Raw genomic sequence first — 56,079 nt, forward strand, 5'->3', positions numbered from 1 at the left:
TTCCGGACCTGTTGTTCCGGGAGCTTCTTCCGTTTCCTGGGGGCTGCTTTTGGGGCTTGCCGGGATCCTTTCCGGATCTGTCGGGGCCCGTCCCGGACCCTGTTCCCGGCTCTGTTCCCGGCCCTGTGGGGGGATGGTGCGCGGGCCTGTCCGGGCCTTCCCAACGGCATTTCGGGGGCGTTCGTCAGGTTCCCGGCTGTCCCATGATCTCGATCATGGCCAGAGTGTTCTGGTATTCCCGCCAATTGACGATCTTCCCGTCCCGCACCCTGAGGACCCCGATGAAGGGAGAGGAGGCCTGCCGGCCGGTGGCGAGGACCCTGCCGGCGAGTTCGTATTCGACAACGATGACCTCGGGGTCGGCGGTTTCGTGGACGACCACCTCACGGACCTCGTCCAAGGCGAACCGCCGGGCGAAGGCCGCCTGTTCAGGGTCGGCGAAGAGCAGGAACGCCTCTTTTCCCTCGTGCCTCCTGGGTCTGCCGGGCGGAGCGAAGGGAATCTCGATGACGGCGTTGTCGGCCAGCTCGCTCCCGAAGCCGCCGAGGTTCTCGAGCCAGTGCCGCCGTACGCGCTCGAACATCTCGCGAGGGCCGGAGGCGACGGTGGATTCGGTCATGGTGGATCCCCTTCGTGACGGTCACTAAGATGAGTGAAAACTCATCTTTATGATCGTGAGTGGAGACTCACTTTGTCAACGCCATATCCCACGTGCGGAGATGTCGTACTTCATCTCATGTGCGAGGACGTCACCCTTCGCGGGCGCCGACAGGCACGCGGGCACGGACAGGCATGCGGGCACGGACAGGCGCGGCGGGAAACACAACGGGAACAGGGAAGGCCGGCTGGATGACCCCCACGAATTCTTCACCGGGCGGGACGGGCGATCCGACGGGTGATCCCGGGGACGCCAAGCCGTTGCGTGCGGACGCCCAGCGCAACCGGGAGCGCATCCTCGCCGCGGCGGAGGCCGTCTTCGCCGAGAAGGGCCCCTCCGCGTCGACCGAGGAGGTCGCCGCCCGTGCGGGGGTGGCCATCGGCACGGTCTTCAAGCACTTCCCGACCAAGCAGGCCCTGCTGCAGGCCATCATGAAGGGCCTCCTGGGCAGGCTGGACGGGGAGATGGCCGAGCTCGCCGCCGATGACGCTCCCGGGGAGGCGCTGTTCACCTTCGTCACCCGCATGGTCGAGCAGGCGGCGCGGAAGAGGACCGTCGTCGGTCTCCTGGCCGAGACAGGTGTCGATCTCCAGGTCGCGAGCTCGGTGCGGATGTTGCGCGAGGGCATCGAGACGCTCCTCGCTCGCTCCCAGGAGGCCGGTGCCGTCCGCGAGGACGTCCGTCTCGACGAGGTGATCGCCCTGCTCACCGGCATCTGCCAGGGGGCACTCCACGCGGGCTGGGATGGCGACCTGCAACGTCGCACGCTGGCGATCGTCTTCGCCGGTCTCCGGACGCCTGAGGGCCGCCGATGACCCACGGTGTCCCTCGACTGCGGGAGGCCCGCTGCGGGAGGCTTGGGGAAGGCGACTGAGGAAAGGCCCGCTCAAGGGATCCGCGTAGCCCGTTACGAGGGAACCGCTACGGAGACCGGGGCCGTGGCCCGGGGTCAGGCGCCGGAGGCGGCGCGGAGCAGGGGCTCGATCCGGTAGGGAACCTGGATGGAGAGGGCGATCGTGGTGTCCGTCCGCTGGACCGCGGGGGAGGCCAGGATGCGGGCGATGATCTCCTGGAGGTCGGGGGTGCTGCGGGCCACCACGCGGCAGAGCAGGTCCGCCTGGCCGCTGGTGCCGTACACCTCCAGGATCTCGGGAAGGGGCTCCAGGGCCCGTACGGCCTCGTCCAGGCGGCCCTGGGCGATCTGCAGCGAGACGAACGCGAGGATCGGGTATCCGGCGCCCTCGGGGCTCACGGTGGGACCGAAGTCGGCCACGACGCCGCGGGCGATCAGTTTCTCGACGCGGGCCTGCACGGTGCCCCGGGCCACGCCGAGCAGGCGGGCCAGCTCGGTCAGGCCGATACGCGGGTTGGCACGCATGGTGACCAGGAGGCGGCCGTCCAGCTCGTCGATCGACATCTCCTCAGGATCCCGTCAGATTGGGCGATTCGACCAGCATAGACGAGGTGTCACCGTACGTTTCTGTGCGGATCGCCCAGTAGAACTGGCTGCTCTTGCCAACGTTTCCGGATATTGCTGTCATTTCATCTATGTTCGAGGAAGCACAGTACTTCGCACCGGTGGCGACCCGTGACGACGGCTCGATCGAGGTCGAGCTCGGCGCCGGCCACCCCGGTTTCGCCGACCCGGTCTACCGCGCACGCCGCAACGCGATCGCCGCGCTCGCGGTGGGGTACGTGCCCGGTACGCCGATCCCGACGGCCGAGTACACCGATCAGGAGCACGAGGTGTGGGCCCTGGTCAGCCGGGAGCTCGGCCTGAAACACCACAAGTACGCGACCGCCGAGTATCTGCGCGCGACCGAGCGGCTCGGGTTGCCGGCCGAGCGCATCCCGCAGCTCCAGGAGGTCAGCGATCTGCTGGAGCCGCTGACCGGGTTCCGCTACGTCCCGGCCGCCGGGCTGGTGCCGCTCAGGGACTTCTACGGTGTTCTGGCGGACGGGCTCTTCCACTCCACGCAGTACATCCGGCACCACTCCACGCCGTTGTACACGCCGGAGCCCGACGTGATCCACGAGGTGATCGGCCACGCCAACGCGCTGGCCTCCGACCGCTATTCGCGCCTGTACCGCTTGGCGGGGGCGGCGGCCCGGCGGGTCGAGGGCAAGGACGCGCTGGAGTTCATCTCGAAGATCTTCTGGTTCACGATGGAGTTCGGCGTGATGACGGACCAGGGTGAGTTGCGGGCGTACGGCGCGGGAATCCTGTCCTCGTACGGGGAGATCGAGGAGTTCCGGGGGATGGACATTCGCCCGCTGGACATCGCCGCCATGGGTACCACGCACTACGACATCACGAAATATCAGGACGTGCTCTTCCGGGCGGAGTCGCTGGGGCACCTCGAGGACATCGTCGGGGATTTCTGGGCGACCTGCGATGACGAGAGTATCGCCCGGCTAATCGCAGACGTTCGCTAAGAGCGGGCATCGATTCGGCGGGATGTTCTATAGCGCACGCCCTGTTTCAGGCTAGATTCCGGTTGATCGTCTTATTGTTACGTGTTGCGGGATATATCCCGATCGTCACGTAATGGGGGAGACGGTTGGGGTGGATGATGAGAGCAAGGAATCGGGTGGCCGCGGCCGCCGTCCTGCTGGTCACCGCGCAGGCCACCGCCTGCAGCACGTGTCAGAGCCTGACGCCGGTGAGCATGCCGACACCGTCTCCCTCGCAGCAGGCGGCACCGGTCGTTCCGACGTCCGGTACGCCTCCCCCCGCACCGTTCCTGGCCGTGGTCCCGGCGGTCCCGGCGCCTGTCTTCCCCGGCGCCGGGGCACCCCGGGCGCCCGGACGGGTACGGGCCGCCCGCTCCCCGAAGATCCTCCCCAAGGAGCTCGGGCACACCCTGGACGTGTTCCTCGCGAAATACGGCGGCCGGACCGCCGCCTCGGTGTACGACCTGGGCACCGGCCGGCGCTACAGCTACCACCACACCCTGCAGCTGCCGTCGGCCAACACCTCCAAGGTGAGCATCCTGACGGCACTGCTGCTCGGGACGCGGTGGCGCGAGCTCGGTGAGCGGGCCAGGGCCGACGCGAAGAACATGATCCGCTTCAGCGACAACGAGGCGGCCGACCGGCTGTACGAGCGGATCGGGCTGGAGCCCGGCCTGGCCAGGGCGAACCGCAGGTTGGGCCTCAAGCGCACCTACACCCCCGGCAGGCGGTGCGTGGACCTGTACTGCTGGAGCGTCGCGCAGACCACCACCGAGGACCAGATCCGGCTGGTCAAGGCGCTGGCCACCGGTGAGAGCCCGCTGGCCCCCTCGGAACGCCGCAAGGTGCTCGGGCTGATGGAGAGGGTGGCCCCCGAGCAGAAGTGGGGGATCAGCGCCGGGGCGTGCGGGAAGGACGAGGTGTCGCTGAAGAACGGCTGGCTGCGGCACGCGGCGAACGGGCGCTGGGCGGTCGCCAGCGCCGGGTTGATCCGCGGGCACGGGCACGAGTACGCGGTGGCCGTCCTCACCGAGGACAGTCCGAGCATGGAGACCGGCATCGCCAGGATCGAGGGCGTGACCGAGCGCCTCATGGACGCCTTCAGGGGCGGGCGCGGCTGCGGGACGGCCGCGAACTGAGCGGTCCGTGAGGCCGCGGGCTCGCGGAACCGCGGGAGCGCGTACGCGTCACGCCGTCCTGTCGACCAGCCGGTAGCCCACTCCTCGTACGGTCTGGATCAGCTGGTCGTCGTTGTCGCCCAGGCGGGCGCGGAGACGCTTGACGTGCACCGCGATGGTGTTGGTCGAGGTCGTTTCGGTGGAGTTCCAGACATGCCGCATGATCTGCTCCCGCGTCACCGTGCGGTGCGCGTTGCGCATCAGGTAGTGCAACAGCTCGAACTCGCGCAGCGGCAGGTGGACGACCCTGCCGCCGACCCTCACCTGGTAGGCGTTGACGTCGAGTTCCACCGGGCCGACCACGAGTGCCCTGCGGGTTCCGGCCTCGCCGGTGAACGCGGCGTGGATCAGGGGCAGCAACTCGGGAACCCGGTAGGGCCGGGCCACGCACGCGGTGGCTCCGGCCGTCAGTGCCTGGACGGCCTGCTGGGCATGCCCCTCGCCCACGCCCAGCAGGACGGGGATCGCCCGCGTCAGGCGTACCGCGCGGACGAACTCCACCGCCCCTATGACCGGCAGCGAGGCGCTGACGAGAACGACGTCGGGGCGGAACGCCCCGGCCTGCAACAGGGCCTGGGCGCCGTCGGTGACGCCCATGACCCGCACCCCTTCGCGTTCCAGGACGGCGGCCAGGTCGTGGACCATGGCCACCTCCGGATCGGCCACCAGCAGCATGGGCGCCGTCCGTGTGTCCCCGTCCACCTCTGGTGCCGTCTGCGGCTGGATCACCCGGATCCTCCAATATGGGTTAGCCGAAGCGGCCGGTGATGTAGTCCTCGGTCCGCTTGTCGGTGGGGTTGGTGAAGATGCGGCTGGTCTCGTCGAACTCCACCAGCCGGCCGTGCCGCACGCCGGCCTCGTCCACCTCGGCGGTGAAGAAGGCCGTGCGGTCCGAGACGCGGGCGGCCTGCTGCATGTTGTGGGTGACGATGACGATCGTGTAGTCGCGCGTCAGCTCCTGCATCAGGTCTTCGATCTTGGTGGTCGCGATCGGGTCCAGGGCCGAGCAGGGCTCGTCCATCAGGATGACGTCGGGCTTCACCGCGATCGCCCGCGCGATGCACAGGCGCTGCTGCTGCCCGCCGGACAGGGAGAGCGCGTTCTGCTTGATCTTGTCCTTGACCTCGTCCCAGAGTGCCGCCTTGGTCAGCGCCTCCTCGACGATCTCGTCCATGTTGCCCTTGATCCCGTTGACCCGGGGACCGTAGGCGATGTTGTCGTAGATCGACTTGGGGAAGGGGTTCGGCTTCTGGAAGACCATGCCGATCCGGCGGCGGACCTCGATCGGGTCCACGTGGTCGCCGTAGAGGTTCTCGTCGTGGTACAGGATCTCGCCGGCCGCGCGGGCGCCGGGGATGAGGTCGTTCATCCGGTTGAAGCAGCGGAGCACGGTGCTCTTGCCGCAGCCGGACGGGCCGATCATGGCCGTGATCTCACGGTTGCCGATGGTCAGGTTGACCCCGCGTACCGCCTCGTAGTCGCCGTAGAAGACGCTGAGGTTGGAGACGGTGAAGACCGGGTCGAGGGCTTCGATGGTGCGGGGGACTTCGGGGCCGCGCACGTTCACGTTCGGCACGGAAATTCCAATCTCGGACATCTCTTACCTCACCAGCGCTTCTGATAGCGGTTACGGAGCCAGATGGCGACGGAGTTCATCAGGAGCAGGATCGCCAGCAGGATCACGATCGCCGCCGCGGCGAGGATGGCGAACTCCTCCTGGGGGCGGCTGATGAAGCTGTAGATCTGCAGCGGCAGGACGCTGAAACTGCTCCAGACGCCCTCGGGGTTGAACCGGACCAGCGTCGCGGCACCCAGCATCAGGAACGGGGCGGCCTCGCCGATCGCGCGGGAGAGGGCCAGGATCGAGCCCGTCGCGATGCCCGGGATCGACGCCGGGAGCACCTGGCGGTAGATGGTCTGCCACTGGGTGGCGCCCAGTGCCAGCGAGCCCTCGCGGATCGACGGCGGCACCGCGCGGATGGCCTCGCGGGCGGAGATGATCACGATGGGGAGGACCAGCAGCGAGATGGTGAGCGCGCCGGTCATGATGGTGAAGCCGAACTGCATCCAGCGGGCGATGATGCCCAGGCCGAGGATGCCGTAGACGATCGAGGGAACGGCCGCCAGGTTGGAGATGTTCAGCTCGATCAGCTTGTTGTACCACTTGGTCCTGTCGGCGTACTCCTCAAGGTAGATCGCCGCGAGGATGCCGGTGGGCAGGGCCATGAGCGCGGTCAGCCCGATGATCCACAGGGTGCCGAAGATGCCCGACTGGATGCCGGACGTCTCCGGCCGCCGGACCGAGGGCTGGTTCTCCCACAGCATCGAGTTGAGCCGGGGCCAGCCCTCCTCGACGACGTAGACCAGCAGCATGGCCAGGAAAAGGAGGGCGATCGCGAGGCTGGCCAGCAGCGCGATGCGGAAGAGGTGTTCCTTGAGAGGGCGTCCCTTGCTCGCCAGCTGTACGGCCGAGCGGGGGGTGGAGAGGATGGCCATCAGTCGTAGACCTCGCGATACTTCTGGACCATGCGGGCGCTGAGGTAGTTCATCGCGAAGGTGATCACGAAGAGCAGGGAACCCACCGCGAAGATGGTCTTGTAGGCGATCGAGCCGACCGAGGCGTCGCCGGAGCCGGCCTGGGCGATGAAGGCCGCCATCGTGGCCATCTCGTTGCCCGGGTAGAGCGTGAAGACGGACTTGAATCCGCCGGCGATCGCGACGATCATCGTCTCGCCCGCGGCCCGGGAGACCGCCAGGATGATGGCGGCGACGATGCCGGAGAACGCGGCGGGGACGACGACGCGCACCGAGGTGAGCATCTTGGAGGCGCCGAGGGCGTACGAGCCCTCGCGCAGGCCGTTGGGCACCGCGGCCATCGAGTCCTCCGACAGCGACGCGACGATCGGGATGATCATCACGCCGACCAGGAGGCCCGCGGCGAGCGCGTTCTTGCCGTCCAGGTCCAGGAAGGGGAAGACGTCCCTCAGCAGCGGGGTGACGAAGGTGAGGGCGAAGAAGCCGAAGACGACGGTGGGGACGCCCGCGAGGACCTCCAGCACCGGCTTGAAGATCTTGCGGGTCCTGGCGGAGGCGTACTCCGACAGGTAGATCGCGGCGGCCAGGCCGAGCGGCACGGCGACCACGATGGCGATGAGGGTGATCTCCAGGGTGGCCACGATGAGCGGCCACACGCCGAACGACGGCGGGTTGAACAGCGGCCCCCAGCTGGTGGAGCCGAAGAACTCACCGATGCTCACCGAGGCGAAGAACTCGACGGTCGGTTCGAGGAGCGCGATGACGATGCCGATGGTGGTCGCCACCGACACCATCGCCGCGGCCAGGAGAACGGCCTTGATGACGAACTCGCCGTAACGCGGGCGCGACCGCGCCAGGGACCCCGGGGCCCCTGGAACGGTCGTGCGGTGCTGGGCCGACATCAGCCGGCGCTCTTCAGCGCGGTGATGTCAGCCTTGAGCTTGGCCTCCTGCTCGGGGTTGAGCGGGATGAACTTCGCGTCCTTGGCGATCGCGTTGATGTTGGCCGCGTAGTAGTCGAGGAAGGCCGCGACCTCGGGCCGCTTCGCCGCGGTGGTGGAGGGGTAGACGAACAGCGGGCGGGCGAGCGGGGTGTACTTGCCGCCCTGGGCCGCCTCGACGCTCGGGGCCACGCAGCCGCTGCCGGAGTCGATCTCGAGGGCCTTCAGCTTGTCGGCGTTCTCCTCGAAGTAGGTGAAGCCGAAGTAGCCCAGGCCGCCCTTGGCGCCCTCGACACCGGTGACGATGTCGTTGTCGTTCTCGCTCGGGCTGTAGTCCTTGCGGCTGGCGCCCTCCTCACCGTTGATCTCGTCGGTGAAGTAGTCGAAGGTGCCGGAGTCGGTGCCGGGGCCGTAGAGCTTGAGCTCCTCGGCCGGGAACTTGGCGTCGACGTCCTTCCAGGTCTTGACCTTGCCCTCGGCCGCCGGCTCCCACATCTTCTTGAGCTGGTCGGTGGTGAGGCAGGTGGCCCAGTCGTTCTCCTTGGGAACCACGACGGTCAGCGCGTCGACGGCCACCGTGAGCTCGGTGAACTTGATGCCCTTCGCGTCGCAGGCCGCCTTCTCCTCGTCCTTGATCGCGCGGGAGGCGTTCGAGATGTCCGTCTCGCCGGCGCAGAACTTCTCGAAGCCGCCGCCGGTGCCCGAGGTGCCGACCGGCACCTTGACCTGCGGCTGCTCCTCGCCGAAGAGCTCGGAGGCGGCCTGGGTGAGGGGCGCCACGGTGCTGGAACCGTCGATCTTGATCTCGCCGGTCAGGGCCGCGCCGGCACCCGCCTCGGCGGAGGACGCGCTGGTGGCGGCGGTGGTGCTGCCGTCACTGTTGGGCTTGGCGTCGCCACCACAAGCGGCCGCGAGCGATACGACGAGCGCGGCCGTCGCCACCGCGCTGAGGCGGCGCTGTCCACTGGTCACGGTATGTTCCTTCTCCGTAGTGAGATCTGTTCTCGATGCCTCCGATGAAAGTGGGGCAAAGTGAACGGAAGTGAAACGAGCCATGACCGGGGCCGGAAGAGGTAGGCCCATGGATGTGAATACCGGAACCTCGACGGGATTTTGCGCCCCGTTTACGATCCGGCAGGCCCGGCGAGCAGGGCCTTGGAGACTCCCTGGTCCGGACGTGGCCCGGTGCGGGAGCCTCCGCCGGAACGTTCCCGTGTCCGGCCGCCGTCCTCGCGGACGTGCCGATGTGTTCACCTTCCCGACATCCGGCGGTGCGTGACGCGGCCGGGTGTCCGGCGCGGCCCGGGACGGAACCGCGCGCGGACGCTCCCGGGCGGGGAGGGGGCGGGTCGCTAAGCGGCCGGGCGGGTCGCTAGGCGGGGAGGGTCAGCGGTCCGCTGCCGAGGCGTTTGAGGACCTCGCTGTGCAGGGGGCCGTTGCTGCACAGCAGGCTGCCGCCGTCGACGTCGGGCACGCCCGACAGGTCGGTCCAGATGCCGCCCGCCTCCTCGACGATCACGGTCAGCGCCGCGATGTCCCACGGGGAGAGTTCGGGTTCCGCCGACACGTCGGCCGCGCCCTCGGCGACCAGCATGTGCGACCAGAAGTCGCCGTAGGCGCGGCTACGCCAGACGGAGCGGTTCAGGTCGAGGAACGCGTCGAGCTTTCCGGCCTCCTCCCAGCCGCCGATGCTGGAGTAGGAGAACGAGGCGTCCTCGAGATTGGTGACGGAGGAGACCTGGCACCGCGTGGCCTTGGTGAGGCTCTTGCCGGTCCAGGCGCCGCTGTCCCGGGCGGCCCACCAGCGGCGGCCGAGGGCGGGAGCGGAGACCAGGCCCACGACGACGCGGCCCTGGTCCATCAGGGCGATGAGCGTGGCCCAGACGGGCACTCCGCGCACGTAGTTCTTGGTGCCGTCGATCGGGTCGATGATCCACGAGCGGTCGCCGTGGCCGCTCGCGCCGAACTCCTCGCCGATGACGGCGTCGCGCGGCCTGGCCCGGCCGAGTGCGGCGCGGATCGCCTCCTCGGCGGCCTGGTCGGCGTCGCTCACCGGCGTGAGATCGGGTTTGGTCTCCACCCGCAGGTCCATGGACTTGAACCGGCGCATGGTCAGATCGTCGGCGGCGTCGGCCATGACGTGCGCGAGGCGAAGATCGTCGTTGTAACCCGTCACGGGCGCCAACGCTATCGCGTCGACGCCCGAATGGCAGAGATCAGGGAGCAAGCGGAACAATCGTGTCGCGTCCCACCAGGCTCGGATACCGCGTGAAACATCCGTTGGCATCGGTGTTACTGGCGAGTAGCATTCCGGTATGACCTTTGACGTGGGTGAGTTCATGCTGCAGAGCGTCCCGTTCGCCAGGACGCTGGGCATCTCGTTCGACAAGGTGGAACCGGGCTTCGCCGTCGCCCGGATGGCCGACCGGACCGATCTGCACAACCACGTGGGAGGCCCGCACGCCGGAGCCCTGTTCAGCGTCGCGGAGACGGCCTCCGGCGCCGCGATGCTCTCCACCTTCGGCGACCAGCTGTCACGGGCCACCCCGCTGGCCAAGAGCGCGGCGATCCGCTATCTGAAGCTCGCGAAGGGAGAGGTCGTCGCGGAGGCCCGCCTCCAGGGCTCCCGCGAGGAGGTCGTGGCCACGCTGGACGCGGGAGAGCGTCCCGAGTTCGACGTCGCCGTCGAGATCAGGACCGCCGACGGCACCCTCGTGTCCGAGATGACCGTCGCCTGGGCCTTCCGGTTGAACCGCTGACGCCGTGCCGGACCGGTTGAACCGCTGATGCCGTGCCGGACCGTCGACGCTGTGCCGGACCGGTTGAACCGCTGACGCCGTACCGGACCGTCGACGCTGTGCCGGCGGTGACAGCAGCCCGGCGGCAGAGGTCCGGTGACGGCGGCGGCCGGTGACGGCGCGTCACGGCGGGCTTCGCCGGCCGCTCGTCCGCTTCGCCGAGCCTCGGTCCTGTTCCCGGCGCGCACTCACGACTGGTCATCGTCGGAGGCGCCCTCGCGGCTGGCGAGCAGGCGGCGCAGGGAGGCGAGCCGGGCCGGGTCGGCGTGCCCGGCCGCCACCCAGGCGTCCAGGGCGCACTCCTCGGAGAGGTGGTTGCAGCCCTTCGGACACTGGACGGTGCCCTCGATCAGGTCGGGGAAGCCCGCCAGGACCGTCTCGACCGAGACGTGGGCCAGCCCGAAGCTGCGCACTCCCGGGGTGTCGATGATCCAGCCGCTCTCCGGCAGTTCCAGGGCGACGGCCGACGTGGAGGTGTGACGCCCCCGGCCGGTCACCGCGTTCACGTGGGAGACGGCCCGGTTGGCGTCTGGCACCAGGGCGTTGACCAGCGTCGACTTGCCCACCCCCGAATGGCCGACGAGCACGCTGATCCGGCCCTTCAGGCGCTCTCGCACCTCTTCCAGGCCGCCCCCCTTCTGGACCACCACGTACGGCACCCCGAGAGGGTCGTACAGCGAGACCAGCTCGTCGGGCGAGGCGAGGTCGGACTTGGTGAGGCAGAGCATCGGGTCGATGTCGGCGTCGAAGGCCGCGACGAGCATCCGGTCGATCATGCGGGGCCGGGGCGGCGGATCGGCCAGGGCCGTCACGATGACGAGCTGGTCGGCGTTGGCGACCACGGGACGCTCGATGCCGTCGGTGTCGTCGGTGTCGTCCGCGGAGCGGCGGAGCATGGAGGTGCGGGGCTCCACCCGCACGACGCGGGCCAGCGTGTCGGCCATACCGGAGACGTCGCCCACCAGGGCCACCCGGTCGCCGACCACGATGCCCTTGCGGCCCAGCTCGCGGGCCTTCATGGCGACCACGACCCGGCCGCTCATCGCGGCGCCCTCCGCGTGGTCCTTCTTGCGTCGGCGGCCCTTCTCACCCGCCGACTCGACCAGGCACGTGTAGCGCCCGCGGTCGACGGCGACCACGAAGGCCGGGATCGCGTCCTCGTGAGCAGGGCGAATCCGGGTCCGGGGCCGGGACCCCTTCCCCGGCCTGACCCTGACGTCGTCCTCGTCGTACTCGCGCTTTCTCAGTTTGTCCGCCTTGTCCGGCCCGGTGTGCTCTCGAAAAGGGCCACGGGGTCTGCCGGCCGGTAGTCCCTCACCGCGCGCCGCGCAGCATGTCCGCCCACATGGAGGCGAACTCGGGAAGGGTCTTACCCGTGGTGGCGATGTCCTCCACCTCGACGCCGGGCACGGCCAGCCCGATCACCGCTCCGGCGGTGGCCATCCGGTGGTCGGCGTAGGAGTGGAACACCCCGCCGGTGAGCGGGCGGGGCCTGATCTCCAGGCCGTCCTCGGTCTCGTTCGCGTCGCCGCCGAGACCGTTGATCTCGGCGACCAGGGCGGCCAGCCGGTCGGTCTCGTGCCCGCGGATGTGGGCGACGCCGCCGATCCTGCTGGGGGAGCTCGCGAGGGCGGCCAGCGCGGCGATCGTCGGGGTCAGCTCGGCCACGTCGCGCAGGTCCGCCTCGATGCCGGTGATCCGCCCGGTGCCGGTGACGGCCAGGCCCTCGGGCGTGTGCTCCACCGAGGCGCCCATGCCGGCCAGCAGCGTGCGCAGCTGGTCGCCCGGCTGGGTCGTCCGCGCGGGCCAGTCGGGGATGGTGACCGTGCCGCCGGTCACCATGGCGGCGCACAGGAAGGGCGCCGCGTTGGACAGGTCGGGCTCCACCGTGAAGTCCCTCGCCCCGATGGGGCCGGGCTCGACCCGCCAGACGTCGGGCTCGGAGTCGTCCACCACGACGCCGAACTCGCGGAGCATCTGGACGGTCATCCGGATGTGCGGCTGCGACGGGATCGGCGGGCCCTCGTGGCGTACAGTCACGCCCTTCTCGAAGCGCGCCGCCGCCAGCAGCAGGCCGGACAGGAACTGCGACGAGCCGGACGCGTCGAGCCTGACCTCGCCGCCGGCCAGCGGTCCCCGCACCGTGAACGGCAGCGCCTCGCCCGTCACCTCGGCGCCGAGGGCGCGCAGCGCGCGCAGGATCGGGCCCATCGGGCGCTTGCGGGCGTGCGGGTCGCCGTCGAAGAAGACCTCGCCCCCGGCCAGCGCCGCCATCGGCGGCACGAAACGCATGACCGTGCCCGCCAGCCCCACGTCGATGCGGGCCCCGCCGGTGACGGGGCCTGGCGTGATCGCCCAGTCGACGCCGGAGGCGCTCTCGTTGGAGGGGACCATCGTCGCGCCCAGCGCCCGCAGCGCGTCCGCCATCAGATCGGCGTCGCGGCTGCGCAGCGCCAGGCGTACCGTGCCGGGTCCCTCGGCCAGCGCGGCGAGCAGCAGCGCGCGGTTGGTCACGGACTTCGACCCGGGCAGGGGGACGGTCGCGCGGACGGGTTCGGTCGCGGTCGGCGCGGGCCACAGCGGAGCGGACATGGTCAAAAGCCTACCGGTGCCCGCCCCGGGCCGCCCTTCCGTGCCCGGGCACGGAAGGGTCCGCGTGATCGATGAGGTGAGGAGCCGGGCAGGCCGGGTAAAAGCGTCGTCACCGCGACACCCGGAGATACCGTCGGCAGGGCGCGGGAAGATCGAAAAATGGGGTTGGGGACTCCCCGGCGTGTCGTGGCGTGGGAAAGTGGAGATATGTGCGGAAGATACGCATCTGCGCGGGCCAAGCAGGAGTTGCTGGAGGAGTTCCAGGTCGAGCTCGACGGAGCGGCCGACGAGGAACTCAGGCCCGACTACAACGTCGCGCCCACGAAACCGGTGTACGCGGTGATGAGCCGGGTGCCGAAGGCCGAGCCGGACGGCCGGCCGGTCAGGCAGCTTCGCGTGGTCCGCTGGGGGCTGGTCCCGGCCTGGGCGAAGGACCCGTCCATCGGCTCGAAGATGATCAACGCGCGGGTGGAGACGGTGGCGGAGAAGCCCGCCTACCGCAAGGCGTTCGTCGAGCGCAGGTGCCTGATCCCGGCCGACGGCTACTACGAGTGGGCCGTGCTGGACGAGAAGGACGCCAAGGGGAAGCCGAAGAAGCAGCCCTACTTCGTCCGCCCCGCCGACGGTGGCGTGATGGCGATGGCGGGACTGTACGAGTTCTGGCGGGACCGGGGCCGGGCCGACGACGACCCGCTCTCCTGGCTGGTGACCTGCACGATCATCACGACCGACGCCGTGGACGAGGCGGGCAGGGTCCACGACCGGATGCCGATGCTGATCGAGCGCGACCGCTGGGGCGAGTGGCTCGACCCCGGGGTGCCCGACGCGCAGGGGTTCCTGATCCCGGCGGGTTCCACGGGCCTGGAGATCCATCCGGTCTCCACCGCCGTCAACTCGGTGCGCAACAACAGCCCGGAGCTCGTCGAGCCGATGAAGGAGGCGTAGGGCGACGGCCGGGCGCCTCCTCGCAAGCGCCGGGTGATCCGAGGCCGCGGGGCGAGGGTGACGACCGGGCGCTGGATCCAGGGCGAGGGGGCGGCCACCCCCTTCCGAAAGCGCCGGGTGATCCGGTGTAAAACTTTCGCCAAGTGGGCATCCGGTGAGGAAAGCGATTCCTCGTGACGGAGTGGCGTATCGATGCGATGACAAGGTCACTCGATGCGATGACAAGGTCACGAGGTCGCCGTCACAGAGCCCCCTTTTTTGCGCCTGACGGGAGAGTCGGGGATCCCCACACAGGCCGCCCCGGCTTCCCGGAGGTGCGGATTCGTGGATGTCGCGACCGCGCGCGAGCGCCTGAAGAGCATGCTCGCCGAACTCGACCGGTCCATCGGAGTGCTTCGCGGGGACTCCCCCGCCGTACGGGAACGGGATCGGTCCCCGGCCGACGCCGGCTCCGACCTGACCGACTCCGATCGCAACCGGGCCCTGCTGGAGGTGGCCACCCGGCACCGGCGCTCGGTGCTGGAGGCGCTCAGACGGATGGACGAGGGAGGTTACGGCCTTTGCGCGGACTGCGGCGCGCCGGTTCCCGAGAGCAGGTTGGAGGCGCGGCCGGAGGCGGCCCGCTGCGTGCCGTGCCAGTCCCGGCGCGAGCGCAGGCGCTGACCCCGCTCGGCATCCGGGCCATCCGGGCCGGGGCGCGAGCCGCGGCCCGCGTCGGTGCGGGCGCCGGCCCCGCCCGGTGTCCGGAGCGGGGACGCGGGGCAGGAGCCGCCCCGGCGGCGGGCGCCGCCGGGGATCACAGGCCCGCCCGGGAGTCGCGCCTCAGGGGCGCCGGGCGCTGGCCACCAGGTGGATGCCCACCGTGTCGTCGTCGTCCGGGTGGGCGTCCAGCTCCGTGTTGACCAGCCAGGCGAGCGCCCGGGAGTCGGAGGCGAGCACGTGGTCGACCGTGGAGGGGGACAGCACCGTGCGGGGTCGTATCCACTCGACCTCCAGCCCGGCGTCGGTGAGCAGCTCGCGCAGCTGGGCGCTGCTGAAGCACCGGGTGATGCTGCCGTCGGGCCAGGGCACGAGCATGACCTCGCCGGTCTGGCGCAGATGGGCCCAGTAGTTCTGCTCGGCGAGGATCGCCATCCCCAGCACCAGGGAGTCGACGCAGACCAGCGCCCGGCCACCGGGACGCAGGACCCGGGCGACGTCGCCGATCGCGGATTCGGCCATGAGCTCCACCGACATCGCGCGCTCCTCGGCGAGCACGGCGTCCACGCTGCAGTCGGGCAGGAAGCGAAGGTCGTCGGCGCGTACCTGGCTGACCTTGGAGATGTCGTGCAGCGGCTGGCCGTTCGCGGGCCTGCGGAAGTCGACCACCTCTATCACCCGGTGTCCCGCCTTCGCCGCCTGGACGGCCCAGCGGCCGTCGCCGCAGGACATGTCGAGGACGGTGGACGGGGTTTCCGGCAGCCATCGGCTCAGTTGCTCGGCCACGACCGCGTGGTAAAAGGTCCAGTACGGCCCGAGCGCACCTGAGCCGTTCAGCTCTTCGGCCGGGATGGGCAGCACAAGCAGCTCCTGGCGTCGGGAGGATCCGGTGGTCTTTCAACTACCTACCGGTACGTACCTTCTTTTTCCCCGTACCGGGTCGTTCGTCACCTTCTATCTTGCGGGAACAGATGACAGTGCGGGTGTGTTGCAAGCGGACAACGCACGATCCTTTCGGAGGTTGGCAAGCAGATGCTCGCCTTGATCGAACCCGTCACCCGCCCCGGTGATCGGCCTATCCCTGACGAGCGGGTATTCTCCGCTCAGTACGGTGTCCCGCGTCAGCAGGACTCCGGCGATCTTAAGGGGGTGGGTCAGGTCCCTGCGACAGACGAGGAGACTCTGGAGCAGCGGAGCACACGGTTCGAGCGGGATGTCATGCCCTATCTCGACCAGCTCTACTCCGCCGCGCTTCGGATGACCCGGAACCCCGCGGACGCCGAGGACCTTCTTCAGGAGACCTTCGCGAAGGCCTTCGCGTCCTTCCACCAGTTCCAGCAAGGCACGAACCTCAAGGCCTGGCTTTACCGGATCCTGACGAACACTTTCATCAACAGTTACCGCAAGAAGCAGCGGGAGCCCAAGCAGTCGGGCGCCGAGGAGATCGAGGACTGGCAGCTGGCCAGGGCCGAGTCGCACACCTCGGCCGGGCTGAAGTCGGCGGAGATCGAGGCGCTCGAACACCTCCCCGACACCGACGTGAAGCGGGCGCTGGCCGCGCTCCCCGAGGAGTTCCGCATCGCGGTCTATCTCGCCGACGTCGAGGGCTTCCCGTACAAGGAGATCGCCGACATCATGGGGACCCCCATCGGGACCGTGATGTCGCGGCTGCACCGTGGCCGCCGCCAGCTGCGGACCCAACTTGAGGACTACGCCCGCGAGCGTGGCCTGGTTCCCGCGGAGGGTGCGAAGTGAGCGAGCGAGACAGGAACGACGAGCCCGCCGGCACGGGCTCCCTGCCCTGGGGCCAGGTGATCGCATGAGCTGCGGCGACCCCCACGACACCGACTGTCGCGAGGTCCTGGACAAGGTCTACACCTACCTGGACGGCGAGCTCGACGAGGGCAACTGCGCCGACATCCGCGAGCACCTGGACGAGTGCCACCCCTGCCTGGAGGAGTACGGCCTGGAGCAGGTCGTCAAGCAGCTCGTCGCCAAGCACTGCGGCTGTGACCAGGCCTCGGCCGACCTCCGGGCCAAGGTGCTCAGCCGTATCGACCAGGTGCGCTCCGAACTGGCCCACTGACCTCCTAGGATCTCTCGTACGGCCTTGGCCATACGACGATGGGGGTTCAGCATGCGCATACTCGTGACCGGCGGGGCGGGATTCATCGGATCCACCCTCGTCGACCGGCTGCTGGCCGACGGGCACGAGGTCATGGTCGTGGACGACCTGTCGGGCGGCGACCGGGGCAACCTGGTCCGCGCCGCGGAGAGTCCCCTGTTCGCCCTGCACGTGATGGACATCCGCGACCCGGCCCTGATCGGCCTGGCCGCCGAGTGGAGGCCCGAGGTCGTTTGCCACCTCGCCGCGCAGATCAGCGTGCGCAAGAGCGTGGCCGACCCGGTCCACGACGCCCGGCTCAACGTCGAGGGCACCGCGTCGGTCCTGACGGCGGCCCACCACGGAGGCACCCGCAAGGTCGTCTTCGCCTCCTCGGTCGCGGTGTACGGCAGGCCGGCGGTCATCCCGGTCCCCGGCGGCGCGGCGACCGACCCGCGCTCCCCGTACGCCGCCTCCAAGCTGAGCGCGGAGACCTACCTGGCCACGTTCAAGGCGCTGCACGGCATCGACTACACCACGCTGGTGCTCTCCAACGTCTACGGCCCGCGCCAGTCGCCCGACGGCGAGGCGGGAGTGGTCGCCATCTTCACCGACTCGCTGCTCAACGGCACTCCCACGGTGGTGTACGGCGACGGCTCCCAGACCCGCGACTACATCTTCGTCGACGACGTGGTGGACGGTTTCGCCCGCGCCTGCGGCACCGAGGGCGGGGGCGGCCGTTTCAACCTGGGCACCGGCGTCCAGACCACCGACCGGAGGCTGCACTCCCTGGTCGCGGAGGCGGCCGGGGTCGCCGACGAGCCGGGCGAGGCTCCCACCCGCCTGGGCGACCTCCCCGCGATGGCCGTCGACCCGGCCCCCGCGTTCGAGGGGATCGGCTGGCGGCCCCAGACGGATCTGGCCGTCGGGCTGAAGAGCACCGTCGACTGGGCGAGGGCCAGGCTCGCGAGCCTGTGAGGCCGCAGGCCACGAGCCTGTGAGATCGCAGGTCCCCGAGCCTGTGAGGCCGCAGGCCTTCGAGGCGACCCGAGGCGACCCGAAGCGACCTGGAGCGGTCCCGGACATCGATGGCGGCCGGTGATTGCTTGATTACGCTTTGCTTGCGATTGGTCGTCTCGCTCTCCTGGGCAGGTTCGCTTCGATAGCCTGGGTGCGAAATCGACGTGGAGGCAGCGCATGTTAAAGGAAACGGTCACCCCGGTCTTTCCTGGGATTTCCTGGACCTGAGCACGCGCCCTTTAGGAACACTAGGGTGGCCGCTTTGCGTGGACTGCCGTGGTTTGCCAAGGTCTATTTGATCCTTGTCATCGGAGCCGCGTTCGCGCTGCTCGGATACAACGTGGCCGAGGACGGCCGGCTGGATCTGCTCGACTGGTCCAACCTCATGGTGCTGGCCCTGCTGTTCCTGGTGTGCGAGTCGGTGCCCACCCTGCTGCACGTCCGGCAGGCCGCGGTGTCGGTCAGCTTCTCCGCCGTGCTCGCCGCGGTGGTGCTGCTCGGCCCCGAGGGGGCGGCGCTGGTCGGCATGACGGCCATGTTCAGCGTGCGGCCCGGTTTGCCGCTGGTGAAGCGGCTGTTCAACAGCGCCCAGTTCGCCATCTGCGGCTACGTCGCGGGCCGGGCCTACGTGTGGCTCGGCGGCAGGTCCGGGGTGCCGACCATCGATGGGTTCGACGCCATCATCGTGCCGTTCGCGGGCGCGGCGGCCGTCTTCGTACCCCTCAACTTCGTCCTGATCGCGATCGTGCTGAAGCTCACCGGCCAGGCCGACCAGGTGCCGTTGCGGGGCGTGGCGCAGTTCATGGTCTCCTACTTCGGCTACGCCACCTTCGGGCTGCTGATCGCCGGGCTGTGGGCCACGGTCAGCTCGATCTCCGCGGTGCTCGTGCTGCTTCCGCTCTTCGTGGCCCGCTGGGCCTTCGGCCAGTATCTCGCGCAGCAGCGCTCGTACGACGCGACGATCGCCGCGCTCTGCCAGGCCGTGGAGACCAAGGACTACTACACGCGCGGCCACTGCACCCGCGTCTCCCTGGCCGCCGGAATGATCGCCGAGGAGATCGGCATGGGGTCCGAGCGGCTGCGCGCGATCCGCTACGCCGGGATGCTGCACGACGTCGGCAAGCTGGGCGTGCCCACCAAGGTGCTGCAGAAGGACGGCCCGCTCAGCGAGGAGGAGTTCGCGGCCATCCAGCTCCATCCGATGCGCGGGCTGGAGATCGTGCGCGGCATCGACTTCCTGGACGAGGCGTTCGCCGGGATCATGCACCACCACGAGCGGCAGGACGGCAAGGGTTACCCGATGGGGCTGGCGGGCGACGAGATCCCGGAGTTCGCCAGGATCATCGCGGTGGCCGACGCCTTCGACTCGATGACCTCCGACCGCTCCTACCGCAACGCCCGCTCGCGCGAGGTGGCGATGGCCGAGCTGCGCAAGGGCGCCGGCACCCAGTTCGACCCGGTGATGGTGGTCGCGTTCGTCAAGGCCGTCGACCGTGACGGCTGGGAGCCGCCGCGCACGGTCGTCACACCCCCGGTCGACGTGTCGGAGACCACGGCGAAGGACCACGACGACCCGACCATGCCCATCCAGGTGGTGTCCGAGCGATGAACGGCTCCGGCGCCAACCGGGTTTTCCAGACGCTCGACTCGGGCCAGCTCCTGCTGATCTGCGCGGCGGGTCTCCTGGCGGTGGCCGGGGTGGCCCACACGGCCGCGACCGGCCTGCTCGACCCCCAGATCGCCGTCGCCTTCGGTGCGCTGATCGCGATCGGGGAGCTGGCCAGGCTCACCATGCCCGGCAACAGGGAGGTGGCGCCGATCGGCGCGGCGGCCGCGCTCGGTTACACGCTCCTGCTGGACATCGGCGGCGTTCCCGCGCGGCACTCGGCACTGCAGGTCGTCGCGGTGCTGGCGGCCGGCATGGTCGCGGGGGCTCTGCCGCACCTCGCGGTGGGTCGCCCGCCCCAGCTGGACGGGATGGCGCGCAGGCTCTTCACCGGCGCCCTGCTCGCGCTGGCCTACCGGCCCCTGGCCGGGCCGTTGTACGACCTGGCCAGGGGCGGGGAGAGCGGCTGGTGGCCCGCGCTCGGCGTGATGGCCCTGTTCATCCTGCTCATGGTGGTGGTCGACGTGCTGCTGGCCGCCGTGCTGCGGGCCGAGCAGGTGCGTGCCGCCCTCAAGGTGGCCGTCCACGACGAGCTGTGGATGGCCGCGCCGCTGGGAGCCGCCGTCGCCGCCTCGGGCATCCTGCTCGCGCTCGCCTCGCACAGCATGGGCATGACCGCGCTGCTGGTCTTCGCCGCGCCGCTGCTGGTCACCCAGGTCGCCTTCCGCAAGTACGCCGGGATCAGGGCGACCTACCTGCAGACCGTACGGGCGCTCGCGCGGGTCACCGAGGTCGGCGGATACGTCGAGCCGGGGCACTCCCGCCGGGTGAGCCGCCTGTCGGTGGCGGTCGGGCGGGAGCTCGGCACGGCGGAGCCCGAGCTGCTGGAGCTGGAGTACGCCGCGCTCATGCACGACATCGGCCAGCTGTCGTTGCGCGATCCCATTCCCGGCGGCGCCACGGTCCTCACCGATCCCGAGCAGGCGCGGCGCATCGCCGAGCTGGGCGCGGAAGTGATCAAGCAGACCGGGGTGCTGGACAGGGTGGCCGAGATCGTCCGCCGCCAGTGCGACACCTGCGCGGAGCAGCCTCCGATGGCCAGCCGCATCATCAAGGCGGCCAACGCCTACGACGATCTCGTCGGTGGTTCCAGCGACCGCGACCGGGCGGGTGCCGCCCTGGAGCGGCTCCGGCTCGGCGTGGGGCGGGAGTACGACCCGACGGTCGTGGAGGCGATGGCCCGGGTGATCGACAGACTGGCCCCGATCCACCGTCTCTAGGTCTCACGCGGGCCACGCGGGAGAGCCCAGGCGGTTCCCCCGTTCCACGCCGGGTCGCCGGAGCGGCCGGGGTTCGCCGGAGGAAACCGCGACACGGAACTGGCGGCCCGTATACGGACGTGATCGGCTCCGTCTGGCACAGTTGAGGAACGTTGAACGATGGGAGTCTCCGGTGACCGAGATCCGCGCCGAGATGGTGGCGAACGTCTGGAAGATCCTCGTGGCCGAGGGGGACCCCGTCGAGGAAGGCGACCCCGTGGTCATCCTCGAGTCGATGAAGATGGAGATCCCGGTTCTCGCCGAGGACGGCGGCGTGATCACCAAGCTGCAGGTCGCCGAGGGAGACGTCATTCAGGAGGGCGACCTGATCGCCGTCATCGAGTAGTCCCGCCGTCGCGGGCGAGCCGGGCGAGGAAGCGCTCGCGGTCGACGACCACGCGCTCGATCGTTCCCGAGGCGACGACGGCCTTCCGGTCGCGGGCGGTGAAGCCGAAGACCAGGCGGCGCCCGTCGACCTCGGTGAGCTCGACGGCGATCTCGACGTGCGTGCCGATCGGGCTGGCCTCCAGGTGCTCCAGGGAGACCCGGGTGCCCACGGAGGTCTGGCCCGGGGCCAGGGCGCCCGAGACCGCCTGGACGGTGGCCCGCTCGGCGAAGGCGAGCAGGCGGGGAGTGGCCAGCACCGGCACGTCACCGCTGCCGACCTTCGTCGCGGTGTCCTCCCCTTCCACCATGATGAGAAGCCGTGCCTGCAGACCGGGAGCGAGCGTCATGCGCGTCAGCATAGGGTCTGGTCCGTGACCCCGTACTGCGACCACTGCGGGCGCCCGGAGGGCGAGGCCGACCACGCCGGGTGCCTGGCGGCCCGTGCGATGGAGCCGCCCCGTTACTGTTCCCGCTGCCGTCGCCGGATGGTGGTGCAGGTGACCCCCGGCGGCTGGTCCGCGCGCTGCGCCGAGCACGGCACGACGAGCGGTTGACACCGGCCGGTTTCACCCCGGCTTAGGTGTTTTTTGCGTACCCTTGTAGGGTTTTACGGAGTGCGCCACGGATATCTCGGGGTGACGCCGTGGCACCCGGGTTGGCTGTTTCCTGCGTTACTCCCGAGCGGCCCTGGACGCAAGGGCCTGCAAGGTGCGCAAGTACGCCCAAAAGTGTCAGATTTTGTGCGATGCTACGGCACGCGTCTCGTTTGTGAGCCATCCGGCATGCAGGGTTTCGTTACAGCGCTGTGACGGTGCCGCGATACGGGTGCGCTTTGTTGAGAGCTCTGAGGTAGGAGTGGAGAGGGTTACGGGGGAGTCATGGTGGCCCAAGGCACGACGCTGGCGGGGCGGTATCGCCTAAGCACCCGCATCGGCGCCGGCGGTATGGGCGAGGTGTGGAAGGGCGAGGACATCGTCCTGGCCCGCACTGTCGCCGTAAAGGTGCTGCTCCCGGGCCGTACGGACGATCCGGGCTTCCTGGTTCGCTTCCAGGGTGAGGCCCGGGCGATGGCGACGATCAACCACCCCGGGGTCGTCGACGTGTACGACTACGGGGTTCACGAGGTGCCCGGCGCGGGGGCGACGGCATACCTGGTGATGAAGTTCGTCGACGGCGAGCCGCTCGACCGCCTGCTCGGGCGGCTGCGACGGGTCGCCCCCGGGGCCGCGATGGACCTCATCGCCCAGGCGGCCTCGGCACTGCAGGCGGTCCACGACCAGGGCATCGTCCACCGGGACATCAAGCCCGGCAACCTGCTGGTGCGCTCGGACGGCACGCTCGTGCTCACCGACTTCGGCATCGCCAGGTCCGACACCGCCAGCCGGCTGACGGACGCGGGCATGGTGCTCGGCACCGCCGCCTACTGCGCGCCCGAGCAGGCCGAGGGCGCGCCCGTCACGCCCGCCGTGGACATCTACGCGCTGGGCGTGGTGGCGTACGAGTGCCTGGCCGGGCAGCGCCCGTTCGACGGCGACACGCCCGTCACCATCGCGCTCAAGCACATCCGCGAGACGCCGCCGCCGCTGCCGCCGGACGTCCCGCCCGCGGTTCGCGCGCTTGTGGAGCGCTCCCTCGCCAAGGATCCGGCCCGTCGCTTCCCCAGCGCCGCGGCCATGAGCGCCGCCGCCAGGCAGGCGGCCTTCGGCGCGGAGGGCGGCGACACGCTGTCGGCGTCCGCGCAGCAGGCCGAGCCGCCGGGGACCGGATGGCAGGCGCAGGTCCCCCAGCCGGGCCCGCAGGGGCAGACCGGCTGGCAGCAGGGCCAGGGGTCGGCCACGCCGCAGACGGGCTGGCAGGGCGCTCAGGCCCCCACCGGCAGCTGGCAGGACGCCCAGGCGCTGACGGGAAACTGGCAGGGATCGCAGGCGCCGACCGGCAGCTGGCAGGGGGGCTCGCAGCACTCCACCGCGCCGACGGCGGGAGCCGGAGCTGCCGTCGAGGCGGGCGCGCAGGGCCGTGGTCGCCGTGCCGCGCAGAAGCCGCGGAGCAAGAGCGGGCTGGTCGTGGCGTCGGCGGTCGCGGCCGTGATATGCGCGGGCCTCGTGGCGGTGGCGATCAACGGGATGGCGGCCACCGGGCAGACGTCGAACACCGATCCCATGAGGTACCCGGCGGCCACGCCCAGCGCCGGCAAGCCGTCGAAGGTGTCCGGGACGAAGCCGCCCCGCAAGACGCCGACGGCCACTCCGAGAGTGTCGCGCCCGTCACAGAACCGGCCCACCCCGAAGCCCACTCCGGATGAGGGGTCACCGACTCCCACCCCGACGGCGGCGACGAAGACGCCGAAACCGACTCCCACCCCCACGCCGAGCCCGACTCCGAAGCCGAAGCCGAAGAAGAGTGTCCCGAACACCGTCGGCATGAAGCCGGAGACGGCGAGCGCGACGCTCAAGCAGGCGGGTTTCAAGGTGACGGTCTCCTACAGCGCCGACGTCAAGCCGGAGGACTGCACCCAGATCGTCGAGTCCAACCCGGGCGGAGGCACGATGTGGGATCCGTCCAAGCCGGTGGAGATCATCGTCGCCATCGCCGACTGCCCGACGCCCACCCCGACGCCGACCGGCAAGCCCTGAATCCCGCAAGGTGAGGACCGGCGAGCTCCGGTCCCGCGAGGTGACGACCGGCTCGCGCCGCGGACCTTCCGGTCCCCGTGCGCGAGCCCGGTGGCGCTCTCCTAGATGCCCGTGGTGTGCCGGGGGTAGGCGACCGAGGGGTCGGTGGCGATGTTGACCATGTAGGGGATGCCGGAGTCGAACGCGCGGCGCAGGGCCGGGCCGATCTCCGACGGGTCGGTGACGAGCTCGCCGCCGCCGCCGAGGGCGGTCACCACCTGGTCGTAGCGGCACTGCGGCTGCAGCTCGGCGGCCACGTCGTAGCCGTAGAGCATCTGCATGGGGTGCTTCTCCAGGCCCCACATGCCGTTGTTGCCGCAGATCATCACGACGGGCAGGCGGTGTCGCACGAGCGTGTCGACGTCCATCAGCGAGAAGCCGGCCGCGCCGTCGCCGAGCAGCAGCACCACCTGCGAGGAGGGACGGGCGATCCTGGCGGCGATGGCGTATCCCAGGCCGGTGCCCAGGCAGCCGTACGGGCCCGGGTCGAGCCAGTTGCCCGGCTGCCGCGGCTCGACGTACTTGCCCGCGTACGAGACGAAGTCGCCGCCGTCGCCGATCACCACGGCGTCGTCGGCGAGGATCCTGCTCAGCTCCCCGTAGATCCGCATCGGGTGGATCGGGTCGGACGCGGACTCCAGCAGGGCGGTGTCGGCGGCGATGGCGGCCGAGGCGGCCTCGGACAGCTGCGTCACCCAGGGCGCGTAGTTCTTGGGGGAGACGCCCGCGTTGGCGCAGGCCGCGCCGAGGCTCCAGAAGAGCAGCGAGAGGTCGCCGGCGGCGACGGCCGCGGGGTCCATGTGCGTGGTCAGCTGCGAGGGCGCGTCGGCCAGGTGCACGACCTTGGCGAGCGGGGCGCCGTCCTTGCCGCCGAACCAGCCGTAGCCGAGGCGGAAGTCGATCGGGGCGCCCGCCACGATCACCAGGTCTGCCTGCGAGAACGCCATCCCCCTGGCCCGGGTGACCAGCAGCTCGTGACCGGCGGGCAGGATGCCGCGGCCCTGGCCGTTGGGGATGACCGGCAGGCGGTACTCCTCGACGAAGCTCCTGGCGACCTCCTCGGCGCGGTCCATCCACACGTCCGAGCCGAGCACCAGCACCGGGTGATGGGCCTCGGCGATCAGCTGGGCGATCGCGGCCAGCGCGTCGGGGTCGGGCTCCAGCGGCGACGGGGTCAGCGTCTCGGGGGCCTCCTCGAGCGCGGGCGCGGCCGAGAAGAGGTGGTCCATGTGGAAGTCGAGAAAGACGGGGCCGCGGTGCGGGGCGAGGGCCGTGCGGAAGGCCATCTCCACGTCCTGCGCGACGGAGTCGGCGCCGGAGCCGGTGAAGGCCAGCTTGGTGATGGGCGCGAACAGCGGCGGGTGGTCGATCTCCTGCAGCGCGCCCGACCCCCAGCGCGACTGCGGGGCACGGCCTCCCATGACCACCACGGGGGATCCGTTGAAGTGCGCGGTGGCCACCCCGCTGACGCCGTTGGTGATGCCGGGGCCCGCGGTGAGCACGGCCAGCCCGGGTTTGCGTGTCAGCCGCGCGGTCGCCTCGGCGGCGAAGACGGCACTCTGCTCGTGGCGGACGTCCAGGATGGGCATGCCCTCGTGGACCGCACCGTCGTAGAGCGGGAAGACGTGCCCGCCGGACAGGGTGAACATGGTCTCGATGCCGTATGCCTTGGAGACGGCGACCGCTATGTCACCTGCGTGCTTGGGAGACTCCATATCGCGCAACCTACCAGTCAGTCACTTAGCCGGACAGGGATTGTTCTCCCTGCCCAGATCCCTTCGCCTAATGCGGCCGTCGCATATCGCGTCTATCCGGAAATAGGCCGCGCAACACCTGGTGGCGAGCCCGCGCGGGCCGTACGGGACCGGCGGGGGATCGGGTACGGGCCGGAGCGCGGGCCCGCCGGGACGACCGCCGGCGCGCGAGGCTCCTCGCGTCTCTCACGAGGAGCCCTCGCGCGGGGTTCAGAGGGTGTCGGAGAGCGCCTTGATGGGCATCCTGAGGTCCGCCAGCAGGCCGAGGTCGGCCTCGGCCGTACGGCCCAGGGTGGTCAGGTAGTTGCCCACGATGATCGCGTTGATGCCGCCGAGCATGCCGTCACGGGTGCCCAGGTCGCCCAGGGTCAGCTCGCGGCCCCCCGCGTAGCGCAGGATCGTGCGGGGCAGCGCGAGCCTGAAGGTGGCGATCGTCCGCAGCGCCTCCGACCCCTCCAGCAGCGGGAAGGACGCGAAGGGGGTGCCGGGACGCGGGTTGAGGAAGTTCAGCGGGACCTCGTCGGGCGCCAGCTCGCCGAGCTGCCCGGCGAACTCGGCGCGCTGCTCCCGCGACTCGCCCATGCCCACGATGCCGCCGCAGCACAGTTCCATCCCGGCCTCGCGCACCATCAGGCAGGTGTCCCAGCGCTCCTCCCAGGTGTGGGTGGTGACGACCTTCCCGAAGTGCGACCTCGCGGTCTCCAGGTTGTGGTTGTAGCGGTGCACGCCCATCTCGGCCAGCTCGTCCACCTGCTCCCGGGTGAGCATGCCCAGCGAGCACGCGACGTTGATGTCGACCGCCTCGCGGATCGCCTTCACACCCTGGCGGACCTGGTCCATCAATCGCCGGTCCGGGCCCCGTACGGCGGCCACGATGCAGAACTCGGTGGCTCCCGTCGCCGCGGTCTCCCTGGCGGCCTCGACCAGTGAGGGGATGTCCAGCCAGACGGCGCGGACCGGGGAGGTGAACTGCCCCGACTGCGAGCAGAAGTGGCAGTCCTCCGGACAGCCGCCGGTCTTGAGGGAGACGATCCCCTCGACCTCCACCTCCGGGCCGCACCACTTCATCCGCACCTCGTGGGCGAGGGCCAGCAGCTCGGCCAGGCGGTCGCCGGGCAGCTCCAGGCAGCGCAGCGCCTGCGCCGCGTCGAGGCCGCGTCCCTCCTCCAGCACCTGGGCCCGAGCGATCTCGAGGATGTCGCTCATCAAATACCTCCAGCGTGGAGAAGGAAGAACTCCGCGGCTCCGGCTACGGGGAAAGCCTAAGGGTGGCGCGGAAGGAAGCGGGGTCGAAGCCGCCACCCAGCGCCGAGCCCAGTCCCGCGCGGGCCGCGCGGGTGAAGGCGTCGCGCTCCAGAGACCCGGCCCCCTCCTGGACGGCGCCCGCCAGCGGCCGGGCGGCCAGCATCTCCAGGTCCGCCACGTTGCTCCGCTCGGCGAGGCCGGGCTCGGCCGGCCAGGAGCCGATCACCACTCCGGCGGGCTCCAGCCCCCGGTGGGCCATCGCCTCCAGCGTCAGCGCGGTGTGGTTGAGCGTGCCCAGCCCGGCCCTGGTCACCACGAGCACCTGGGCCGAGAGCGCCCGGGCGAGGTCGGCGAGGGTCGCCCCCTCCTCGTCGAAGCGGACGAGCAGCCCGCCCGCCCCCTCGACGATCACCAGCCGGTGCGAGTCGGCCAGTTCCTTGATCCGGGCCGCCGCCCGCGTGACGGAGACCGGCGGCAGGCCGGACAGGCGCGCCGCCGCGGCAGGGGACAGCGCGGCGGGGTACCTGGCCAGCTCGAAGGTCGTGCGTACCCCGGACAGCCGGATGACGTCGTCCACGTCGCCCGGCTCGACGCCGGACACCCCGGTCTGCGCGGGCTTCACCACCGCCACCGAGGAGCCCCGCTCCCTGGCGAGCGCGGCCACCGCCGCGGTGACGATCGTCTTCCCAACCCCGGTGTCGGTCCCGGTGACCACGAGAATGCTCACCCGGCTCACCTTAGGCGGGCGGGCCCGGCGCGGGCGCGTGCGCCCGCGCGGCCCGACGCCGTCGTGGGTGTCAGGGGACAGGCCGGGTCAGGGGCGGCGCAGGCGGGTGACGAACTTGTAGCGGTCTCCCCGGTACAGGGACTGGGCCCACTCGACCGGGTTGCCGTCCGCGTCGAAGGCGTGCCGGGTGAGCAGGAGCATCGGCAGGCCGACGTCGACGCCGAGCACCTGCGCGTCGTACGGGGTGGCCAGCACGGTCTCTATGATCTCCTCGGCGTCGGTCAGCCGCACGTTGTACGCGTTGTACAGCGTCTCGTACAGCGAGGAGTGCACCTCGAGCTCCCGCCTGAGGCGGGGGAAGCGACGGGCCGACAGGTGGGTGGTGTCGATCGACATCGGCTCGCCGTTGGCCAGGCGCAGGCGGTGGATGCGCAGGACGCGGCCACCGGCGTTGATGGCCAGGCGGCGGGCCAGCGGCTCGTCGGCGGTGACGTAACTGGTGTCGAGGATCTTGGTGTCGGGTTCGAGGCCGGCGGTCCTCAGGTTCCCGGTGTAGGAGGTCAGCTGGAGGACCTGGGCGACCTTGGGCTGCGCGACGAACGTCCCCTTGCCCTGGATGCGCACCAGGCGGCCCTCGACCACGAGCTCGGACAGGGCCTGGCGCACGGTCGTGCGCGACGTCTCGAAGCGGACCGCGAGGGCCCGCTCCGGAGGCAGGGCGCTGCCCGCGGGCAGGCTCTTGGTGAGGGCGAGCAGGCTGCGTTTGACGTCGTAGTACTTCGGGATCCTCGGGGAGTCGTCGCTCACATGGTCACCTTCATCTCGGCCACGGCGGTGAGTGCACCCCGGATCACCGTTAGATCATCGGAACTCAGATTGGCCCGCGCCGTCAACCGCAGACAAGAGCGGCCGACCGGCACCGAGGGCGGCCGGAAGCATCCGGCGCGCACCCCGTGTTCCGCGCAGATGAGGGCGGCCCGAAGCGCGGTCTCGGGTGGGCCGAGCACGATGGGGACGACCGCACCCGCCGGATCGCCGGTCTCCAGGCCGAGATCGCGGGCCGTCGCGGCCAGCTCCCTCGCCCTGGTTCGCACGCGTCCGGGCAGTTCGGGCTGATGGTGAAGGATATCGACGGCGGCGAGTGCCGCCGCAACGCTGCCCGGTGCCAATCCGGTGTCGAAAATGAACGAGCGTCCCGTGTCGACGAGGGTCTGGATCACCTCGGGCGCGCCCAGCACGGCCCCGCCCTGCGATCCCAGGGATTTGGACAGTGTGATCGTTCTCACAACGCCCGGTTCGGCCGCGAGCCCGGCGGCGTGCACCGCGCCCTGCCCGCGGGCGCCGACGACCCCGATCGAGTGGGCCTCGTCGACGACCAGCAGCGCGCCCTGCCGCACCGCCGCCGCGTGCAGTTCCGGGAGCGGGGCGAGGTCGCCGTCCACGGAGAAGACCGCGTCGGTGACCACGATCGCGTGCTCCTCGTCCCGGCCGGCCAGCGCCTTCTCCACGGCCGCCACGTCCTTGTGCGGGGTGACCACGACCCGCGAGCGCGACAGCCGGCAGGCGTCCACGATCGACGCGTGGTTGCCCGCGTCCGAGACCACCAGGGCGCCCCTGCCCAGGGCGGCGACGGCGGCCAGGTTGGCCAGGTAGCCGGAGGAGAAGACCAGGGCGCCCTGCGCTCCGGCGAAGGCGCGCAGGCGCGTCTCCAGGCGCGCGTGGAGGGCCGTGGAGCCCGTGACCAGGCGGGAACCCGTGGAGCCGGTACCCCAGTCCCGCGTGGCCGCCACGGCCGCCTCGACCAGCCGCTCGTCCCTGGCCAGACCGAGGTAGTCGTTGGAGGCCAGGTCGATCAGGCCGTCGTCGTCGGGGGTGCGGGCGCGCAGGACCCGCCGCAGCCCTGCCGCCTCCCTCGTGGCCGCCGCCGTGCGGAACCGGGCCAGCGGGTCGGGGGTCTGCTCCATAAGCGGCATCTTTCCAGCCGGACTCACCCGATTCGCGTTCGGGCCTGCAAAGAACGCATGATGCACGGGTGCCGACTCTAAGCGACCTGGCGGTCCGTCACACCGCGCTCGACGATGCGGACCTGGAGTGGATGCACTCGCTGGTCTCCGACTGGCAGCTCCTCGCCGACCTCTCCTTCGCGGACCTGATCCTGTGGATCCCGCTGAAGGAGGGCTCCGGCTGGATCGCGATCGCGCAGATGAGACCCACCACGGGGCCGACGGTCTATCACGACGACATCGTGGGGATGACGGCGGCCAAGGGGGAGCGGCCGCTCCTGGAGACGGCCTGGAACGAGCGGCGCATCTGCCGCGAGGGCGATCCGGACTGGTCGAGCGGGGTGCCGGTCCGCGAGGAGACCATCCCGGTGCGGCGGGCCGACCACTTCCTGGGCGTCATCCAGCGCTCGACGAACCTGTCCTCCGCGCGCACTCCCTCCAGGCTGGAGCTGACCTACCTGCAGAGCGCCTCCGACCTGGCCCAGATGGTGGCCGAGGGCCGCTTCCCGTTCTCCGGCGCCGAGCCGATCCTGGTCCGCTCGCCGAGGGTCGGCGACGGCCTGCTCCGGCTCGACCGGGCGGGCCGCGTCACGTACGCCTCGCCGAACGCCCTGTCGGCCTACCGGCGGCTGGGCCTCAACGCCGACCTGGTCGGCGCGGAGCTGGGCCGTACGACCGCGACGCTCTGCTACTCCGACGAGCCGATCAACGAGAACCTGATGCTCGTCGCGAGCGGGCGGGAGCCCAGGGAGACGGAGGTGGAGTCGGGCGGCACGGTCGTGCAGCTGCGGGCGATCCCGCTGGTCGTCGGCGGCGGGAGGATCGGCGCGCTGGTGCTCATCAGGGACGTGACCGAGCTGCGGCGCCGCGAGCGGGAGCTGATGACCAAGGACGCCACCATCAAGGAGATCCACCACCGGGTGAAGAACAACCTGCAGACGGTGGCCGCGCTGCTGCGGCTCCAGGCCAGGCGGATGCAGCTGCCGGAGGGCAGGGAGGCGCTGGAGGAGGCGGTGCGCAGGGTCGGGTCGATCGCGATCGTGCACGAGACGCTCTCCCACACGCCCGAGGAACAGGTCGACTTCGACGACATCGCCGACCGGGTGATCGCGATGACGGGAGAGGTCGCGGCCCCGGAGACGCAGGTGGTGCCGCTTCGCGTCGGGACGTTCGGGGTGTTGCGCTCGGAGGTCGCGACGCCGCTGGCGATGGTTCTCACCGAGTTGCTGCAGAACGCGGTCCAGCACGGGCTGGCACAGCGCCAGGGCAGGCTGCAGGTGATCGTGTCACGGGGGGCCGAGCGGCTGGACGTGATCGTGTCCGATGACGGCAGCGGGCTGCCCGAGGACTTCGATCTCGACCGGACCACCAGCCTCGGCCTGCAGATCGTCAGGACCCTGGTGGTGAGCGAGCTGTCCGGGCGGCTCGCCATCGAGCCGCGCCAGGGCGGCGGGACCGAGGTGAGCCTGAGCATTCCCCTCCCCGCGATCTGAGCGGGGGAGGGGGAACGGCGTCAGGTCACGCCCTCGCCGCGGGGCGTGCCCGTCGCCCGGCCCGAGGAGAGAGGGGGCCGGGAAGGAGCGTTCTCACCGCGATGTCCCGGTGTGGCGGCCGGTTCGAAGGCCCGTACGGAAGCGGGTCTCTTCGAGATGATCAGGTGGGGCTTCGGTTTCAGACGCTCGTGCGGGTGCGGGCACGGGCCGTGCGGCGCTTGAGAGCGCGTCGCTCGTCCTCGCTCAGGCCGCCCCAGACTCCGGCGTCCTGCCCGGACTCCAGCGCCCACTTCAGACACGCTTCGCTGATGCTGCAGGTGTTGCAGACCTGCTTGGCTTCCTCGATCTGCATCAGGGCGGGGCCGGTGTTGCCGATCGGGAAGAACAGCTCGGGGTCCACGTCACGGCAGGCAGCGTTGTGGCGCCAGTCCATGCGTCCACTCCTTCGTATGAGGAGCCCTTGCGTCGGCTCCAGCGGCTCACTTTGTGAAGAGTTTCACTAACCAGCGCGAACGGTTCCCCGGTCCGTGGTTCGGGTCGGGGGTCTGTCCGCTTGATCGCCGGTGACCTGGGAGCGAGGTGGTCGCTCAAAGGTCCTACGTTCCGACGTCAATCCTGAGATTGTCAGCCACGCTTAGTACACGCAAGAGGTTTGGGAGAACGTTTTACCCGAAATGGATGTCGGATGCGTCACACAGGCCGTACGTAACCGATCAGACCAAGACCTGTAACGCGTCGGGGATAGACCGGAACGTTATGCGCTCGACCTCCCCCAGGTAGTCCCCGTCCAGCTGGAACGCCACCGGGCGCCTGGAACTCAGGGTGAACTCCTTCTCGTCGTGCAGCTGCACCAGGTGGCGGCCCGTCGGCAGGGTGTCGCGGGCGCCGAGGATCTGGGGCATCAGCTGGAGCATGGAGGGCAGGCCGAGGCGCTGCAGGCCCAGCAGGTCGAGCCCGGTCTCGAAGCTCGCCCACGGGGTCGGGGAGACCGGCCGCGGGCCGATGAACGACCACGGGGAGGTGTTGGAGACGACGGCCATGAAGATGCCGCCGGTCCGCGGCACCTCCGGACCCTCCACGGTCATCGGCGGGTGGCGCTTGTCGGTCGACAGGTAGTGGTGCAACGCGGTGTTCACATAGCGGGTGGGCGTGGCCTTGCGGCCGGTGCCCCGCATCCCCTCGACCGCCCTGATCACCTCGGCGTCGTACCCCAGGCCGCTACAGAACGTGAAATACCTACTGTGGTCATCCCAGATCGCCTGGCCGAGCCCGACGGTCCGCCTCCGGCCGTCGCGGATCGCCTCCAGGATCGCCCCCATCGCCTCCACCGGGTCGTTCGGCAGGCCCAGGGCCCTCGCGAAGACGTTGGCGCTGCCGCCGGGGATCGCCAGCAGCGCGGGCCGGTCGGCCGAGCTGCCCTCGTCGCCCGCCTTGCCGTCCACCGGGTCGAGCAGCCCGTTCACCGCCTCGTTGATGGTGCCGTCACCACCCAGCACGGCCACCGCGTCGTAGCCGGAGGCGTGCGCCTTGCGGGAGAGCTGTGTCGCGTGCCCCCGGTATCCGGTCTCCTCGACGGTCAGGTTCATCGTCGCGCTCAGCGCCCTGATGAGAACGTCCCTGGTTCGCTGGTTGGTCGTCGTCGCCTTCGGATTCACCAGGAGCATCGCGCGCATGGCCTCAGCGTATCCGCCGGAAACCGGGCCGAGGCGGCGAAGAGGCGGGCGACCGTACCCGGCGATAGGGTTGGCTCCGTGCCGAACCGCCCGCTGACCCTCACCGTCGCCGCCGCCGTCATGGCGCTGGAAGGCGCGACCGCCCTGCTCCTCGGCGGCTACGCCGGCGTGGAGACGGTGATCGGCCGGCCGTCGGACCTGATGAGCTCGATCGCCGTCGCCGCGTTCGGGATCATCGTCGGCGCCGCCCTGCTCTGGGTCGGCTGGGGAATGATCCACTCGGAGCGGTGGGCGCGGAGCCCGGGCGTGCTGACGCAGATCTTCGCCATCCCGGTATCGGTCACGCTGATCCAGTCCGACCAGCGGGTGATCGGCTTCTCGCTGATCGCCCTCGCTGTGGTCGGACTGGTCGCGCTGCTGTCCCCGCCGACGACGCAAGCCCTCTACGGGGACCAGGACCGGCCGTCCGGCTAGTCGTCGACGGTCAGACCCTCACGGAGCTGAGCGAGGGTCCTGGCCAGCAACCGGGACACGTGCATCTGCGAGATGCCGAGCTCGGTGGCGATCTGGGACTGCGTCATGTTGCCGAAGAAACGCAGCAGCAGGATCCGCTTCTCGCGCGGAGGCAGCCGCTCCAGCAGGGGCTTGAGCGACTCGCGGTACTCGACGCCCTCCAGGGAGTCGTCCACGATCCCGAGGGAGTCGGCCACCGCCGGCGCGTCGTCGTCGCCGGAGTCGGGCGCGTCGAGGGAGACCGTGGAGTAGGCGTTGGCCGACTCCAGCCCCTCGAGCACCTCCTCCTCGCTCATCTTCAGGAACGCGGCCAGCTCGGCCACGGTCGGCGCGCGCCCCTCCCGCTGGGAGAGCTCGCTGATCGCCTTGGTGAGCGAGAGCTTGAGCTCCTGCAGCCGGCGCGGCACGCGGACCGCCCAGCCCTTGTCGCGGAAGTGGCGTTTGATCTCGCCCACGATCGTCGGGGTCGCGTAGGTGGAGAACTCCACCCCGCGGCCGAGATCGAAGCGGTCGATCGACTTGATCAGTCCGATGGTCGCGACCTGGGTGAGGTCGTCCAGCCACTCGCCCCGGTTACGGAACCGGCGGGCGAGGTATTCGACGAGGGGGAGGTGGAGCTCGACGAGCTCGTCGCGGATGCGCTGGCGTCGCGGGTCGTCGGCGGTCAACTCCACCAGTTCCGCGAAGAGCAGGCGCGCACGCACCCGGTCGGGCACCGCGTGGTCGCTGGCGGCCATGGCACGAGTCCTTTCCGTCACGCCGGCCTCGCCGCGCCTCGGCGCTTGCGGAGGACGATCGCCATACGGTCGGGGGAGTCGGTTACGGCATCCACATCGTCAGCCAGGGCGGTGAGCACCATCCACGCGAAGTCGTCGCGCTTGGGAGGGGTGCTTCCCACCGTGCTGACCTCGACCCGCACTTTCATCAGCTGCCCGGTGAGCTCGAACTCGGCAGTCAGATCGGTGCCGGGAACGGCCTGGGTCAGTAACATCGCACACGCCTCGTCGACCGCGATCCGAAGATCCTCGATCTCGTCCAGCGTGAAGTCCAGCCGTACGGCAAGCGCGGCTGTCGCCGTACGCAGCACGGACAGATAGGCACTCGTCGCCGGCAGCCGGACGCTCACCACGTCACGGATCCCGCCCATGCCGACCGCGGGCGCCTCGGTGTGTTCGGTCACGTTCCTCCTCGCAGAGTCGCTGACTGCAACCTACAGCCCTGGGACGGTGGTTGGCCCGCTTGGACTCGCGATCGAGGCGATTTGCCACCGTCAAGAACCCCTGAAGATACGCAAAAGGGGCACTGTACTTATGGTGGCTCCGGCGCGTCGCGACCCGGCCCCGGGCCGGGGCGGCTCCAGCGCGCCGGGATCCGGCCTGTCAGGCGGGGTCGAGACATCGCGGCCCGGGCGACGTGCCGGCGGCGGCACGTCCGCGCGGACCCCGATCCGGATCAAGGTGGTGTCCCGGGGACGTTTCCTTGATCCGGACTACCGGCGCCCCATCACGAGATCGTTGTGAGGGTTTTAGGCGGCCTTGGTCTCCCAGAAGATCTTGGAGATGTCGTCGATCTTGCCGAGGAGCTCGTCGGCCTTGGCGACGTCGACCGTGCCCTTGCCGCCGGCCGCGCCCGCGAGCTTGGTGGCCTCCCAGAACAGCTGGTGCAGCTGCGGGTAGGTCTCCAGGTGCGGGGGCTTGAAGTAGTCGGTCCACAGCACCCACAGGTGGTGCTTGACCAGCTCGGCCCGCTCCTCCTTGATGGAGAGCGCGCGGGCGCGGAACACCGGGTCCTCGTTTCCGGCGTACTTCTCCATGATGGCCTTGACGGATTCGGCCTCGATGCGGGCCTGGGCCGGGTCGTACACACCGCAGGGCAGGTCGCAGTGCGCCGAGGCGATGTGCTTGGGGCGCATAAGTCGTGCGAGCATCGGAAATCCTTCCTTGATGCCGGGTTCAGAATGGTCCGGTTAACGACCTTACTCGTCTCCGAATGCCCGCGTGGGAGGGGGTTACGCTCCATGAGAGTCCGTGTCGCAGGTGAGTCGATGCTGCCCGCGCTGCGGCCAGGCGACTGGCTCTGGGTACGGCGCGGCGCGGCCGTGCGGCCGGGGGACCTGGTCGTCGCCCGGCTGCCGTCCGATCCCGCCGTGCTCATCGTCAAGCGCGCCGCGTGGGAGACGGACGACGGCTGGTGGCTGGAGAGCGACAACCAGCGCGCCTCCGGCCGGCGCGACAGCTGGGACTTCGGGGCGCTGCCGCCGTCGTCGATCGTCGGCAGGGTGGTGCTGCGCTACTGGCCGGCTCTCTGGCTGGCGTAGGGCCTTGGACGTCCCCCGCTTACTGGACGACCTTCTGGCGGGCCCGGTAGGCGGCGACGTTGGCCCGGCTGGCGCACCGCTCCGAGCAGTAGCGGCGTGACCGGTTGGAGGAGGTGTCGAGGTAGGCCCTGCGACAGGGCGGCGCCTGGCAGAGGCCGAGCCGGTCGACGCCGAGGTCGGTGATCATGGTGGCGAGTCCCATCACCGCGCCCACCGCGTACTGGTCGGCCATCCGGCCGCCCTCGGTGAGGTGCAGGTGCCAGCGCTCGCCGTCGTGACCGGAGATCTGCGGCTGGACGGGGTGGTGGATCAGCAGCGAGTTGAGCCGGTCGACCACCGCCTCCTCGTCGCCCGCCTCGGCGGTCTCGAACACGATCATCAGCTCCTCGCGCAGGTCGCGCAGGGCCTCCAGGTCGCTCCTGGTGATGCGGCAGCCGGGCCGGTAGCGGCCGCCCTCTTCCAGGAGCAGGCGCAGCCCGTCGAGGCCGGTCAGCCGGTCGGGGCTGTTGATCAGTAGTACGGCCAGCTCCGCGTAGGAGGTCAGGTCCATCTGGGGATCCGTCGATGTAAGAGGCGGCATGGATTTTGAGTATTACACGATGTGGTGAGGTTAACACCGGGACGGCGAAAGTGAGCGACTGTGAGCGACAGCGAGCGACTTCTCTCCACGGGCGGCAGTCTCAACATGTGGCACAATCGAGCAACGGGTGACCCCCGTACCCCCTCCAGGCGACCGTGCTCAGTGGGCAGGTCCCGAGCGGCTACCGAAGCCCGGGACATGCTTCCTCCGGCCGCCTCCGAAGGAAACATCCGTCTGTCTGACTGAACTACAGGGGTCGCTGTGGCTGTCACGCCATCCTCCATCTCCCTCGAAGCCCTCGAAGCCCTCGATCTGGACCCGGCCTTCGCCCTGCACCGCGGGGGCAAGCTGGAGGTCCGCTCCACCGTCCCGGTCCGCGACGCCGACGACCTGGCGCTCGCCTACACGCCGGGGGTGGCCAGGGTCTGCAGCGCGATCGCCGAGGAGCCCGAGCTGGCCAAGGACTACACCTGGATCTCCAACGTGGTCGCCGTCGTCTCCGACGGCACCGCCGTGCTCGGCCTCGGGGACATCGGGCCCGCCGCCGCCATGCCGGTCATGGAGGGCAAGGCCCTGCTGTTCAAGCAGTTCGCCGACGTCGACGCGGTGCCTCTCTGCCTCGACTGCACCGACGTGGACGCGCTGGTCGAGACGGTCGTCCGGCTCGCACCCTCCTTCGGGGGGATCAACCTCGAGGACATCAGCGCGCCCCGCTGCTTCGAGATCGAGGCGCGCCTTCGCGAGCTCCTCGACATCCCCGTCTTCCACGACGACCAGCACGGCACCGCGATCGTCACGCTGGCCGCGCTGAGGAACGCCGCGCGGCTGACCGGCCGCTCGCTGGGAGAGCTGCGCGTCGTGGTCGCCGGCGCCGGCGCCTCCGGGATCGCGGTCAGCCGGTTCCTGCTCAACGCGGGTATCGGCGACATCGCGGTGGCCGACTCCAAGGGCCTCATCCACGAGGGCCGCGCCGGGCTCAACCCGGTGAAGGAGGCCCTGGCGCGCGACAGCAACAGGGCGGGCCTGCGCGGTTCCACCGAGCAGGCGCTGGCCGGGGCCGACGTGTTCGTCGGACTGTCGGGCTCGACGGTCTCGGAGGAGGCCATCGCGTCGATGGCCCCGGACTCGATCGTCTTCGCGCTGTCCAACCCGACGCCCGAGGTGCGCCCGGACATCGCGCGCAAGTACGCGCGCGTGGTCGCGACCGGCCGCTCCGACTTCCCCAACCAGATCAACAACGTGCTGGCCTTCCCCGGCGTCTTCCGCGGGGCGCTCGACGTCCGCGCCACCACGATCACCGAGAACATGAAGGTCGCCGCGGCCGAGGCGCTGGCCGCCGTGGTCGGGGACGACGAGCTGTCGGCCGACTGCGTGATCCCCAGCCCGTTCGACGAGCGCGTCGCCCCCGCGGTCGTCGCCGCCGTCTCCGCGCAGGCCCGCGCCGACGGGGTCGCCCGCCTCTAGCGGTCACCTCCCCGGCCCCCGGTCGTCGCGGGGGTGGGTGACTCCTCCGTACGGTCGCCGGCGCGATCGTGCCGGTGAGTCCTCCGTACGGTCGCCGGCGCGATCGTGCATCCCATGCCCACTCCCATGATCATCCCGCGCCCACCCGGCACGTGACCACGGACGCCCCTCGCCCGACCGGCGAGGGGCGTTCGCGCTTTCCGGAAACCCCGATATTCGTCACGGATCGTGCTATAAAAAGAGCTCTCAGTTACCTATGTGCGTAAGGTGTGCATCAGGCAGCGGTGCGCGCACGACCGGACCATGCGCGCTGCCGGCACGCAGACGGTCCTCGCGGTGAGGGGAGCTATGAGACGCGAGCCCAACCGACTACTCCAGAGGCTCATCGCCGAGGCGGGCTTCACCCACAAGGGGCTGGCCCGGCGACTCAACGATCTCGGCGCGGCTCGCGGCCTGTCCGGTCTGAGGTACGACCACAGTTCCGTGCTGCGCTGGATCGCGGGCCAGCGGCCGAGGGACCCGGTCCCCGGGCTGCTCGCCGAGATCTTCGCGCTGCGGCTCGGCAGGGCCGTGAGTCCCGAGGATCTCGGCCTGCCTGCCGTCCTGACGCCTCTCGACCTCGGGCAGGAGTTCAACCACACGTGGCAGGAGGGAATCTCGACCGTGACAGCACTGTGGCGCGGGGACGTGGAGAGACGAAGGTTCTTACTCGACTCCACCTTCGCGATCGGGGCCGGGTCCGCCGGAGCGGTGCGCTGGCTGACCCTTCCGCTGGAGGGCCGCCCCGAGGGGCGGGGCACCCGGCGCGTCGGCATGGACGACATCGCGGCGATCCGGGAGGTCACCCGGTCCTTCGGCGAGCTGGACAACAGGTTCGGCGGCGGGAGGGTCCGCCCCGCTGTCGTGAAATATCTGGACACGGCGGTGGCGCCTCTTCTCAGGGACGGCTCGTACGCCGAGAACACCGGCAAGGCGCTGGCGTCGGCCGCCGCCGAGCTGACCCGGCTGGCCGGCTGGATGGCCTACGACCTGGAGCAGCACGGCCTGGCCCAGCGCTACCTGATCCAGGCGCTGCGCCTGGCGCGCGGGGCGGGCGACCACGGGCTCGGCGGCGAGATCCTCGCCGGGATGAGCCACCAGGCCATATATATAGGACAACCCGCCCACGCGCTCGACCTGGCCAGGGCCGCCCAGCTCTCCGCCCGCCGGGCCGGGATCTTCGCCCTGCTGGCCGAGACCCACGTGCTGGAGGCCCACGCGCACGCGGCGCTGGACGACAGGGAGGCGTGCGCGAGCTCCCTGCACGAGGCCGAGCTGTCCTTCGACCGGCGCCGGGCAGGCGACGAGCCCGACTGGATCTCCTACTTCGACGAGGCCTACCTGTCGGCGAAGTTCGCGCACTGCTTCCGCGACCTGGGCGACGGGCCGGGGACGGTACGGCACGCCAGACGCTCGCTGGAGATGGACGGGCGCTACGTGCGCGGGCGGATGTTCAACCTGTCGCTGCTCTCGGCCGGGCTGCTCGCCTCGGAGGAGCTGGAGGAGGCCTGCTCCGTCGCGGTGGAGGCGCTGGAGCTGGCGAAGGGCCTGGAGTCGGCCAGGACCCGGTCGTACGTCGCCGACCTGCGGCGGCGGCTCGATCCCCACGCCGCCGAGCGGCCGGTGGTGGAGCTGAACGAGCGGGTCGGGGAGCTCAATCCCGCCTGAGCGGCCGGGAGGTCTCACCGGAGACCTTCCGGCAGGGGCCGGACGAGCGTTTCCGGTGGGGCGTGGCTTCCGGCGATGAGTGATTTCGGTGGGGAATGGCCGAAGGGGCCCGGCTGGTGCCGGGCCCCTTCGGGTGGAGCTAAGTGTTGCTGGTGGTGCTGTGAGTCTGAGGTTTGGACGCTCAGGCTCGGGTGATCGTCAGGGAGCTACTACTACTTGACGATCGAGCCGGACCACACCGCGGCGGCCTTGGTGTAGATGGCCGCGGTCTCACCGTCGAAGTACGGCGAGGTGATGAGGTCGTAGCGGCCGTTCTTGTCCTGGTCACCGAAGAGGCTGGTGACACCGTTGACGTAGCCCAGACGCTTGGCGTTGCTGTACTTGGCGAGCCAGGGGCCACCGTCGGCGCCGGGGGTGAAGGAGCTCTTGAGGCCAACGTGCTCCTCAACCTTCGAGGACGCCTGCACGTAGGTCTTGCCGGTGGTCTTGCCGTAGGTCCACTTCGGCGTAACGCCGGTGTAGGCCTTGTTGCCGTCGGGGTGCGCGTCGGCCGGGTAGCCGAACGCGAACACCGTCTGCTCGGGCTTCTGGTTCCAGGTGAAGCCCTGGCCACCGACGTTGTCGCCGAGCTTGCCGGCGTCCTTGATGAAGCCCTCGACGATGATGAAGGTGTCCTTGAGGTACTTCGTCGCCTTGGTCTCCTTCACCCACTTCTCGAGGTAGTAGTGGGTGATGGTGTAGTTGCCGACCGCGTCGATCTTGCGGTAGCCCGGGCCCGTGTAGGCGTCGTAGACGGCCTTGGTCACGTGCTCGGTGACGGTGTAGTCCTTGTAGCCCTGGCCGACACCGCTGGGAGCGGCCTCGTACTGAGCCTTGGTGACCTCGTCCTGCACCTTGACGGCCTTGTACTCCTTGCCGTCAATGACTTCCTTCCAGTCCGGGCCGACCAGGACCTGGGAGCTCTCCTCCTTGGCGTAGCAGTCGGAGGTCTCCTTCCCGTTGAAGTCCTTGCACTCCTCGTACTGGGTCTTGCTGATCTCAGTGGTCTTGACGACCTTGGGACCGACGAACTTGTCGTACTCGTCCTTGGTCACGGCCTTGCCGGTGCCGCCACCGATCTGGACACCGTTGTACACGGTCACGAACGCGTAGTCGCGGTCGTAGTCCTCGTAGTTGGCGAAGTCGTAGTGGGTGTAAGCGGTCTTACCCACGTAGATGCCCCACGGGGTCTTGCCCTGGTAGTAGCCGGGGACGAAGACCCAGTTGTCGGCGACGCTGGCGTTGGCCTTGTCGTCGTACACGCAGTGACCGGCCGTGGCGACCAGGTTGCGGTACTTGGACTGGATCGAGGTGGCCGAGCACCACTTCAGCTGGTTCTTGTCGTCGACGAAGAACACCTTGCCGATGGACTTCGGCAGGTTGATGTTCTTGACCTTGGAGACGGTCTTCTTCTCTTCGCCGATCGGGGCGACGATGCCGGGCTTGCCGTCGGGGGCGTAGCCGCCACCCACGTTCAGCGTCGGCGTGGCCTTGGTCTCCCAGGTGTAGGGAGTGGCCTTGGCCAGGTTGTTGGTCTCACCGTTGGCCGCGAGCCAGAACTCGGCGACGTCGACCGCGGACGGAGCGTCCTTGGCCATCGTGTCGTAGGCCCAGTCCGGAACAGCGTTGGCGGTACCGGCCAGGCCGGCGGCCAGCAGCCCGGTGGCCAGAATGGCGCCACCGGCGGGGAGGAGGATGCGCTTCAAGGGGAGCTCCTTGGTCTGATGTGGAACGCTTCTTGCGTCCCATGCGTCAGTAAAGGGAATGCCAGAAACATACAGCGCCGATCTTGAGCATCGGAAGCCGCTTCGGGGATCAAAGACCCCCATGATCACGTCGATGCCATTCCGTGATGTTTGAAGACCCCTGATACCGATGTTGCGATTGAGGGGACGCTGCCGTGTTTGTGCAGATAGGCATATGCTTGTGATTGAAGTGACGGATGTGTTGTGACCGAACCAGTGCATTCCGTTACCGATCACATGTGATGCAGATCACATCGATTCGATGGCACCGATTTCGCCGGAGCCACGTCTAAAGAGCCGTCGATCCGGGATTCGGGTTCACGGCAGGGCCGGACAGCACGCGAGACACACGCCGAACAGGTGCGAAACGGACGCGGAAAACCGGCGTGAGCGCCCTCTCCCCCTCCTCGTGCCTCCTGCGGGAGCTTGATCCTTTCGCTGCCGGACGCCGGCCACAGGAGCGGTGTCTCCCCGGTCTGGAAGATCTGATCGCGTCTGAGGGCGCGACATGGCGGCACGGAAGCGAGGACGGGTCACCGCCCGCGGATGCGCGAGACGCCGCGGGCGACACGTCCGTGATCTCCTCAGGCGTGGCGCCGCCGAGACCCCGGTGAGTGACACCGCCACAACGTCGAAGGGCCCGGCACATGCCGGGCCCTTCGACGTACGCGCAAAGCCGGTCGCCGCTCGCGCGACGATCCCCGGTGGGGAATGGCCGAAGGGGCCCGGCTGGTGCCGGGCCCCTTCGGGTGGAGCTAAGTGTTGCTGGTAGTGCTGTGAGTCTGAGGTTTGGACGCTCAGGCTCGGGTGATCGTCAGGGAGCTACTACTACTTGACGATCGAGCCGGACCACACCGCGGCGGCCTTGGTGTAGATGGCCGCGGTCTCACCGTCGAAGTACGGCGAGGTGATGAGGTCGTAGCGGCCGTTCTTGTCCTGGTCACCGAAGAGGCTGGTGACACCGTTGACGTAGCCCAGACGCTTGGCGTTGCTGTACTTGGCGAGCCAGGGGCCACCGTCGGCGCCGGGGGTGAAGGAGCTCTTGAGGCCAACGTGCTCCTCAACCTTCGAGGACGCCTGCACGTAGGTCTTGCCGGTGGTCTTGCCGTAGGTCCACTTCGGCGTAACGCCGGTGTAGGCCTTGTTGCCGTCGGGGTGCGCGTCGGCCGGGTAGCCGAACGCGAACACCGTCTGCTCGGGCTTCTGGTTCCAGGTGAAGCCCTGGCCACCGACGTTGTCGCCGAGCTTGCCGGCGTCCTTGATGAAGCCCTCGACGATGATGAAGGTGTCCTTGAGGTACTTCGTCGCCTTGGTCTCCTTCACCCACTTCTCGAGGTAGTAGTGGGTGATGGTGTAGTTGCCGACCGCGTCGATCTTGCGGTAGCCCGGGCCCGTGTAGGCGTCGTAGACGGCCTTGGTCACGTGCTCGGTGACGGTGTAGTCCTTGTAGCCCTGGCCGACACCGCTGGGAGCGGCCTCGTACTGAGCCTTGGTGACCTCGTCCTGCACCTTGACGGCCTTGTACTCCTTGCCGTCAATGACTTCCTTCCAGTCCGGGCCGACCAGGACCTGGGAGCTCTCCTCCTTGGCGTAGCAGTCGGAGGTCTCCTTCCCGTTGAAGTCCTTGCACTCCTCGTACTGGGTCTTGCTGATCTCAGTGGTCTTGACGACCTTGGGACCGACGAACTTGTCGTACTCGTCCTTGGTCACGGCCTTGCCGGTGCCGCCACCGATCTGGACACCGTTGTACACGGTCACGAACGCGTAGTCGCGGTCGTAGTCCTCGTAGTTGGCGAAGTCGTAGTGGGTGTAAGCGGTCTTACCCACGTAGATGCCCCACGGGGTCTTGCCCTGGTAGTAGCCGGGGACGAAGACCCAGTTGTCGGCGACGCTGGCGTTGGCCTTGTCGTCGTACACGCAGTGACCGGCCGTGGCGACCAGGTTGCGGTACTTGGACTGGATCGAGGTGGCCGAGCACCACTTCAGCTGGTTCTTGTCGTCGACGAAGAACACCTTGCCGATGGACTTCGGCAGGTTGATGTTCTTGACCTTGGAGACGGTCTTCTTCTCTTCGCCGATCGGGGCGACGATGCCGGGCTTGCCGTCGGGGGCGTAGCCGCCACCCACGTTCAGCGTCGGCGTGGCCTTGGTCTCCCAGGTGTAGGGAGTGGCCTTGGCCAGGTTGTTGGTCTCACCGTTGGCCGCGAGCCAGAACTCGGCGACGTCGACCGCGGACGGAGCGTCCTTGGCCATCGTGTCGTAGGCCCAGTCCGGAACAGCGTTGGCGGTACCGGCCAGGCCGGCGGCCAGCAGCCCGGTGGCCAGAATGGCGCCACCGGCGGGGAGGAGGATGCGCTTCAAGGGGAGCTCCTTGGTCTGATGTGGAACGCTTCTTGCGTCCCATGCGTCAGTAAAGGGAATGCCAGAAACATACAGCGCCGATCTTGAGCATCGGAAGCCGCTTCGGGGATCAAAGACCCCCATGATCACGTCGATGCCATTCCGTGATGTTTGAAGACCCCTGATACCGATGTTGCGATTGAGGCGAGCTCGGGTCGTTTCCGCAGATAGGTAGAGCCCTGTGGCTAAAGTGGCCGGTGTGGTGTGTTTGAGCGGTCACGATGAGCTATGACCTTCATGTGACGCAGATCACACCGATTTGATGGCACCGATTTCGCGGCAGGCACGTCTAACGCGCCCGTCCGCGACCGGGAAGGCCCTCCGCGCCACCCCGTGACACGCCTTCCCGGCCCCGGAAACCGGCCTCTTCGCCGCGGAAACGCCCGGAAACAGGCGCGGGACCCGGCGCCGCGCGCCGGGTCCCGCCTACGGTGCGTGGGCCGAGGGAGTCCCTCGGCCCACGATGTACGAGTTACCTGTAGAGCTCGCCGTTCGGGCCGACGATCCTGCCGGACCACACGTTGGCGGCCTTGCGGTAGACCTCGGCGGTCTCGCCGTCGAAGTACGGCGAGGTGATGAGGTCGTAGCGGTCGTTCTGGTCCTGGTCGCCGAACAGGCTGGTGACACCGTTGACGAGGCCCAGGCGCCGGGAGCTGCTGTACTGCGAGATCCAGGGGCCGCCGTCGGCGCCCGGGGTGAAGGCGCCCTTGAGGCCGACGTGCTCCTCGACCTTCTCCGCGGCCGAGACGTACTCCTTGCCGGAGGTCTTGCCGTACACGTACTTGGGCGTCACGCCGCTGTAGGGCTTGTCGCCGTCGGGGTGCGGGGCCTGGGGGTAGCCGAAGACGTAGACGGTCTTGCCGGTCCTCTGGTTCCAGGTGAAGCCCTGGCCGCCGACGTTGTCGCCGAGACGGCCGACGTCCTTGGAGAGCAGGATGTAGTAGTGCGAGCCACGTGACCACTTGGGTCCGGTGAACCCGTTGTACTCGCGCCTGGTGACCTGCTTGACCCCGTTGAAGGCGACGCCGTTGTAGACCGTGACGAAGGCGTAGTCCTTGTCGTAGTCCTCGTAGTTGGCGAAGTCGTAGTGCGTCCACGCCGACTTGCCGACGTAGATGCCCCACGGGGTCTTGCCCTGGTAGTAGCCGGGGACGAAGACCCACTTGTCGAGGGTGTCGCTGTTGCTGCCCGGGTCGTAGACGCAGTGCCCGGCCGTGGCGACCACGTTGCGGTACTTGCCCTGGATCGAGGTGGCCGAGCACCACCGGTACTGGCCGTTGACGACGAAGAACACCTTGCCGATGGTCCTGGGCAGGTTGACGTTCTTGACGATGCCGGACGGGGCCTTCCCCGAGCCGGTCGGGCCGACGCTGCCGGGCCTGCCGTCGGGGGAGAAGCCGCCGCCGACCTTCATCTTCGGCGCCCCGGGGTCGGGGTTGTAGACCGTCGCCTTCTTGAGGGCGGCGAAGTTGGAGGCCGCCCAGAAGTCGATGACCGAGACCGCCGAGGAGTTGTTCCTCGCCATCGGGTCGGTCGCCCAGTCGGGGGCGGCCTGGGCGGTGCCGGCCAGGGTGGTGGTCAGCAGGGCGGTGGCGGCTGCGGCGCCACCGAGGGGGATAAGAGAGTGCTTCACTGCAGGAGCTCCTTGCGCTGCAACGTTCCCGGACATCCGGGAACTGCGGGACGACAAGCTACGAACCTATGCAGGGATCGTCGGAGCAAACACCGCATAAGAGTCCCTTAAGGATCTCTTAAGACGGCTTTATGATCGGGGCGCCTGCTGGGTCGCGGCCCAGTGATAGACGACGTAGGTCGACGCGATGAAGTACGGGGAGGAGATCCTGTCGTACTTGCGGTCGGTGTTGACGTCCCAGGCGAAGCTGTTGACGCCGTTGAGATAGCCGACGGAATTTTTGTTGTCGTAGAAGACCAGCCAGGGGCCGCCGCTCGCGCCGTTGGTGAACGTGCAGGCCAGGGCGACGCCCTGCTCGACCAGGCGGGTGGGGGCCTTCACCCTGATGGTGAGCCCGCGGCACGACTTCAGCTGCTGGCCGTTGTAGGGCCTGCTGCCGTCGGGGTGTGGGGCGGCGGGGTAGCCGAAGGCGAGGGCGGACAGGCCGGCGCCGCGGTTGGTCGTCAGGCCCTGCCCGCCGACGTTGTCCTCCAGGCTTCCGACGCTCTCCATCTCGTAGCTGCCGGACGTCTTGCCGGCCTTCCATTTGAAGCCGTCGTGCACGGTGACGAACGCGTAGTCGTAGTCGTAGTCGCCCCTGCCGACGAAGTCCTCGTGCAGGTTGAGCGAGTGACCGACGTAGATGCCGTACGGGGTGTTGCCCTTGTCGTAGCCGGGGATGAAGATCCAGTATTCGGCCGGGTTGCCCGTCTTGGCGTCGTAGGCGCAGTGCCCGGCCGTGGCGACCAGGTTGCGGTTGGCCGCCGCCACGGAGGAGGCGGAGCACCAGTAGTCCTTGGCGCCGATCCGGAAGAACACCTTGCCCACGGTCACCGGCGAGCTGCCGGAGGCCGGGGCCCGCTTCTTCGGCAGGGTGGGCTTGACGACCGGCGCGGAGTTCCTCGACGTGGTGGCGCCCTTCGCGCCGGAGGCCGTGCCCGTCTCCGCGGCGAGGGCCGCCGTGGCGGCGGACGCCGAGGTGGCGGACGCCGCGGCGGCCGTGGCGCTCCCGGCCGTCGCGCCTCCTGGGGTGGCCGTCGCGGCGGGCGACGCCGAGGCCGGGGGGCCGTCGTTCTTCATCTCGGGCGCGGCGGGGACGTTGTCCATGGCCTGCTTGAGCCTCGCCGGACTCCAGTACTCGGCGACCTGCCGCATGTCGGCGCTGTTCTTGGTCAGGGTGATCGAGGTGATCCCGTTGGGCACCCCGTCCAGCGGGGTGGCCGCGGCGCTCCCGGCGAACGCGGACGTCATGGTCACACAGGCGGCGACCAGCCCGCCGAGTGTGGCCGCGATCCGCCGAGCGCGGGAGGACATGGGGGTTCCTTTCGGGGACCGTGACGTTCAGGTGACTATTGGAGGCTCAAGGGATGATTTTTCCAGATCAACTTAGTTTTGGGCAGTTCGTTGGACCGATCCGCTCATACTCTGTTACCTGATCAGTATGGTCGAAGGTGTATAAGCACCCCGTGAAGCCAAGAAGGGACCCGGTGCGCACCGGGCCCCTCCTCGTTCACGAAACCCGTGTCTAGGCCGGGAGCTTCCCGGTCCAGAGGTTGGCGGCGTGCTTGTAGATGCCATACGTGTCACCGTTGAAGTACGGGGTGGTGACGCGGTCGTAGCGCTTGTTGTCGTCGCTGTCGATCGTCAGGCTCACGACACCGTTGAGGTAGCCGGTCCGCTTGCTGTTCTTGTACTGCAGCAGGAAGGGGCCGCCACTGGCACCCGGGGTGAAGGCGCACTTGATCGCCTGGTGCTCCTCGGCCTTGTAGGCCGACACGACGGGCGCGGCGCCGGTCGTGCCGTAGCACCACTTCTGGGTGTGACCGGAGTACGGCTTGTCGCCGTCGAGGTGGGCCGAGGTCGGGTAGCCGAACGTGAAGACCTTCTTGCCCAGCTTCTGGTTCCAGCTGAAGCCCTGGCCGCCGACGTTGTCGCCCAGGCGGCCGGCGTCGGCCACCGTCGAGATGTAGTGACGGAAGATCACGTACTTCACGGACGCGGTCTTCTTGATGTACTTCACCACGAAGTAGTACGTGATGGTGTAGTTGCCCTGGGCGTCGATCTTCCGGTAGCCGGGACCCTTGTAGGCGTCGTACTCCGTCTTGGTGACGTTCTCGACGCGGGTCTCGACCTTGGAACCGGCCTTGGGCCAGTCGTCCTGCGGCAGTACCTGGCCCTTGAGCGTGACCTTGTCGTCCTTCAGGCCGTAGACCTCGCCGGTGACCTTCTCCCAGGTCCACTTGTCGGTCTCGGCCGCGACGGCGAGGGCGCCCTTGTACTGCGGGCCGACCTCGTCCTCGGAGGAGACGTTCTCGACCTTGCCCAGGCCGCCCCTCTGGGTCCACTTGTCGTAGGTCTCGAAGTCGACCGTGGTGGCGGCCTCGCGGCCCACCCCGCCCTTGTCCACGTGAGCCTTGAAGGTCTTGTAGTCGACCTCCTTCTCGGGCTGCTGCTTGATGCCGTTGTAGACGTTGACGAAGGCGTAGTCGTAGTCGTAGTCCTCGTAGACCGTGAAGTCGTCGTGGGTGTTGACCTTGGCGCCGACGTAGATGCCCCAGGGAGCCTTGCCCTGGTAGTAGCCGGGGATGAACACGAAGTTGCCGAAGGGCTTGTTCGTGTCGGTGTCGTAGACGCAGTGGCCGGCGGTGGCGACCAGGTTGCGGAACTTCGACTGCACGGAGGTGCCGGAGCACCAACGCTCCTTGCCCTTGTCGTCGACGAAGAAGACCTTGCCGACGGTGATCGGGAGGTTCACGTTCCGCGACTTGCCGGCGGTCTTGCCGCCCTCGCCGGTCGGGGCGACGACGCCGGGCTTGCCGTCGGCGGCGGCCCTGGCGGCACCGGTCTTGTTCAGCTTGGCGGAGACGGTGGAGTCGGCGAGGTAGGTCGTCGCCGACTTCAGCTTCGAGGCGGTCCAGTAGCCCGCGATGGCCTTCGCGTTACCGGAGGGGGTGAGCGCCGACGACTTCACGTCGGGATCGGCCGTGCTCGCCTGGGCGGTGGCGGGGAGGGAGGCGCCGACCACGGTGGCGGCGGCGAGGACGCCGCCGAGGGGAAGGACGAGGCGCTTGGCTCGGGAGTTCAATGGAGCTCCTTCTTTGTCATGAGTCACTCGGGACGCAACCCACGCATGCGTAAAGAGACAAGAGGTGACCGTACTCGGCAAAGATGGGTTAAAAAGCTATAAATCGGGCAAGCGGTCGGACCGTTATGTTTTTGTTACTAAATCCGTGGAACCGGGAATCCTCGGGCTCCGTCTGATCTACCTGAACTTGATCGAGGAGTCCCCTGCGGGTCATGTGACCGTATGAACTGCGGAAACACCCAGGCTTGTCGGTGTCCCGCGGGAGCGTCCGGGGGCAGGCTGAGCCGGCATCCGCGTCACACGTCATCGGGGGATCTCATGCGGCGTCTTCTCTGCCTGGCCGTTGTCGGCCTCTTCCAGCTCTCAGGTACGGCCGTGGCGTCCACGGTGCCGCCTCGCGACCCCGGCCCGGGGTGGCAGGAGACGAGACCGTACCCCCGTCCCGGCGACTCGGGGCCGCAGGTGACGAGGCCGCTCCCGCTCCATCCGGGCGGGCCCGCCCACGTCATGACCGGGCCGATCGAACCGTTTCCCGGTGTCAGGCCGCCGCGCAGCGCCAGGGCGCTCGTGCTGAGCCTCGCGCGCGGAGACAAGCCCCTGCCCGTGGCGGGCCACGCCCTGCTGCTGTGCGACCGGCCCGGCGGCACCCACCCCGACGCGGTCCGCGCCTGCGAGGCGCTGGGCGAGGTGCGGGGCGATCCCGCCAGGCTCAGGCCGAGGACGGGCGTGGCGTGCACGCTGCAGTACGACCCGGTCACGGTGACCGCCGTCGGGATCTGGAACAACCGTTTCATCCGGTTCGAACGCACCTACGGCAGCCCCTGCGCGCTGCGGGCCGCCACCGGCACGGTCTTCGCCCTGGGAGGCGATCCCCGGAGGCCGGGATGGAACGTCCCGGACACGGTGACGGCCCTTCCCGGGCCGCTGCCCGGAACGCTGCCCGGAACGCTTCCCGGGCCGATCCGGCGGCCGGGTTCGTAGCCGTCCCCGCCCTCTCCGGGAAAGGGCCCGGTCCTGGGACCGGGCCCTTTCTCGCTCACTGCTCGCTCACCGCTCTTTCGCCGTGGCCGGCCGAATGGCCTTACGGCCGGCCCGTGGCGCGGGTCAGCTGGTCCAGCGGTTGGCCGCGGCCTTGTAGACCTTGTAGGTGTCGCCGTTGAAGTACGGCGAGGAGATCTTGTCGTACCGGTCGTTCTTGTCGGTGTCCCAGGCGATGCTGTTGACGCCGATCAGGTAGCCGGTCCGGCTGGAGCTCTTGTACTTGTAGAGCCAGGGGCCGCCGCTCGCGCCCGAGGTGAAGGCGCACTTGAAGCCGATGTGCTCCTGGACGTTGTACTTCGGCGCGGCCGGCATGGCGCCGGTCTTGCCGTAGCACCACTTCATCGTGCGGCCGGAGAAGGGCTTGTCGCCGTCGGGGTGCAGGCCGGCCGGGTAGCCGAAGGAGAAGACCGTGTTCTTGACCCTCTGGTTCCAGGCGAAGCCCTGGCCGCCGACGTTGTCGCCGAGACGGCCGACGGTCTTGATGACCGGCTTCCACTTGTTGTCCTTGTCCTTCTCCCAGCTCACCTTGAACCCGGAGTGGACGTTGACGAAGGCGTAGTCGTAGTCGTAGTCCTCCTTCACCACGAAGTCGTCGTGCGCGTTGAACCACTTGGCCGCGTAGATGCCGTAGGGGTTCTTGCCGTCCCACGCCTGGTTGCCGTCCCAGTAGGACGGGATGAAGATCCAGTTGTCGTAGAACTGGTTGGTCTTCACGTCGTAGACGCAGTGCGCGGAGGTGGCGACCACGTTGCGGTACTTGCCCTGGACCGAACTGCCGGAGCAGTACTTCCAGCTCTTCGGGTCCGACGGGTTGGCGCCGGGCAGGGTGAAGAAGACGCGCCCGACGGTGTTGGGCAGGTTCACCTGCTTGCTCTTGGAGGACTTGGTGCCCTCCGCGCCGATCGGCGGGACCGACCCGCCGGGGCCGTCGGGGCCCGCCGCGCTGGAGGCCTTGCCGCCCCTGACGCTCAGGTCGAGGTCGCCGGTGGCGTCCGTGGCCTTGCGCATCCGCTCGGGCGACCAGAAGGAGGTGGCCTGGTTGGCCGTCTCCGAGGCCTGGGAACTGACCACGTCCTTGGGGGCCGTACCGGCGTTGGCACCGGTGGTGGCGCCGATCACTCCGGCGATCATGAGAACGCCGGTGAGGGGGATCGTGAGGCGCCGTGCTCGGGAATTCATGAAGCTCCTTTCGTTCTCAGCGCGGAGACGGGACTTCTCCTCGCCGGGAAAACGATCGGAACGTTACTGACTGGATCGAGCGGTGGGCAGGAATTGACGGGAAAAAGTCTGAGACGGTTCCATCCGATGCTGTCTTGTTATTTAAATAGCTATTTGTTATAGCTTAACGAATAAGCATTTCCGCAGCTCATAGCGGTTGTGGTGCGATCTCAGTGGCATCGCCGTCATCACTGGTAACAGCGATTACCGAGGGTTCCTCGAGCAACTCCGACACCTTTGGAATGTCGGGTGCGATGACGTTCTCGACGCTGTTCCACGGCGTCCCATGGTCATTTTCCACGAGGCGGTCACGGGTGCGGGCAGCCGAAGACCCGGGTGCCGGAATCTGGGCGCCGCGACACGGACGTCGCGGTGTGACGGCGCCCTCTCCCCGGGGCATCGATTCTGATTCGTGACGGTACTGACGCGGACGCCGAGACCGCCGGACCCCGAAGATGGGGCCGAGAACCGTACCTTCTGCCGGGAGGCGGCCGAGGACGTGGCCGGTGGTCAGCACGACATCATCGAGGTGAGCTCCCGGAAGGGGCCGTGGCTCTGGATCGGCGTCGCCGCGCTGGTGGCGCTCGTGGCGTGGAACCTGACGACGGGCCGGGAGCGGCCGGACACGATCTCGCCGTCGTTCCCGCCGCCGGCGCCCACCCGGGCGGGGACCGTCGCGGAGCAGGTCCCGAACGTGCTCCACCCGGGATTCCGTCAGAAGGGCGGCAGGGAGATCCTCGACGTGGTCTTCCCCGACGGCTCGGCGGCGGAGGTGGGCTACCCGGTGGAGCTGGACCTGGCCGGACTGGGGGTCCGGCCCGCGATGTCGGGCCGGCTCGACGGAGACACCGGCCCGCACCGGCAGCTGACCGTGCCGTCGGGAGGCCCGGCGGGTGTCGCCCGGGGACAGCCGATGATCAGACAACTGACCAAACGGGTCACCCTCTGGCATCCGATGAGCCCCGCCGAGGGCGAGGTGCTGCTGTTCGCGTTCGACCCGTGGTTCGTGGCGCTGCGCGATCTCAAGGACGGCATGCCCTTCGAGCAGCGCATGCTCTGGGCGCGCAACCTGCGCGGCAAGGTGACCAAGGGCGGCTACCTCGTGCTCGACGCCACACCCCCGGTGCGGCTGGCCACGCAGGGGGAGATCCTTGACGGTGAGCCGCTGGGACCGCAGCTGTGGTTCGGCGGGGCCAGGGAGACGCTGCTGGTGCTGGCTCCGGTGCCGGGCTGCGACGTCGCGTCGATCGAGCTCTCCGTCATCGAGCAGCGGCGCCGCTTCTCCGCGGAGACCTGCCAGGACGGCGTGTACGTCGCGGCCTCGGGGGAGCAGGGACACGTCGAGAGGACCATGGCGGGCATAACCGTCAGGCGGACGACGTAGCGGCGGCCCGCCCACCGTGATCGTCGCGCGGAGGGCGTGAGGTGCGGTCCCGTTCGCCGCGCGGAGGGCGTGAGGCGCGACCCCGTTCGCGGTGATCGTCGCGCGGACGGCGTAGGGTGCGGCCATGTTCGCTGTAACCGCCACGCGGATCGATCCCGACAATCCCCTGGCCGGACTCACGCTCGGTGAGCGCCCGGAACCCGAGGTTCCCGACGGGTGGGCCACCGTCACGGTGAGGGCCGCCTCGCTCAACCACCACGACCTGTTCAGCCTGCGGGGGACGGGCCTTCGCCAGGAGCAGCTCCCGATGGTGCTCGGCACCGACGCCGCCGGACTCGACGAGGACGGGAACGAGGTCGTCGTGCACTCGGTGATCGGCAGCGGTGCCGACGAGACGCTCGACCCGAAGCGCTCGCTGCTCTCGGAGAAACACGACGGCACCTTCGCCGAGCGGGTCGTCGTGCCCCGTCGCAACCTCGTGCCCAAGCCCGCCGCGCTCAGCTTCGAGGAGGCCGCCTGCCTGCCGACGGCCTGGCTGACCGCCTACCGGATGCTGTTCGACAAGGCCGGGCTCGAGCCGGGCTCGACCGTGCTGGTCCAGGGGGCGGGCGGGGGCGTGGCCACCGCGCTGATCCTGCTGGGCAGGGCCGGGGGATACCGGGTCTGGGCGACCAGCCGCTCGGAGAAGAAGCGGGCGCGGGCCCTGGAACTGGGCGCCGACCAGGTCTTCGAGAGCGGTGCCCGGCTGCCCGAGCGGGTCGACGCGGTGATGGAGACCGTCGGCCAGGCCACCTGGGGGCACTCGCTGAAGGCGCTGCGCCCCGGCGGCCGGATCGTGATCTCCGGCGCGACCAGCGGTGCCGTCCCGCCGGCCGACCTGAACCGCGTCTTCTTCCTGCAGCTGTCGGTGATCGGCTCCACCATGGGCACCCGCGACCAGCTGGGCAGGCTGGCCCGCTTCCTGGAGCAGACCGGCACTCGCCCGCTGATCGACCGCTCCCTCCCGCTGGCCGAGGCCCGCGAGGGCTTCGCGGCCATGCACGAGGGTGAGCTCTTCGGAAAGGTCGTCTTCACCCTGCCGGGATGAGCCCGGCGGGCGCCTTACGAGGCGTCGCCGGGATCACCGGAGCGCGTCGCGGATGCGGCGGGCCGCGTCGTACAGGGCGTCCTGGGCGGTCGCCAGGGTCTCCTCGCTGACCTGCGCGGCCGCCGCGTCCCTGCGGACCTCCTCGACGAACTCGGCCAGCATCTGCCCGAGCCGGGCGTCTCCGGCGCGTGATCCCTCGCCGGTGAAGCCGTCGGCCCAGACGCGCTTCCACTCGTCCTTCCACTCGCCGGTCTGGCGCTGCCACTCGCGCTTCTGGCGCTGCCACTCCGTCTTCTGCTCGCGCCAGGCCCTGCGCGGGTCCTGCTCGGGGCTCTGACGCACCTCGCGCGCCATCTGGGTGAGCTCCTCGCGCAGCGACTTGACCGTGTCGCGCACGTCCTCCTTGACCTCGCGGGCGATGTCGCGGACGGAGTCGGAGATCTCCTGCTCCAGGTCGGCGAGCTCGTCGAGCCGCTCGTTGAGCTCCTCGCGGCCCCGGTCGCTGATGGTGAAGACCTTCTTGCCGTCCACCACCTCGTGGGTGACCAGGCCCTCCTCCTCCAGGCGGGCCAGGCGCGGGTAGATCGTGCCGGGGGACGGGGAGTAGACGCCGAGGAAGCGATCCTGGAGCAGCCGGATCACCTCGTAACCGTGGCGCGGGCTCTCCTCCAGCAGCTTCAGGAGATAGAGCCGGAGCCTTCCGTGGCCGAAGACCGGGCTCATGCCGGGACTCCCTTCAGAAGAGTGACGTCGGCGGAGACGGTGTTGGCCGTCAGTGACGCCATGCCGCCGCCGATCCGGCCGCCCAGCGTCTTCGCGCCGGGCTGGGCGGAGTGGTCGAGTTCGGGGAAGGCGGCGTCGAGCCTGCCGGAGGTGGAACGGAACTTGACATCGGTCTGGACCGTGTGCGGGAGCCGGAGCACGATGTCGCCGGAGACGCTGTTCATCGTGACGTGACCGGTCGGCGGGAGCTCCAGATCGGCGGTGATCCGGCCGGAGACGGTGGTGACGCTCAACCGCCGGGGCGTGCCCTGGGCGACGGTGAGATCGCCGGAGACGCTCTTGAACGACAGGTCGCCGACCAGGCCGCGGCTCTCCACGTCGCCGGAGACGGTGTCGGCGTTGATCTCGCCGCTCACCCCGTCGAGCACGATCCCGCCCGAGACGCTCCTGACCGAGGTGCGGCCCTCGAACCCGGCGACGACCGCGGACGCGGAGACGACCCCCACGTTGATCGGGCAGTCCTTCGGCACGGTCAGCGCGAGCGTGGCCCGGCGGCGGCCGGGGCGCAGCCAGCCCAGCAGGCCGTCCCAGGTGAGGTCCTTGTAGGTGACGGTGAGCGTGCCGTCGTCGTCGTGGGTGACGAGCAGCGGGGGGTCGTCGACCTCGGTGACCTCGAGCCTGGGAGGGCCGTCGCTGGCCAGCACCGCCAGCTTCCCCGCCACGATGCGCACGTTGAGTTTCCTGACGGAGTCGAAGGTGAGCTGCTCCGGCTTGTCGATCGTCCATTGCCGCATGTGTATGACCTCCTTGTCCTGAACACGATATGTCGCGTTAGCCGGAGGGTCAAGATATATCGCGTTTTTCTCAGTCGTCCTCGTCGTCCAGCCGGGCCAGCCAGGTGGCCAGCCGTTCCACCGGCGTCTCGAAGTCGGGGTTCAGGTCGACGAACTCGCGCAGCCGCTCGGCCAGCCACACGACGGTGACCTCCTCCTCGCCCCGGCGGGCGACGAGTTCCTCGATGCCCCGATCGGTGAAGTACATCGCGTTCTCCCTTAACAACGCTGACGACGCTGTGGTCGTGCCCGCGATCTCGTGATGACGCTCGCGGCAAACGGGGAAGTCCCCCGCAGAGGCTCCTGCGGGGGACTTCCGTGGTGACGCCTGCGCGGACCGGCCGAGGCCGGTCGCCTAGTTGAAGATCTCGCCCAGCATCTGCTGCAGCTCCGCATCGTGGGTGGAGTGCGAGCCGGTCGCCGGCGAGGAGTTGGCCTTGCGGGAGACCCGCTTGATCGAACGCCCGCCGAAGACCCCAGGGTTCTCGGCCATCTTGAGAGCCAGGAACGGCCACGGACCCATGTTGAGCGGCTCGTCCTGCGCCCACACCAGCTCGATGTCGGCGGAGTAGCGACTCAGCTCGGCCTCCAGCGGATCGGCGGGGAACGGGTAGAGCCGCTCGAGGCGGACGATCGCCACGTCGTTGCGGCCATGCTTGTCGCGGGCCGCCGCCAGGTCGTAGTAGAGCTTGCCGGAGACCAGCACGACCTTGCGGACGCCGGCCGGGGGAGCCGTGATGTCGCCCAGCACCGGCTGGAACGACCCCGAGGTGAAGTCGCTGACCGCCGAGATCGCCGCCTTGTGCCGCAGCAGCGACTTGGGCGTGAACACCACCAGCGGGCGGTGCCGGTTCGACAGCGTCTGCCAGCGCAGCAGGTGGAAGTAGTTGGCCGGCAGCGTGGGCTGCGCCACGGTCATGTTGTCCTGGGCGCACATCTGCAGGAAGCGCTCGATGCGGGCCGAGGAGTGGTCGGGCCCCTGCCCCTCGTAGCCGTGCGGCAGCAGCAGGGTGACGCCGGAGCGCTGGCCCCACTTCTGCTCGCCCGACGTGAGGTACTCGTCGATGATCGACTGGGCGCCGTTGACGAAGTCGCCGAACTGCGCCTCCCAGGCGACCAGCGCCTCGGGCCGCTCCACGCTGTAGCCGTACTCGAAGCCGAGCGCGGCGTACTCGCTCAGCAGGGAGTCGTAGACGTAGAACTTCGTGGTGCCCTGGTTGAACGTCTTGAGCGGGGTGTGCTCCTCGCCCGTGACGCGGTCGACCAGCACGGCGTGCCGCTGGGTGAACGTGCCGCGCCGCGAGTCCTGGCCGACGAGGCGGACCGGGTGGCCGTCGATCAGCAGCGACCCGAAGGCCAGGGTCTCGCCCATGCCCCAGTCGACGCGGTCCTCGGCGACCATCTGCCCGCGGCGCTGCAGCACCGGCAGCAGGCGCGGGTGGACGGTGAAGCCCTCGGGCATGTTGAGC

The 56,079-nt window shown here is 69.4% G+C and carries 55 protein-coding genes (1 of these 55 only partly in view); 22 read left to right on the forward strand and 33 right to left on the reverse strand.

Translation table 11 applies throughout. The features are described 5' to 3' along the window. Positions 1–184: 184 nt before the first annotated feature. Positions 185–619 (reverse strand): nuclear transport factor 2 family protein, encoded by a 435-nt coding sequence (locus AB0F88_RS42430; protein WP_362697670.1) that lies wholly within the window; start codon positions 617–619, stop codon positions 185–187. Positions 620–849: 230 nt separating this feature from the next. On the opposite strand from AB0F88_RS42430, the gene AB0F88_RS42435 reads away from it, so the two are divergent. Beyond that, complete coding sequence (locus tag AB0F88_RS42435; protein WP_362697673.1) at positions 850–1,473, forward strand: TetR/AcrR family transcriptional regulator; 624 nt, start codon at positions 850–852, stop codon at positions 1,471–1,473. 134 nt (positions 1,474–1,607) lie between these two features. Here the strand turns inward: AB0F88_RS42435 and AB0F88_RS42440 are convergent, their stop codons facing one another. Further along, positions 1,608–2,075, reverse strand: a complete 468-nt coding sequence (locus tag AB0F88_RS42440) for an Lrp/AsnC family transcriptional regulator (RefSeq protein ID WP_362697676.1) — start codon at positions 2,073–2,075, stop codon at positions 1,608–1,610. A gap of 131 nt (positions 2,076–2,206) precedes the next feature. On the opposite strand from AB0F88_RS42440, the gene AB0F88_RS42445 reads away from it, so the two are divergent. Both AB0F88_RS42445 and AB0F88_RS42450 read left to right on the forward strand, forming a co-directional pair. After that, positions 2,207–3,094 (forward strand): phenylalanine 4-monooxygenase, encoded by an 888-nt coding sequence (locus AB0F88_RS42445; RefSeq protein WP_362697679.1) that lies wholly within the window; start codon positions 2,207–2,209, stop codon positions 3,092–3,094. Between the two features lie 137 nt (positions 3,095–3,231). After that, positions 3,232–4,251 carry a serine hydrolase gene (locus AB0F88_RS42450; protein ID WP_362697682.1) on the forward strand — a complete coding sequence of 340 codons (1,020 nt, stop codon included), beginning with the start codon at positions 3,232–3,234 and terminating at the stop codon, positions 4,249–4,251. Between the two features lie 48 nt (positions 4,252–4,299). Here the strand turns inward: AB0F88_RS42450 and AB0F88_RS42455 are convergent, their stop codons facing one another. From AB0F88_RS42455 to hisN, 6 genes are all read right to left on the reverse strand, one after another. Next, positions 4,300–5,019 carry a response regulator transcription factor gene (locus AB0F88_RS42455; RefSeq protein WP_362697686.1) on the reverse strand — a complete coding sequence of 240 codons (720 nt, stop codon included), beginning with the start codon at positions 5,017–5,019 and terminating at the stop codon, positions 4,300–4,302. A 19-nt stretch (positions 5,020–5,038) separates the two neighbouring features. Next, the gene (gene pstB, locus AB0F88_RS42460; protein WP_362697858.1) at positions 5,039–5,857 is read right to left on the reverse strand and encodes a phosphate ABC transporter ATP-binding protein PstB; all 819 of its coding nucleotides are present in this window, start codon (positions 5,855–5,857) and stop codon (positions 5,039–5,041) included. A gap of 38 nt (positions 5,858–5,895) precedes the next feature. Beyond that, positions 5,896–6,786 carry a phosphate ABC transporter permease PstA gene (gene pstA / locus AB0F88_RS42465; RefSeq protein ID WP_362697689.1) on the reverse strand — a complete coding sequence of 297 codons (891 nt, stop codon included), beginning with the start codon at positions 6,784–6,786 and terminating at the stop codon, positions 5,896–5,898. Beyond that, a complete protein-coding gene (gene pstC, locus AB0F88_RS42470; RefSeq protein WP_362697692.1) occupies positions 6,786–7,727 on the reverse strand; it encodes a phosphate ABC transporter permease subunit PstC in 942 nt (313 codons plus the stop codon). Before pstC ends, pstA begins: the two co-directional genes overlap by 1 nt. Beyond that, a complete protein-coding gene (locus AB0F88_RS42475) occupies positions 7,727–8,737 on the reverse strand; it encodes a PstS family phosphate ABC transporter substrate-binding protein (RefSeq protein ID WP_362697695.1) in 1,011 nt (336 codons plus the stop codon). The genes pstC and AB0F88_RS42475 overlap by 1 nt, the downstream gene beginning before the upstream one ends. Positions 8,738–9,137: 400 nt before the next feature. Further along, entirely contained in the window at positions 9,138–9,941 is an 804-nt protein-coding gene (gene hisN, locus AB0F88_RS42480) for a histidinol-phosphatase (protein WP_362697698.1), read from the reverse strand. 139 nt (positions 9,942–10,080) lie between these two features. On the opposite strand from hisN, the gene AB0F88_RS42485 reads away from it, so the two are divergent. After that, the gene (locus AB0F88_RS42485) at positions 10,081–10,524 is read left to right on the forward strand and encodes a DUF4442 domain-containing protein (protein ID WP_362697701.1); all 444 of its coding nucleotides are present in this window, start codon (positions 10,081–10,083) and stop codon (positions 10,522–10,524) included. Positions 10,525–10,751: 227 nt separating this feature from the next. Here the strand turns inward: AB0F88_RS42485 and rsgA are convergent, their stop codons facing one another. Then, the gene (gene rsgA / locus AB0F88_RS42490; protein ID WP_362697861.1) at positions 10,752–11,810 is read right to left on the reverse strand and encodes a ribosome small subunit-dependent GTPase A; all 1,059 of its coding nucleotides are present in this window, start codon (positions 11,808–11,810) and stop codon (positions 10,752–10,754) included. 67 nt (positions 11,811–11,877) lie between these two features. Continuing rightward, positions 11,878–13,155, reverse strand: coding sequence for a 3-phosphoshikimate 1-carboxyvinyltransferase (gene aroA / locus AB0F88_RS42495; protein ID WP_362697704.1), 1,278 nt, complete (start codon positions 13,153–13,155; stop codon positions 11,878–11,880). 207 nt (positions 13,156–13,362) lie between these two features. Here aroA and AB0F88_RS42500 point away from each other — a divergent pair, with 207 nt between their 5' ends. After that, complete coding sequence (locus AB0F88_RS42500; RefSeq protein ID WP_362697706.1) at positions 13,363–14,100, forward strand: SOS response-associated peptidase; 738 nt, start codon at positions 13,363–13,365, stop codon at positions 14,098–14,100. A 324-nt stretch (positions 14,101–14,424) separates the two neighbouring features. Next, positions 14,425–14,763 carry a TraR/DksA C4-type zinc finger protein gene (locus tag AB0F88_RS42505; protein WP_362697709.1) on the forward strand — a complete coding sequence of 113 codons (339 nt, stop codon included), beginning with the start codon at positions 14,425–14,427 and terminating at the stop codon, positions 14,761–14,763. A gap of 159 nt (positions 14,764–14,922) precedes the next feature. On the opposite strand, the gene AB0F88_RS42510 is transcribed toward AB0F88_RS42505, so the two are convergent. Next, entirely contained in the window at positions 14,923–15,660 is a 738-nt protein-coding gene (locus tag AB0F88_RS42510; protein WP_362697712.1) for a methyltransferase domain-containing protein, read from the reverse strand. A 288-nt stretch (positions 15,661–15,948) separates the two neighbouring features. On the opposite strand from AB0F88_RS42510, the gene AB0F88_RS42515 reads away from it, so the two are divergent. From AB0F88_RS42515 to AB0F88_RS42540, 6 genes are all read left to right on the forward strand, one after another. Continuing rightward, positions 15,949–16,554 carry a sigma-70 family RNA polymerase sigma factor gene (locus AB0F88_RS42515; protein ID WP_362697715.1) on the forward strand — a complete coding sequence of 202 codons (606 nt, stop codon included), beginning with the start codon at positions 15,949–15,951 and terminating at the stop codon, positions 16,552–16,554. Between the two features lie 64 nt (positions 16,555–16,618). Continuing rightward, positions 16,619–16,885 (forward strand): mycothiol system anti-sigma-R factor, encoded by a 267-nt coding sequence (rsrA, locus tag AB0F88_RS42520; RefSeq protein WP_362697718.1) that lies wholly within the window; start codon positions 16,619–16,621, stop codon positions 16,883–16,885. 51 nt (positions 16,886–16,936) lie between these two features. Further along, complete coding sequence (locus AB0F88_RS42525; RefSeq protein ID WP_362697721.1) at positions 16,937–17,881, forward strand: NAD-dependent epimerase/dehydratase family protein; 945 nt, start codon at positions 16,937–16,939, stop codon at positions 17,879–17,881. A gap of 295 nt (positions 17,882–18,176) precedes the next feature. Continuing rightward, positions 18,177–19,532 carry an HD-GYP domain-containing protein gene (locus AB0F88_RS42530; RefSeq protein ID WP_362697724.1) on the forward strand — a complete coding sequence of 452 codons (1,356 nt, stop codon included), beginning with the start codon at positions 18,177–18,179 and terminating at the stop codon, positions 19,530–19,532. Further along, positions 19,529–20,809, forward strand: coding sequence for an HD domain-containing phosphohydrolase (locus AB0F88_RS42535; protein WP_362697727.1), 1,281 nt, complete (start codon positions 19,529–19,531; stop codon positions 20,807–20,809). The genes AB0F88_RS42530 and AB0F88_RS42535 overlap by 4 nt, the downstream gene beginning before the upstream one ends. Before the next feature lie 172 nt (positions 20,810–20,981). Beyond that, positions 20,982–21,194 carry a biotin/lipoyl-binding carrier protein gene (locus AB0F88_RS42540; RefSeq protein ID WP_362697730.1) on the forward strand — a complete coding sequence of 71 codons (213 nt, stop codon included), beginning with the start codon at positions 20,982–20,984 and terminating at the stop codon, positions 21,192–21,194. Here the strand turns inward: AB0F88_RS42540 and AB0F88_RS42545 are convergent. Then, entirely contained in the window at positions 21,184–21,582 is a 399-nt protein-coding gene (locus AB0F88_RS42545; RefSeq protein WP_362697733.1) for a hotdog domain-containing protein, read from the reverse strand. The genes AB0F88_RS42540 and AB0F88_RS42545 overlap by 11 nt on opposite strands. 24 nt (positions 21,583–21,606) lie before the next feature. On the opposite strand from AB0F88_RS42545, the gene AB0F88_RS42550 reads away from it, so the two are divergent. Together AB0F88_RS42550 and AB0F88_RS42555 are read left to right on the forward strand one after the other, a co-directional pair. After that, positions 21,607–21,789 carry a hypothetical protein gene (locus tag AB0F88_RS42550; RefSeq protein ID WP_362697735.1) on the forward strand — a complete coding sequence of 61 codons (183 nt, stop codon included), beginning with the start codon at positions 21,607–21,609 and terminating at the stop codon, positions 21,787–21,789. 324 nt (positions 21,790–22,113) lie between these two features. Then, complete coding sequence (locus tag AB0F88_RS42555) at positions 22,114–23,868, forward strand: serine/threonine protein kinase (RefSeq protein ID WP_362697739.1); 1,755 nt, start codon at positions 22,114–22,116, stop codon at positions 23,866–23,868. A gap of 101 nt (positions 23,869–23,969) precedes the next feature. On the opposite strand, the gene AB0F88_RS42560 is transcribed toward AB0F88_RS42555, so the two are convergent. The 5 genes from AB0F88_RS42560 to AB0F88_RS42580 all read right to left on the reverse strand — a co-directional run bounded on the left by AB0F88_RS42560 (position 23,970) and on the right by AB0F88_RS42580 (position 29,597). Beyond that, positions 23,970–25,622, reverse strand: a complete 1,653-nt coding sequence (locus AB0F88_RS42560; RefSeq protein ID WP_362697742.1) for an acetolactate synthase — start codon at positions 25,620–25,622, stop codon at positions 23,970–23,972. 249 nt (positions 25,623–25,871) lie between these two features. After that, a complete protein-coding gene (gene bioB, locus AB0F88_RS42565; protein WP_362697745.1) occupies positions 25,872–26,867 on the reverse strand; it encodes a biotin synthase BioB in 996 nt (331 codons plus the stop codon). Positions 26,868–26,910: 43 nt separating this feature from the next. Beyond that, the gene (bioD, locus tag AB0F88_RS42570) at positions 26,911–27,633 is read right to left on the reverse strand and encodes a dethiobiotin synthase (protein ID WP_362697748.1); all 723 of its coding nucleotides are present in this window, start codon (positions 27,631–27,633) and stop codon (positions 26,911–26,913) included. 87 nt (positions 27,634–27,720) lie between these two features. Further along, a complete protein-coding gene (locus AB0F88_RS42575; RefSeq protein ID WP_362697751.1) occupies positions 27,721–28,440 on the reverse strand; it encodes a GntR family transcriptional regulator in 720 nt (239 codons plus the stop codon). Next, positions 28,437–29,597: an 8-amino-7-oxononanoate synthase gene (locus tag AB0F88_RS42580; RefSeq protein WP_362697754.1), complete on the reverse strand. Its 1,161-nt coding sequence runs from the start codon at positions 29,595–29,597 to the stop codon at positions 28,437–28,439. The genes AB0F88_RS42575 and AB0F88_RS42580 overlap by 4 nt, the downstream gene beginning before the upstream one ends. A gap of 68 nt (positions 29,598–29,665) precedes the next feature. Between AB0F88_RS42580 and AB0F88_RS42585 the strand changes: the two genes are divergently transcribed. After that, positions 29,666–31,129: a histidine kinase N-terminal domain-containing protein gene (locus AB0F88_RS42585; protein WP_362697757.1), complete on the forward strand. Its 1,464-nt coding sequence runs from the start codon at positions 29,666–29,668 to the stop codon at positions 31,127–31,129. Between the two features lie 178 nt (positions 31,130–31,307). Here the strand turns inward: AB0F88_RS42585 and AB0F88_RS42590 are convergent, their stop codons facing one another. Together AB0F88_RS42590 and AB0F88_RS42595 are read right to left on the reverse strand one after the other, a co-directional pair. Continuing rightward, the gene (locus AB0F88_RS42590) at positions 31,308–31,562 is read right to left on the reverse strand and encodes a WhiB family transcriptional regulator (protein ID WP_362697760.1); all 255 of its coding nucleotides are present in this window, start codon (positions 31,560–31,562) and stop codon (positions 31,308–31,310) included. 280 nt (positions 31,563–31,842) lie between these two features. Beyond that, a complete protein-coding gene (locus tag AB0F88_RS42595) occupies positions 31,843–32,802 on the reverse strand; it encodes a diacylglycerol kinase family protein (RefSeq protein ID WP_362697763.1) in 960 nt (319 codons plus the stop codon). A gap of 78 nt (positions 32,803–32,880) precedes the next feature. Here AB0F88_RS42595 and AB0F88_RS42600 point away from each other — a divergent pair, with 78 nt between their 5' ends. Further along, complete coding sequence (locus AB0F88_RS42600; RefSeq protein ID WP_362697766.1) at positions 32,881–33,276, forward strand: hypothetical protein; 396 nt, start codon at positions 32,881–32,883, stop codon at positions 33,274–33,276. On the opposite strand, the gene AB0F88_RS42605 is transcribed toward AB0F88_RS42600, so the two are convergent. From AB0F88_RS42605 to sodN, 3 genes are all read right to left on the reverse strand, one after another. Then, positions 33,273–34,052: an RNA polymerase sigma factor SigF gene (locus AB0F88_RS42605; RefSeq protein WP_362697768.1), complete on the reverse strand. Its 780-nt coding sequence runs from the start codon at positions 34,050–34,052 to the stop codon at positions 33,273–33,275. The two genes, AB0F88_RS42600 and AB0F88_RS42605, sit on opposite strands and share 4 nt — an antisense overlap. Positions 34,053–34,069: 17 nt before the next feature. Continuing rightward, positions 34,070–34,462 (reverse strand): anti-sigma factor, encoded by a 393-nt coding sequence (locus AB0F88_RS42610; protein WP_037972535.1) that lies wholly within the window; start codon positions 34,460–34,462, stop codon positions 34,070–34,072. Between the two features lie 378 nt (positions 34,463–34,840). Then, positions 34,841–35,242, reverse strand: a complete 402-nt coding sequence (gene sodN / locus AB0F88_RS42615; RefSeq protein WP_362697771.1) for a superoxide dismutase, Ni — start codon at positions 35,240–35,242, stop codon at positions 34,841–34,843. 90 nt (positions 35,243–35,332) lie between these two features. Between sodN and sodX the strand changes: the two genes are divergently transcribed. Then, entirely contained in the window at positions 35,333–35,632 is a 300-nt protein-coding gene (gene sodX, locus AB0F88_RS42620; RefSeq protein ID WP_362697774.1) for a nickel-type superoxide dismutase maturation protease, read from the forward strand. Between the two features lie 19 nt (positions 35,633–35,651). On the opposite strand, the gene AB0F88_RS42625 is transcribed toward sodX, so the two are convergent. Beyond that, positions 35,652–36,182 (reverse strand): CGNR zinc finger domain-containing protein, encoded by a 531-nt coding sequence (locus AB0F88_RS42625; RefSeq protein ID WP_362697777.1) that lies wholly within the window; start codon positions 36,180–36,182, stop codon positions 35,652–35,654. A gap of 291 nt (positions 36,183–36,473) precedes the next feature. Here AB0F88_RS42625 and AB0F88_RS42630 point away from each other — a divergent pair, with 291 nt between their 5' ends. After that, positions 36,474–37,676 carry an NADP-dependent malic enzyme gene (locus AB0F88_RS42630; protein WP_362697780.1) on the forward strand — a complete coding sequence of 401 codons (1,203 nt, stop codon included), beginning with the start codon at positions 36,474–36,476 and terminating at the stop codon, positions 37,674–37,676. Positions 37,677–38,024: 348 nt separating this feature from the next. Next, positions 38,025–39,383 (forward strand): hypothetical protein, encoded by a 1,359-nt coding sequence (locus AB0F88_RS42635; RefSeq protein ID WP_362697783.1) that lies wholly within the window; start codon positions 38,025–38,027, stop codon positions 39,381–39,383. 212 nt (positions 39,384–39,595) lie between these two features. On the opposite strand, the gene AB0F88_RS42640 is transcribed toward AB0F88_RS42635, so the two are convergent. The 5 genes from AB0F88_RS42640 to AB0F88_RS42660 all read right to left on the reverse strand — a co-directional run bounded on the left by AB0F88_RS42640 (position 39,596) and on the right by AB0F88_RS42660 (position 48,324). Continuing rightward, positions 39,596–41,128: a hypothetical protein gene (locus AB0F88_RS42640; protein ID WP_362697786.1), complete on the reverse strand. Its 1,533-nt coding sequence runs from the start codon at positions 41,126–41,128 to the stop codon at positions 39,596–39,598. 867 nt (positions 41,129–41,995) lie between these two features. Beyond that, positions 41,996–43,528, reverse strand: a complete 1,533-nt coding sequence (locus AB0F88_RS42645; protein WP_362697786.1) for a hypothetical protein — start codon at positions 43,526–43,528, stop codon at positions 41,996–41,998. A gap of 511 nt (positions 43,529–44,039) precedes the next feature. Continuing rightward, positions 44,040–45,200, reverse strand: coding sequence for a hypothetical protein (locus AB0F88_RS42650; RefSeq protein ID WP_362697789.1), 1,161 nt, complete (start codon positions 45,198–45,200; stop codon positions 44,040–44,042). Between the two features lie 129 nt (positions 45,201–45,329). Continuing rightward, positions 45,330–46,553 (reverse strand): serine protease, encoded by a 1,224-nt coding sequence (locus tag AB0F88_RS42655; protein ID WP_362697792.1) that lies wholly within the window; start codon positions 46,551–46,553, stop codon positions 45,330–45,332. Between the two features lie 211 nt (positions 46,554–46,764). Continuing rightward, positions 46,765–48,324: a hypothetical protein gene (locus tag AB0F88_RS42660; RefSeq protein WP_362697795.1), complete on the reverse strand. Its 1,560-nt coding sequence runs from the start codon at positions 48,322–48,324 to the stop codon at positions 46,765–46,767. A gap of 318 nt (positions 48,325–48,642) precedes the next feature. Between AB0F88_RS42660 and AB0F88_RS42665 the strand changes: the two genes are divergently transcribed. Beyond that, a complete protein-coding gene (locus tag AB0F88_RS42665; RefSeq protein ID WP_362697798.1) occupies positions 48,643–49,305 on the forward strand; it encodes an SSI family serine proteinase inhibitor in 663 nt (220 codons plus the stop codon). Between the two features lie 123 nt (positions 49,306–49,428). Here the strand turns inward: AB0F88_RS42665 and AB0F88_RS42670 are convergent, their stop codons facing one another. Next, positions 49,429–50,544, reverse strand: coding sequence for a serine protease (locus tag AB0F88_RS42670; protein ID WP_362697801.1), 1,116 nt, complete (start codon positions 50,542–50,544; stop codon positions 49,429–49,431). A 451-nt stretch (positions 50,545–50,995) separates the two neighbouring features. On the opposite strand from AB0F88_RS42670, the gene AB0F88_RS42675 reads away from it, so the two are divergent. Both AB0F88_RS42675 and AB0F88_RS42680 read left to right on the forward strand, forming a co-directional pair. Then, a complete protein-coding gene (locus AB0F88_RS42675) occupies positions 50,996–51,967 on the forward strand; it encodes a hypothetical protein (protein WP_362697804.1) in 972 nt (323 codons plus the stop codon). Between the two features lie 124 nt (positions 51,968–52,091). Beyond that, positions 52,092–53,054: a zinc-binding dehydrogenase gene (locus tag AB0F88_RS42680; RefSeq protein WP_362697807.1), complete on the forward strand. Its 963-nt coding sequence runs from the start codon at positions 52,092–52,094 to the stop codon at positions 53,052–53,054. A gap of 33 nt (positions 53,055–53,087) precedes the next feature. Here the strand turns inward: AB0F88_RS42680 and AB0F88_RS42685 are convergent, their stop codons facing one another. The 4 genes from AB0F88_RS42685 to AB0F88_RS42700 form a co-directional block, all read right to left on the reverse strand. Further along, positions 53,088–53,777: a helix-turn-helix transcriptional regulator gene (locus AB0F88_RS42685; protein WP_362697810.1), complete on the reverse strand. Its 690-nt coding sequence runs from the start codon at positions 53,775–53,777 to the stop codon at positions 53,088–53,090. After that, entirely contained in the window at positions 53,774–54,571 is a 798-nt protein-coding gene (locus tag AB0F88_RS42690) for a DUF4097 family beta strand repeat-containing protein (RefSeq protein ID WP_362697813.1), read from the reverse strand. The genes AB0F88_RS42685 and AB0F88_RS42690 overlap by 4 nt, the downstream gene beginning before the upstream one ends. A 70-nt stretch (positions 54,572–54,641) precedes the next feature. Then, entirely contained in the window at positions 54,642–54,818 is a 177-nt protein-coding gene (locus tag AB0F88_RS42695; RefSeq protein WP_329094229.1) for a DUF6104 family protein, read from the reverse strand. Between the two features lie 147 nt (positions 54,819–54,965). After that, positions 54,966–56,079, reverse strand: the 3' end of a protein-coding gene (locus tag AB0F88_RS42700) for a multifunctional oxoglutarate decarboxylase/oxoglutarate dehydrogenase thiamine pyrophosphate-binding subunit/dihydrolipoyllysine-residue succinyltransferase subunit (RefSeq protein ID WP_362697816.1). 2,588 nt of this gene lie beyond the right edge of the window; 1,114 of the gene's 3,702 nt are visible here — the last part of the coding sequence; its start codon lies off the right edge, out of view; its stop codon occupies positions 54,966–54,968.

This window comes from Streptosporangium sp. NPDC023963, from assembly GCF_040639135.1.
In the GTDB taxonomy this organism is placed as follows: Bacteria; Actinomycetota; Actinomycetes; order Streptosporangiales; family Streptosporangiaceae; genus Streptosporangium.

Bases quoted from the DNA above. Each gene is read 5' to 3' on its own strand.
- AB0F88_RS42430 (WP_362697670.1), bottom strand. From the start codon at position 619: ATGACCGAATCCACCGTCGCCTCCGGCCCTCGCGAGATGTTCGAGCGC.
- AB0F88_RS42435 (WP_362697673.1), top strand. From the start codon at position 850: ATGACCCCCACGAATTCTTCACCGGGCGGGACGGGCGATCCGACGGGT.
- AB0F88_RS42440 (WP_362697676.1), bottom strand. From the start codon at position 2,075: ATGTCGATCGACGAGCTGGACGGCCGCCTCCTGGTCACCATGCGTGCC.
- AB0F88_RS42445 (WP_362697679.1), top strand. From the start codon at position 2,207: ATGTTCGAGGAAGCACAGTACTTCGCACCGGTGGCGACCCGTGACGAC.
- AB0F88_RS42450 (WP_362697682.1), top strand. From the start codon at position 3,232: ATGAGAGCAAGGAATCGGGTGGCCGCGGCCGCCGTCCTGCTGGTCACC.
- pstA (WP_362697689.1), bottom strand. From the start codon at position 6,786: ATGGCCATCCTCTCCACCCCCCGCTCGGCCGTACAGCTGGCGAGCAAG.
- pstC (WP_362697692.1), bottom strand. From the start codon at position 7,727: ATGTCGGCCCAGCACCGCACGACCGTTCCAGGGGCCCCGGGGTCCCTG.
- AB0F88_RS42485 (WP_362697701.1), top strand. From the start codon at position 10,081: ATGACCTTTGACGTGGGTGAGTTCATGCTGCAGAGCGTCCCGTTCGCC.
- aroA (WP_362697704.1), bottom strand. From the start codon at position 13,155: ATGTCCGCTCCGCTGTGGCCCGCGCCGACCGCGACCGAACCCGTCCGC.
- AB0F88_RS42500 (WP_362697706.1), top strand. From the start codon at position 13,363: ATGTGCGGAAGATACGCATCTGCGCGGGCCAAGCAGGAGTTGCTGGAG.
- rsrA (WP_362697718.1), top strand. From the start codon at position 16,619: ATGAGCTGCGGCGACCCCCACGACACCGACTGTCGCGAGGTCCTGGAC.
- AB0F88_RS42525 (WP_362697721.1), top strand. From the start codon at position 16,937: ATGCGCATACTCGTGACCGGCGGGGCGGGATTCATCGGATCCACCCTC.
- AB0F88_RS42535 (WP_362697727.1), top strand. From the start codon at position 19,529: ATGAACGGCTCCGGCGCCAACCGGGTTTTCCAGACGCTCGACTCGGGC.
- AB0F88_RS42545 (WP_362697733.1), bottom strand. From the start codon at position 21,582: ATGACGCTCGCTCCCGGTCTGCAGGCACGGCTTCTCATCATGGTGGAA.
- AB0F88_RS42555 (WP_362697739.1), top strand. From the start codon at position 22,114: ATGGTGGCCCAAGGCACGACGCTGGCGGGGCGGTATCGCCTAAGCACC.
- AB0F88_RS42560 (WP_362697742.1), bottom strand. From the start codon at position 25,622: ATGGAGTCTCCCAAGCACGCAGGTGACATAGCGGTCGCCGTCTCCAAG.
- bioB (WP_362697745.1), bottom strand. From the start codon at position 26,867: ATGAGCGACATCCTCGAGATCGCTCGGGCCCAGGTGCTGGAGGAGGGA.
- AB0F88_RS42580 (WP_362697754.1), bottom strand. From the start codon at position 29,597: ATGGAGCAGACCCCCGACCCGCTGGCCCGGTTCCGCACGGCGGCGGCC.
- AB0F88_RS42590 (WP_362697760.1), bottom strand. From the start codon at position 31,562: ATGGACTGGCGCCACAACGCTGCCTGCCGTGACGTGGACCCCGAGCTG.
- AB0F88_RS42595 (WP_362697763.1), bottom strand. From the start codon at position 32,802: ATGCGCGCGATGCTCCTGGTGAATCCGAAGGCGACGACGACCAACCAG.
- AB0F88_RS42605 (WP_362697768.1), bottom strand. From the start codon at position 34,052: ATGGCCGCCAGCGACCACGCGGTGCCCGACCGGGTGCGTGCGCGCCTG.
- AB0F88_RS42610 (WP_037972535.1), bottom strand. From the start codon at position 34,462: ATGGGCGGGATCCGTGACGTGGTGAGCGTCCGGCTGCCGGCGACGAGT.
- sodN (WP_362697771.1), bottom strand. From the start codon at position 35,242: ATGCTCGCACGACTTATGCGCCCCAAGCACATCGCCTCGGCGCACTGC.
- sodX (WP_362697774.1), top strand. From the start codon at position 35,333: ATGAGAGTCCGTGTCGCAGGTGAGTCGATGCTGCCCGCGCTGCGGCCA.
- AB0F88_RS42625 (WP_362697777.1), bottom strand. From the start codon at position 36,182: ATGGACCTGACCTCCTACGCGGAGCTGGCCGTACTACTGATCAACAGC.
- AB0F88_RS42635 (WP_362697783.1), top strand. From the start codon at position 38,025: ATGAGACGCGAGCCCAACCGACTACTCCAGAGGCTCATCGCCGAGGCG.
- AB0F88_RS42655 (WP_362697792.1), bottom strand. From the start codon at position 46,553: ATGTCCTCCCGCGCTCGGCGGATCGCGGCCACACTCGGCGGGCTGGTC.
- AB0F88_RS42665 (WP_362697798.1), top strand. From the start codon at position 48,643: ATGCGGCGTCTTCTCTGCCTGGCCGTTGTCGGCCTCTTCCAGCTCTCA.
- AB0F88_RS42670 (WP_362697801.1), bottom strand. From the start codon at position 50,544: ATGAATTCCCGAGCACGGCGCCTCACGATCCCCCTCACCGGCGTTCTC.
- AB0F88_RS42680 (WP_362697807.1), top strand. From the start codon at position 52,092: ATGTTCGCTGTAACCGCCACGCGGATCGATCCCGACAATCCCCTGGCC.
- AB0F88_RS42685 (WP_362697810.1), bottom strand. From the start codon at position 53,777: ATGAGCCCGGTCTTCGGCCACGGAAGGCTCCGGCTCTATCTCCTGAAG.
- AB0F88_RS42690 (WP_362697813.1), bottom strand. From the start codon at position 54,571: ATGCGGCAATGGACGATCGACAAGCCGGAGCAGCTCACCTTCGACTCC.
- AB0F88_RS42695 (WP_329094229.1), bottom strand. From the start codon at position 54,818: ATGTACTTCACCGATCGGGGCATCGAGGAACTCGTCGCCCGCCGGGGC.